Source organism: Bacillus cereus group sp. BfR-BA-01360 (genome assembly GCF_022663595.1).
Classification (GTDB): Bacteria; Bacillota; Bacilli; order Bacillales; family Bacillaceae_G; genus Bacillus_A; species Bacillus_A cytotoxicus.
Genome location: NZ_JAKUFV010000018.1, coordinates 1 through 55772, shown reverse-complemented (window position 1 = coordinate 55772; position 55772 = coordinate 1). Strand labels below are relative to the sequence as shown.

Genomic DNA, 55772 nt, shown 5'->3' with positions numbered 1-55772 from the left:
GGGATGAAGCCCCCACTTATTAAAGTTTCACTTTATATGGAATCCCTAACTAAAACTAGGAAATCCCTTTTATTTTTCACGCTTTTCTTTAATTGCAACTGTACATCTAGAAATGCAAATTAAATCATCATTTTCATCAATAATGCGCACGTCCCAAACCATCGTTGTTTGTCCTTTGTGGATTGGTATTCCGATTGCTGTGACAATTCCATCGCGTTTAGAACGAATATGGTTTGCATTGATTTCCAGTCCGAAGCAAATACACTTTTCTTGATCAATTAAGTTATAAGCCCCTACGCTCGCCACTGTTTCTGCTAAAGCAACTGATGCACCTCCATGCAAAAAGCCAAATGGCTGATGTGTGCGTCCATCTACTGGCATCGTAGCCACTACTTTCTCTTCTGTCATTTCTAATAATTCAATCCCCAATGCATCCATTAATGTTTTTGGCATTTCTATTCCTCCTCTATGAAATTCAAAAAATGTATAATTTTCCCTATTTATTTTCAAACTATCCATAACACTTATATAGGGAGGGTTTATTTTATGAAAAAGATATACTTTATACTAACAATTGCATTCTCCTTGCTCACTATTGTACCAAATTGTACAAATGCAGCAAAAGGCTCTAACATGCCAATTGAAATTAAAACGATTACCCAAAAGGGGAAGAAGCCTTATATAGACTATCAAATAAGCAGACCTTCTTTTCATCACTTTCCAGATTTAACATTTCAAAATCAATTAAATGCATATTATAAAAACGCTACTAACCGCTTTAAAAAAAGAGTAACAAAAGAAGCGAAAAAATATTATGAAGAAACAAAGCATACGGAATCTTCTTTTCAGCCTTATGTTGCAAATGTTGACTATAAAATCACATTAAACAAACTACCTTTACTAAGTTTATATGTAAATTATTATCAATATACAGGCGGTGCACATGGATTATATACATGGAAAGCAAATACATTTGATGTAAATAAAAAGAAACTATTACACTTAGATGATTTATTCAAAAAAAATAGCGCCTATCAAGATATCATTCGTACAGAGATTGTAAGGCAAATCAAACAAAATGAAAGCATCTATTTTCCAGATGCAGCTGAAAAAGTGATTAACACAAAAAAATTCTATTACTTTTTAGATCCAGACTATCTTACCGTTTATTTTCCGTTATATGAAATCGCACCATATTCAAGTGGAATTCCGCAATTTCGTATTTCATACACCTTGCTTCAAAACTCCTTGAAGCCTTATTATCAGATTATTTTACTTGACAAGAAATAAATGCATCGATACGATAATGTTAACTTTAAATCGATAGGAGTTAACATTATGAACAAATTACGTCCTTTAGATTTAGTACTATCTGCGATGTTCGTTGCACTTATGGCGATCGGTGCAAATATTGTATCATGGGCACCATTTTTACAGGTAGCTGGTGTCCCATTGACGATGCAACCATTTTTTTCAATTTTGGCAGGACTTCTCCTTGGTAGTAGACTTGGTGCCTTATCTATGACAATTTATATGCTTGTCGGAGTTGCTGGTGCACCGATTTTTGCAAACTTTAAAGCGGGCTTGGGAGCGCTTTTAGATCCTACAGGTGGATTTATTATTGCATTTATTATGGTTGCTTACATATCTGGAAAGCTTGTGGAACAAAGAAACAATCCAAAATTCGGTACATTTGCAATCTCAGCTTTTGTTGGCATTATTTTAACTTATATAATTGGTACAACTTATATGTATGTAATCGTAAACTTGTGGATGGGCGGAAACATGAGCTATAAAGCGGCTTGGATGATTATGATGTGGTTTGCTTTAAAAGATTTTATTCTTACGGTAATCGGCGCCGTTATTGCACCTCGTATATACTACGCAGTTCGTCGTTCTGCTTATCAACATTCTCATTCCACACAATCCTCATAAAAAAGAGCTACTTCATGTAGCCCTTTTTATGAGGATTGATTTGTTTGTTCTTCAACAATCTTCTTCATAAGTTGTAAAAGATCTTCACGCAGTTCATCATACTGAAGCGCCATTTCAATTGTCGTTTGAACAAATCCTAATTTTTCTCCAACATCGTAACGCTTCCCTTCAAAGTCATAAGCAAATACGCGCTGAATTTCATTTAATTTTTGAATAGCATCCGTTAGTTGAATTTCACCACCAGCACCAATATGTTGTTCTTCTAGAAACATAAAAATTTCTGGTGTTAAAATGTAACGTCCCATAATTGCTAAGTTTGAAGGTGCTGTACCTTTCGCTGGTTTCTCCACAAAATTGCGAACTTGGTAACGACGTCCCTCTTGTTCTAATGGATCAATAATTCCATAACGATGCGTTTCTTCTTCTGGAACCGTTTGTACACCAATAACAGAAGAGAGTGTTTTATCATATTCATCCATTAATTGACGTAAACATGGTGTTTCAGCTTGTACAATATCATCGCCTAATAGCACCGCAAACGGCTCATCACCAATAAATTTCCTTGCACACCAAACAGCATGCCCTAGTCCTTTTGGTTCTTTTTGACGGATATAATGAATGTCTACCATTTTAGAAGAAGCCTGTACTTTCTCAAGCAATTCATATTTTTTCTTTTCCAATAAGTTTTGCTCTAATTCAAATGCATGATCAAAATGATCTTCAATAGAGCGCTTTCCTTTACCTGTAACAATAATAATATCCTCAATTCCAGAGGCTACCGCTTCTTCGATAATATATTGAATCGTTGGTTTATCCACAATTGGAAGCATCTCTTTTGGCATTGCTTTTGTCGCTGGCAAAAAGCGCGTTCCTAACCCTGCTGCTGGGATAATCGCTTTTCTTACTTTTTTCATAACAAATCCCCTCTTTTCTAATCCTTGTACTATATTTCCTTACTTATACACGAAAATGATTACTCTGACATTCATAATTGCAACGTTACAGACAGTATATCATATCCATTCTGCTTACATATCTCATTTTTATATACAAGAAAAGAGGAGGTCACTCTCCCCTTTGCTCTCCTTTAATAAACATCATGGATCGGTTTCATTATAAACGATTCATAACATCTTCTTTAATAGTAAGTAACTTTTGTTCACTATTTTGTAAAGAATCAGCTTTCACACCAAAATAAAACTTAATCTTTGGCTCTGTGCCGGACGGACGTAAACAGAACCAAGAACCATCTGTTAGTTGATATTTTAGCACATTAGATTTTGGTAATTGAATTTCTTCTTGACTTCCATCTATTAGAGATGTAATCGTACTTGCCTTATAATCTTCTACTGCTTTTACTGTTAAACCAGCCACTTCTTTTGGTGGATTTTCACGGAATGCTGTCATCATTTCTTGAATTTTCTCCGCTCCATCTTTTCCTTTTAACGTTAAAGACACAAGATCTTCGCGGAAGAAACCATACTTTTCAAATATTTCTAGTAATCCATCATACAATGTTTTCCCTTGTGATTTATAGTATGCTGCTACTTCACATGCAAATAATACAGACTGAACTGCATCTTTATCACGACAGAATGGACGAATTAAATATCCATAACTTTCTTCATATCCAAATTGGAACTCATATTGTCCGCTTTCTTCATATTGTTTAATTTTCTCACCAATAAATTTAAATCCAGTTAATGTATCAACTGTATCTAAGCCATATGCTTTTGCAATTGTACGGCCAATTTCAGACGTTACGATTGTTTTTAGTACAACACCGTTCTTTGGAAGGGTACCATTTTGTTCCTTTTGTGATAATAAATACTCAAGCATTAATGCGCCTGTTTGGTTCCCTGTTAATACTTGGAATTCTCCGTTATGATTACGAACCGCTACACCTAGGCGATCCGCGTCTGGATCCGTTGCAATTAATACGTCCGCTCCTACTTTTTCACCATCACGAATTGCCAGTTCAAATGCAGCATGTTCCTCTGGATTTGGTGATTTAACCGTAGAAAAGTTTGGATCTGGTAACTCCTGCTCTTTTACGACTGTTACATCTGTAAATCCAACTGCTTCTAAGCCTTGGCGTACTGGAATATTAGATGTTCCATGCAGTGGTGTAAAGACGATTTTTAAATCTTTCCCAACTTTCTCAACCATTTCTTTATTTATGATAACTGTTTTTAACTGCTCTACATATGCCTCATCTACTTCTGTTCCGATGATATGTAATAATCCATCCGCTTTTAATTGCTCTACATTCGCAACTTCTACCGTTAATTCATCTTCCACTTGATTTACATAACGAATTAACTCATCTGCTTCTTTTGGTGGCAATTGTCCACCATCTTCACCGTATACTTTATATCCATTATATTCGGGTGGATTATGACTTGCTGTAAGAACGATTCCACTTATTGTATGTAAATGACGTACTGCGAAAGAAAGTACTGGTGTTGGACGTAAACTTTCGAATACATATGTTGTAATGCCATGCGCCCCTAATGTTGCAGCTACTTCCATTGCAAATTCGGGCGATTTATGACGAGAATCATACGCAACAACTACGCCGCGTTTCTTCGCTTCTTCACCTAAATTCTCAATAAAGTGTGCAAGTCCTTTTGTCGCTTTTCGAACAGTATATACATTTAAACGATTCGTACCAGCCCCCAGTTCTCCGCGCATACCACCGGTACCGAATTCTAAATTTTTATAGAAGCTATCTTCTATTTTCTTCTCATCTTGTTTCATATCTTCTAGCTGCTGTTTTAATTCTGCATCTAAGTTTGCATAAGAAAGCCAGCGGCTATATTCTTTTTTCCACTCCATCCTCTTATCTCCTCTCGCTTGTCATAACTTTATTATATGAAAAAAACAGCAATTATCTCAATACATTTTAAAATCTAACAGGATTTTACTTTTATAATTTGTATACACTAATGGTATATACTTCAAACAAAAAGGTGAGGCATATGAAAGAATGGGGATTATCTGAAGAATTAAAAATAGAAACAAAACAAATGATTGAAATTGTAGAATTAGAATTAACAAGCATGAAGCAAACCATTGATGAAGATGGTGAGTGCATTTTATGCAGAATGGAAGAAATTCATCATTTACTAAGTAACGTTCAAACAATTGCAGCTTCTTACTATTTAAAAGCTTATTTATCACCATTTACCTCAAGTTATGCTCCTATCACAACAGCCATCCAACATTTAGGTGAGCGAAAACATGGAGCATTAATTGTGGTCGAAAGGAATGATTCTCTTACTCCCCTTATTCAAACAGGCACGAAACTAAATGCTTTTTTAACTGTTCCACTACTCGAATCCATTTTTTATCCTGGGAACCTGCTTCATGACGGAGCCGTTCTTATTAAAGACGACCATATTATATCAGCAGCGAATATTCTCCCTCTAACAAAAAATTTAGAAATTGACCCTAAGCTTGGAACACGTCACCGAGCAGCAATTGGTCTTTCAGAAAAAAGCGATGCTCTCATATTAGTCGCGTCGGAAGAAACAGGCCGGACATCTTTTGCATTAAACGGCTCTTTGTATACAATTTCTTTATAGTAAGTAAAACTTTAATCAGTGGAGAATGTTTCTTTACCCACCACTAATGATGCCCCTCACCAATCTTGCTTACCCTAAAATAGCAAGATAAAAAAGGGTAGCCATTTCGCCTACCCTTCTAAGCTTCTTATTCTTCTCCAAACCGTTCAACAAGTGTTGCAAGTGTACGAACCATTACACCTGTTGCTCCTGCCGGTCCTAAATCATGTGTACTCGTTGTATCAGAAGTTCCAGCAATATCTAAATGTACCCAGGGTGTGTCTTCCGCAAATTCACCAAGAAATGTGCCGGCCATTACCGCATGTCCATCACGCCCTGGTGAGTTGTTTAAATCTGCAAATTTACTGTTACGAACACGCTCTTTATCACGTTCAAAAATCGGTAATTGCCAAATTCGTTCATCTGTTTCCATTGACGCTTCTAATACTTGTTCAAATAATGTTTCATTATTTGTCATTGCACCTGTTGTATGGTTTCCTAGCGCAACGATAACCCCTCCTGTTAAGGTTGCCACATCAACAAGATAGTTTGCACCAAGCTTCTTCGCATACGTAATTCCATCAGCTAATGCAAGGCGACCTTCTGCATCTGTATTTAATACTTCAATCGTTTTCCCGCTCATAGATGTGATAACATCATCTGGTTTAAATGCAGTTCCACTCACTACATTGTCTGTTGATGGAATAATTGCAATTACATTTTGTTCAGGGCGAAGTTCTCCGATAATTTCCATTGCACCAAGAACTGCTGCCGCACCACCCATATCACCCTTCATACCAACCATGCCATCGCGTGGTTTTAAAGAGTAACCACCTGTATCATATGTAATTCCTTTTCCAATCAACCCAATGACATCTTTCCACTCTTCTTTTCCTTTATAAATGAGGGCAATCATTTTGGGCGGTTCTGTAGAGCCTTGATTAACTGCAAGTAAAGCACCCATACCTAGTTCTTCCATTTCCTCTTTCTCTAATACTTTATAATCCATATCATATTTTTCAGCTAATTCCACTGCATATTCTGCCAGTTTTGTTGCTGTTAACATGTTCGGAGGCATATTTACAAGCGTACGAGCTGAATTTGTAGCACGTCCATGAACATATCCAACTGTTAACGCTGCTTCAATTTCTTTTGCATCCTCTGCTGTAATAACAACAAGTTTTTCTAATTCTACATGTTCTTTTTTATCTGTTTTATATGTTTGTAATCTGTATGTGCCAAGGCAATATACTTCAGCTGCAATATGCGCCACATCAATTGCATCTAACTTCTCTGTGACAAATGAGTCAAGCAAGATCGCAGCGTCTTGTATCTTTTCCGCTTGTAATGTTTTAAATGTTTTACTCAGTGAAGCACGTAATGTTTCGGTTGTATATGCTTCTTTTTTTCCAAGGCCAACAAAGTAGTAACGTTTTACATTTGTTTTCCCTAAGCTATGTACTTTTGAAATAGATTTCTTCTTTGTACTCAGTTCTTTTTCATCTAATAAACCTTGCAATTGTCCCTCAAATGCCTTGTCTAATTCTTGGACAAAACGGCTCGTTTCTTCTTCAAATAAAGCAACAATGACTGCTCCATGGTTCGCTAATTCAGTTTGTACTTGAAACATATTCAGCCCCCCTTGGTTTCTCTATTTTTTATTATAACTGTATTTTTTCGAAAATGCGATAATTCTAACTTTTCTTCCGCTTCATATATACAATAAAGGTAATTCGTATATTCTTTCAGGTATAATACCTCTGCAATTCTGAATATACACTATCACCTTGTCTACATCTAAATCCCAATGAACTGGTCGTATGGCTGTAAATATTGCTCTGCTACTTCCATCATCAAACGTGCTCCTTTTACATTTCCGTAGCTAGAAGGATACTGAGCAACTACTAATTGTAATAATCCTTTAAGAAACAGATTACTGCGCTCTTCCAACCACATTTCTTCTAACCAATCATGACATGTATCATAATCTGCTGCGTTATATTTCACAAAAACTTGTAATACGCTAAAGGATACTTCTTCACTTTTCCACCCTGTTTTCTTATATTGCGAAACAGGACAAAGAAAAAAGTCTAGTGTTCATTTCACTAGACTATCTCTGTTTCAAATATTGGCCACGAAATACTTGCATCGTTTCATCTTGATTCAACATCGTTAACTCATCTTCCGTTAATTTACCATTTCCCATTTTTACAACATATACATTTACCTTTTTCTTTCCCCATTGGCTGTATACATCCTGAACAGTTTCATAATATAAATCCAGCCTATTTCCCTTTATAGCGCCACCTTTATCCGCTACAACGCCGTATCCATACCCTGGAATAAATAAAATTGTTCCAATAGGAAATACTCGTAAATCTGCTGCGATTGTAGAATATAAATCCCTTTTCACTTTGACCCCTGAATATGTAATTCCATACTCTGGGTGTTCAGGGCTTTTTCCTGTTGATTCAGCACCTGACGTATATCCAGTTGCCGTTACTTCCATCATACGATATTTAGACCAGTCATTTGCCTGTTCTAAAGCATTTATTACTTCTTTACTTGGAACAACTTGCTCTTTTCTTTCTGCCGCATGCACTTCTTTTACATTGCTTTCTTGATATGTTTTGACAATGTCCATAAAAGAAATTCCTGTGAATGCCTTCCATGTTACACATAACGCTGTCACAAATAAACAAGTCATCATAATGCGAATAGCATATCGTTTTAACATTTTTATATTCCACACTCCTTCATCATTAGTCATTCCCGATACGATAAAGAAATATGCAAAAAAAAATCTCCAAACAAATTGGAGATTAAAACATTTGATAGCCACTTTTTCGAAGCTTCTTAATTACAATGCCAGCCAAAATTGCTCCTATGAATCCTGTTGATAAAATAAATAGGTCCGCTTGTCCAAGATGAGATACCCTTGTTCCAACTGAAGAAAATGTTTCTGATGGCTTTGAAAAATAGTCCCAAACGCTTGCTTTATTAACGATGAACATGCAAATGATTGGATAAATCATAACCATTATCCACGTAGCACGTAAAATCATGTTAAGTAAAAATCCAATTCCAAAAAACAAAATAAAAAACAACATCATTGAAATAAGGAGTACTGGTATACTCAATTGTTCTCGCCCCCCTTTTCCCCCGCCGTAAATACATGATATGCTGTATATCCGAATTGCTTTCCTGGATTGAGTGTCATATCCATCTCAAGAATTGGTCCTATATTTCCCTCTAATAAATATCGAATTAATATGGAAGTATTTTGGTCATATGCGATATCTTTTGGGTGTAAAAATGCCACTTCCGACAATTCTTCTTCTTGAACCGTAATCTCTTCCCCTTCCGGTTCCAATAGAAAAATAATCATATTATCACTAATTTCATCATGAATCACACCGGAACGAATACCAATTACGCCTTTCACGTGTGCCGTAATACCTGTCTCTTCTAAAACTTCTCGTTTCACAGCTTCATCAATTGTTTCTCCTTCATTAACAAAGCCCGCTGGTAATGACCATTTCCCTTTTAATCCACTATATTTTTTCTTAACAAACAGCCATCTTCCATCATTTGTCACTACTAGTCCACTTACAGCTAACCAAACTTTCCCACGCTTCTCCATGATGTAAAACCCCTTCCGCTTAAACGAGCAGAATATTCATTCTTTTCTATTTATTATACTACATTTTTCAGTGAGAATAATATAAGTCTTCCTTTTCTTATTTAAATTTTCCATATATTCGATTTAATGTTAATATAGAGAAGTCCTTTCCTGAGGAAAGATCTTAAATCCCCTCAAAAATTCTTCCTTGTATACTACAACATACCTATTCATTTGAAAAAGGAGTAAAAAAACAAATGAGAAATCGATCAAAAAAATCCAGTATTGTATTTGTTACACTCGTTTCTGCTTTCTTCTTCTGCTCTGTCCTAGTTGTTTCTTCCCTTTCGCCACTTGCTGATTTTGGACCGAATGCAAATCAGTTTAACTCTTTAGGCATGTGGAAATCCATCGGCACGATTTTACTATTTTATAGCGTACCTCTACTTCTTTATATAGCAGGAATACGTGCAATACGATTCATCATGGCTATTCTTTGTGGCATGGGAATATTCATCAATCTTGTAATACTTGCAGTCGTATATATGATCATACATACAAGTGACTATCATGCCTACTCTTTCTTAGGAGTCATCATCGTTTGCATGGCGCTAATCATCACAAATATCATTTGGTTTTTTGTTGCTTTTCGCTCAAAAAGAAATTCTACTTATACGCTAAATGCAAATTGAAATGGCAGTAAAAAAGCAGAAACGGTCAGCCGTTTCTGCTTTTTTACTATATATTAAAAGAACTTCAATTTCCCTTTTTTCAGAACTAATAAAGGTCCACCAAGTAGGAATAAGTAACGGTTATCAATTACTTTCTTCATGAAAGAAGCTTTCCAGCCCGTTAATTTTTTCCCCATCACAACACCCATTGCATCGTCATGTCCTAATGAACATACAGATCCTTTATTATCAAATACGAACTTTTTCATTTCGCCTTTTCCACGAATTAATACAGATAAATTGTGGGCAATATTGTAACCTTGTTGAATTGCAATTTGTGCTGTCGGTGGATATGGACGGTTAATTTCTTCATTGATGATTAATGCTGCGTCACCAACCATGAATACATTTTCTTGACCTGGAGCACGCATAAATTCATCGACCTTTACGCGACCGCGCATCGCTTCAAATCCAGACTCTTCTACAATACCATTACCACGAACACCTGCAGCCCAAACAACAGTTTCAGATTTAATTAATTCTACATCATCACCGTTTGCAACAAGAATACCTTCTTCAGTTGCTTCTTTAATTGCTGTACCGATGCGAAATTCTACGCCTTTTTTCTCTAACTGTTTTACAGCGTATTCAACTAATTCTGGGTCAAAACCTGGAAGCGCTGTTGGAGCAGCTTCTACACAGATGATACGTACTTTCTCACGTGGAACATCATATTCTTTGCACAGTTCAGGAATTCGATTAGCCAGTTCTCCTACATACTCGATGCCTGTGAATCCTGCGCCACCTACAACGATTGTTACTAATTCATCGCGTTTTTCAGTCGCATATTGAGCGAATTTATATTCCATATGCTCACGAATTTGACGAGTGGTATTAATGTTAGTAATAGAGAATGCATGCTCTTTTAACCCTTTAATACCAAATGTTTCAGACTCGAAGCCTAGACCGATGACTAAGTAATCATACTTTAACTCGCTATTTTTTAAAATTACACGTTTTTCAGCCGCTTTAATTTCTACAACTGTATCTTGCACAAAGTTTACTTTATTTGTATCAATAACGTCTTGAATATCTAGACGGACTTTATCATGATGTAAAGTACCAGCTGCACTTTCATGTAACCAAGTTGTTTGGTAGTGATAGCTGTTGTTATTTACTAGCGTAATTTCAGCTTCACTTGCAGATAATGTTTTTTGTAGGCGAACAGTCGTAATCATCCCACCATAACCTGCGCCTAAAACTACGATTTTTGGAGTTTTCACTGAATCACAACCCTTTTCTTTTATATACTCGCAATAAGCGATAACACCTAATTTGTCAAGAATGTGGAATTTATCACATTCTCATTCATAACAAAACGTATTCAAAAATTCGTACGAAATTTGTCATAAAAAATTAACATAATACTTCCCTATATTATTCGGTTTTATTTCAGAATTCAAGCACCTAGAGAATTATCAATATTTTAAAATAACATAGCGTTTTCAAGGGTTTCTCCCCCTCTTTTTCATGTATTTTCCTATTTGTATATTTTATACATTTCTAATTAATCTATGCAGAAGCTTACAAACAATTCAGTCGCTTTCTTACGTATTAGGAACAAAAATATGCTATCATTTATGTTAACTTACAGTCCTTTGCAGGATTTCCGTATACATATGAACAATATATGGAATCAATATCCAAATTCCATCTATAGGGGGAATAAATAATGACAGAAAATCAAAATGTGTACGATATAACAATTATTGGTGGTGGTCCAACCGGACTATTTACAGCATTTTATGGCGGGATGCGACAGGCAAGTGTAAAAATTATTGAAAGCCTACCGCAACTTGGAGGACAATTGTCCGCACTATACCCTGAAAAATATATTTATGACGTTGCAGGATTCCCAAAAGTACGTGCGCAAGAGTTAGTAGACAATTTAAAAGAACAAATGAAAAAATTTGATCCTACCATTTGCTTAGAAGAAGCAGTGGAAACTCTTGAAAAGCAAGCTGATGGCGTGTTTAAACTCGTAACAAATAAACAAACACACTACTCTAAATCTGTCATTATTACAGCTGGTAATGGTGCTTTCCAACCACGCCGCTTAGAATTAGATGGTGCACAGAAATTTGAAAAGAAAAACTTGCACTATTTCGTTGATGACATGAATAAATTTGCCAGAAAACGCGTTGTTGTATTTGGCGGTGGTGACTCTGCAGTAGACTGGACATTAATGTTAGAACCAATCGCTGAGCAAGTAACCATTATTCATCGTCGTGATAAATTCCGTGCTCATGAACATAGTGTAGAAAATCTAATAAATTCTCGGGCAGATATAAAAACACCTTATGTTCCAGTAGAACTAATCGGTGAAGAGCAGATTGAACAAGTTGTTTTGCAACATGTCAAAACAGAAGAAAAAGTCGTCATTGATGTTGATGATGTCATCGTAAATTATGGTTTCGTCTCTTCCCTTGGTCCCATTAAAAACTGGGGCTTAAACATTCAAAAAAACAGCATCGTTGTAAATTCGAAAATGGAAACAAATATTCCAGGTATTTATGCAGCAGGAGATGTTTGTACATATGAAGGAAAAGTAAAACTAATTGCATGTGGTTTTGGCGAAGCACCAACAGCAGTAAATAATGCAAAAGCTTACTTTGACCCAAGTGCAAAATTACAACCAATGCATAGCTCTAGTATGTTTTAACGTATAAATAAAAAAGAGGTGCAATTTCTCGTGTAGAAATCGCACCTCTTTTTTATTACGTGCAGATAATATCTGAAAAATTCTGTTTTTTTTAATAACATATTTTATTTTTAACCTCCAGCGTACATGCATAAGGTATAATTTATATAATCACTCAAATTGGGGTGGGAGAGAGATCATATGGAAGTACAAACGGAAATATATCGAGCAGCTACGAAAAGAACGTTAGAACGTCATTTTTCAGATATGATTGCCATTCCTCTTGTTTTAGTTGGAGGAATAGTACTTTCTATCCAATTGTGGTAGAAAACCAAATTAAAAGGGATGTTAGGAATGGTCATCACTTTTGGGCTTATCATCTTCACATTGATATAATTGTTACCTGCCATATTTTTCCCTCGTATAAGGTTGCAAGGAAAATACATATTACTTTTCAGCATTTTTCACATACTAAAACTATTACAACCACATACATTTACGAGGTGAGATAGATGAATGGAAATAAAATATTAGCTGCGCTTTCGTATTGGAGCGTTTTCTTTGCTCCCATTATATTCCCTATCATTATTTGGATAATTGGTGAAAACGAAACGAAGATTCATGCAAAAAAAGCGCTTTGGACTCATATTATTCCAGGGATTACAGCTTTTTTAGGAATGATTATAATCGGGATGTTAGGAATTACTTCTAATCAACCTGACATAACACTTGGTATCGGTTCAATTATCATTATAGGAATTTGCGGAATCATTAGCATATATTTCTTTATTTGGAATATTGTAAAGGGAATTCAAGTGCTGAAATCTTGAAAAGAGAACCATCAGACACCTCATAATGAGAGTAGATCTGATGGTTCTTCCCCTTCTTATCTTTAAAAATATACTGGGCAAATCTGTTATTATTGTCTACAATGAAAAAGTGTAGTATGGAAATATTCAAAACTACATAAAGGATTATTTTTTAATCAAGGGATGTTTTCTTCGTTTATTTTACTTTTTAGGTTTATTACCTAAACATAGCGGTTAAAACAAATGTTAATAGAAATTTTATACTGCTTCAAATTTGTGACATAGAAAGGATGCAATATGGAGGAATTACAACGAAACAAGTCTGTTTTAGAAGAAAATGGGAATCCATTATTAAAAAATACAAATTTCCTTTTCCTCTGGGCAGCTACTCTTTTTTCAAGTTTTGCATTAGCCTTTTTTACCTTTTCTCAAACATGGTACATCGCGAAAACATTAAATCTCGAAGCTTCCCTCGGTGTTGTCTTTGTTGCACTTAGCGTCCCAAGACTAATCTTTATGATTGTAGGAGGAGCTGTGGCAGACAAATTTCCGAAAAAAAATATTATGTTTTACTCCAATATCGTTCGTGCTATTATTGTAGCAACCATCTTAACTTGGTTTGTCATCGGTGACGTAACCTTATATACATTTGCTTTCTTCGCTTTATTCTTTGGACTAGCAGATGCTTTTTTCTGGTCCGCAGACGGATCCATTTTACCTGAACTTGTTGAAAAACAGCGCTTAACACAAGCAAACTCACTAACCCAAATGACAAACCAAGCATCTGTTATTTTAGGACCTGTACTCGGTGGCATCCTGATTAAATTTAGTAATTATGAAACGATTTTTACCATTACAATTCTTTTACTTATTATAGCCGCTATACTTGTCCAAAAAATACAATCTACCGTGCAAGAACAATCAGATTCAAATAAAGGGATGTTTACATCTATTAAAGAAGGAATTTTATATGTAAGAAAATCGCCATTTCTGTCCACATTCTTAATTTGTAGCGCCTTTTTAAATTTATTTTTAATCGGCCCTATGCAAGTTGGATTTCCATTGTTTATCAAAAATGTATTGCACGGCGATTCTCTTCAATTTAGTTATTTAGAAGCATCCGTTGGAGGCGGAATGGCAATTGGAGCTATTATCGTTGGCCTGAAAAATATTAGTCGAAGACGGGGCCTATTTTGTATTATCATGATGCTTTTATCTGGGGTATTCTTCTTATCGATTAACTTTAGTACAACACTGTGGCAAGCATTGTTAGCTGGCGCATTTTACGGAATTACGATTGCTATGGCAATTGTTCCTTTAATGGCAATGATTCAATCTACTGTTAAAGAAGAAATGATGGGGCGCGTAATGAGCTTACTCATGCTTTCATCAATGGGATTCATTCCAATTTCTTATGCTCTTACATCCCTTGCACTCGCTGCCGGTATTCCAATCGTTACCATTATGAAAAGCGGCGCGATTGCGGTCATTCTCTTTGTATTATTCGTTGCCATTCGCGTTCCCGTTGTACGAAAATTTGATTGATGAACAAAAGGGTCATGTATAATGCATGACTCTGTTGTTCGTTGTGTCGTACACTAAGCATTTATCCTTTTAAGAACTGAGGTAGAAAAACATGATTGTAATTAGCGCTTGTTTAGCTGGTATCGCTTGCCGTTACGACGGCAATGATAATCTTGTTTCTAAAATAGATGAGTTATTACAAAAAGAAGACACCGTTCTTGTCTGTCCAGAAGTACTAGGCGGATTACCAACTCCGCGCCCACCAGCAGAAATCATTGGTGGCAATGGAGATGACGTGCTAGATGGAAAGGCAAGAGTGCAAGATAAAAACGGAAACGATGTGACAGATGCCTTTATACAAGGCGCTTATAAAGCTTTAGAAACAATAAAAGATTTAAACCCCGCGTACATTATTTTAAAAGAGCGCAGCCCTTCTTGCGGTAGTTCTACAATTTATACAGGAGAATTTAATGGAAAGAAACAAGCTGGATATGGCGTTACAACAGCACTCTTTCGAAGACATGGATTTACAGTTATTTCAGAAGAAGAATTTGCACATGAAAAAAGGAGTTGACCGAAAAAGCCAACTCCTTCTTTATTATTTTACACCTAATTTTTCTTTCACTTTTGCAGGAAGCTCATCCTTCTGTACTTCCTCCCAAGCTGTTACCCCTTTTTTATCGGAGTAATAAATGCGAAGAAATGCTTCTTTGCGAAGATTTTTCTGCGCAGTAAATTCCATTGTTTTTTCCTTTCCTTCTTCATCAAATCCTGCTAATTTATATTGATAATCTGTATATCTTGTACCATCATCCGCTTTTCCTTCATATACTTTTCCATCCACTGTAATTTGAACATAGTACGTATCTTTCCCCATACGATTCAAATCACAACCAACTAAAACACTAGCAAATACGATTAAAATACTAAAAAGTGCAATATATCGTTTCACGTGATTCACCTCATTTTTTATTATATCGATATCATAAACTTATATAATAAAAAAAGAAATTCATAAACGTGACATAAATATTACACTTTTGTAAGATATCAAAAAGAACCTTCTCTTTTTTTGGATGAGAAGGTTCTAATTTATTAGCATTCCTCCGGCGTACCAGCATTCGTCGCTGTACGGAAAGAAGACCCGCAGCCGCATGATGCGATTGCGTTTGGATTGTCGATTGTAAATCCGCCGCCAAGCATCGATTGCTTATAATCAATTTTTACTCCTTTTACAATCAGAGCACTTTCTTTATCAATAACAAATTCAACACCATGAAATTCAAGAACTGTGTCGTCTTCATTTGGTTCTCTTTCAAATCCTAAACCGTAAGAAAGACCGCTACATCCTCCGCCATGAACGGCAAAGCGAACATATCTTTCCCCATCTTCAGCATCTTTTAACATATCCTTAATTTGAAATGCTGCTTGTTGTGTTACAGTAATCATAAAATCCACCTTCCTTTCTTATTCTATTATACATCTTTATGCTTCTATCTTGTACTCATACACTCCGTGACAAATCACTTCTGCTGGTCCTTTCATCATTACAGTTCCTTCTTCTGTCCACGTAATCATTAAGTCACCGCCAGCTAAATGAACCGTAATTTCTTTACCGCGTTCCATTTTTCCATTTAAGATTGCTGCTACAACAGATGCACACGCTCCCGTTCCACATGCTTGCGTTACACCTGATCCACGTTCCCATACGCGGAAATTCATCTCTGTTTCATTCAAAATTTCAATGAACTCAACATTTACCCGTTCTGGAAACATTTCATGATTCTCAAGTACAGGTCCCAGTGTTGTAAGAGGTGCCTTTTCTACATCATCAACAAAAATTACAGCATGTGGATTTCCCATAGAAACTGCTGTAAATGCATAACGTTGATTATGAAATAGAAAGTCCTCACGAATAAACGGCGTTTCTCCTTCTCCAAGCATCGGTAACTCCGCACGTGTTAAACGAGGTGCCCCCATATCAATTTTAACGAGTGTAACAATATCATTCTCGACTGTTACCTCAGCTGTTACAATACCAGCTAATGTTTCAATCGTAAAAATCGTTTCTTCTACTAATTTATGCTCATATGCATATTTCGCTACACAGCGAAGCCCATTTCCACAACTCTTTCCCTCTGAGCCATCATTATTAAACATACGCATTTTTACTGGTGCTACTTCAGATGGACAAATTAAAATCATTCCATCAGCCCCAATGCCGGTATTTCTGTTCGAAACTTTTTCTGCTACAAGAGCTAGTTCTTCCTCTGGAATATGTTCTTCAAACATATTTACATATATATAGCTATTTCCAAGACCATGCATTTTTGTAAAAGAAAATTGGCTCATTCTGATTCACTCCAAAAATAATTTATTATTTTAAGTATAAAATGCATGCTTTTGGAACACAATATGAATGTCCCCCGTTTCTCATATTTGACAACGTTTTGGCGACTTCCTTATCGAAGTCGTTCTTACACGAATTGTGTAAGAAAAAGCCCTTCTTAAAAGGGCCTTTTTTATTTCATGCAAACATCCCTGCAATTGCAGCGCTCAATAAATTTGCTAATGTACCAGCTATGATAGACTTCACACCAAATTTAGCAATGTCGCCTCGCCGATTCGGTGCCATCCCACCAAGACCACCAAGTAAAATGGCTACGGAAGAAAGGTTGGCAAATCCGCACAATGCGAATGTAATCATCGCTGTTGTTTTCTCTGAAAGCTTTCCCATTTGCGGAGCAAAGTCCGTAAACGCCACAAACTCATTTAAAATTAATTTTTCCCCAATAAACCCTCCTGCGGTAATTGCTTCTGTCCACGGTACCCCAATAGCAAACGCAAGTGGCGAAAAAATATATCCCAATATAAGTTGTAATGATAAATTAGAATAACCGAACAGACCGCCGATTCCACCTACAATTCCATTTAAAAGAGCAATGACAGCAATAAAAGCAATCAGCATTGCGCCTACATTTAAAGCGAGTGATAATCCATCAGCTGCCCCGCGTGCTGCTGCATCAATTACGTTAGTTGGCTTTTTACGCTCATCTTTTTCATCCTCTTTCGAAATCGTGCACACTTCTTTCTTTTCTGTTTCGGGGAACAATAATTTTGCCATAATAAGCCCAGCTGGCGCTGCCATTACGCTTGCTGCTAATAAAAATTTAAGCGGCACACCTAGTGCAGCATATCCAAATAGAGTTGAGCCTGATACTGACGCTAATCCCCCAACCATTACAGCAAATAGTTCGGACTTCGTTAAATGCGGCATATACGGACGAATGACAAGCGGCGCTTCCGTCTGTCCTAAAAAAATATTTGCCGCTGCAGATAATGATTCTGATTGACTTGTTCCTAATAGCTTTGCTAAAGCTCCTCCAATACTCCGAACCATCCATTGCATAATTCCCAAGTGATATAAAATCGCAATAACTGAAGATAGAAAAATTAAAATTGGGAGTACACGAAACGCAAAAACAAATCCCGCCATTTTCGTTGGATCTCCTAAATTACCAAATAAAAATAATATTCCAGCATTCGCAAAATCCATGATTCTTTGAACAAACTGTGTTACTTTCTCTAATACACTTCGACCAAAGTCCCACTCTAGCACGATAAAACCAAACAATACTTGAATCGCAAGTCCACCAAATACAGTACGCAATGAGATTGCACGTTTGTTATTTGAAAGCAAATATCCAATAAAAAGAATAACGATAATGCCAATTACTCCCCAAATAATATTCATTTTGTCACCTCACAGCTTCAAATTCTTTGTTAGCATTTCCTCCAAATAAATTTTTACTCCTCATGAAATAAGTGACAAAACAAAAGGTGTTACATCGCTGTAACACCTTAAAACATTGGATTTTCTTCCAAATAATCATATATATTTTTCACAAGTTCTTCTACTGTAGTACCCTGTACAACTTCACCATTTACAAGCGCAAATGGTCCCTCAAAGCAAATACCACAATAGCCAAGGCAACCGTATTCCATAACATCTAAGTTTGGATCTTTTTCTAGCTCTTCAAACGCTGCTTGTGAACCACTCGCAAGGTTACCTACGCAAAATTCGATTAATGGTTTAACCAACAAACTCCCCCCTATAACTGTTCAAATCATTCTATCAGAAGAAAATGCTGCCATTTCTTGTTGTATTCATTACACTAACTAAACCATTGATTGGGTATACTGTTTTATTTCAAATCAATTGGTAAATCGCAACAGCTTATCCCACTTTTCTTCTTATTGTACAACAGAGTGCTCATTCATGCATTGTTATTTGTTCACAAATTCGATATAATTTGAGTGAGTAAAGTCAAAATATTTTTTCAATATACAATTTTATGATTAGGGGATATTTCAACAGAAAAGGGGTAATCCATCATGAAACACCTCGTGTTATTGGGTGGTGGCTACGGTGGAATGAGAATTCTACAGCGGCTTCTTCCAAACAATCAGCTTCCAGATGATGTCCAAGTGACATTAATCGACAAGGTACCATACCATTGTTTTAAGACAGAATACTATGCATTAGTGGCGGGGACAATTTCAGAAACTCATATTCGCATTCCGTTTCCAGAGCATCCACGCCTCAACATTCAATATGGAACTGTAACGAATGTTGACCTTGAAAACAAAAGCGTTCATCTCGATGGCGGTGAAGAAATTCAATATGATGATTTAATTATCGGGCTTGGCTGTGAAGACAAATATCACAATGTTCCAGGGGCAAAGGAATATACACACAGTCTACAATCCATTGAACAAACACGTAAAACGTACGAACAATTAAACAGCTTAGAACCAAATGCAACAGTAGCGGTTGTTGGTGCTGGATTAAGCGGTGTTGAAGTAGCAAGTGAACTCCGCGAAAGTCGTCCTGATTTAACAATTTACTTATTCGATCGAAAAGAACGCATTTTATTCCCGTTTCCAGAGAAATTAAGTAGATACGTAGAAAAATGGTTCATAAAACATAAAGTTACCATTATACGGAACTCTAATATTACGAAAGTAGAGCCCAACATTGTGTACAACCATGACGAACCGCTTCCTTGTGACGCAATTGTATGGACAGCTGGCATTCAAGCTAATGAAGTTGTTCGAAACCTTCCCGTCGAACATGATAGTAGCGGACGGGTTATATTAACAAAATATCACAATATTCCGAATAACGAGCATGTATATGTTGTAGGTGATTGTGCATCGCTTCCACATGCCCCTTCTGCACAATTAGCTGAAGGGCAAGGCGAACAGATTGTCCAAATATTGCTGAAACGTTGGAATAATGAGCCACTTCCTGACGAGCTACCTGTTATTAAATTAAAAGGAGTTCTCGGCTCTCTTGGTAAAAAACACGGTTTCGGCTTATTGGCAAATCAACCGCTAATGGGACGCGTGCCAAGACTACTAAAATCCGGTATTCTCTGGATGTATAAATATCATAACGGGTAAAGAGAAAAACAAGAGTTTTTAGCTCTTGTTTTTCTTCTTTCTTCACAATTATATTTTTTTAACAAATTGAGACTTTAATTTCATTGCTCCGAAACCATCAATTTTACAGTCAATATCATGATCACCATCAACAAGACGGATATTCTTTACTTTTGTACCAATTTTAATAACAGATGACGTTCCTTTCACCTTTAAATCTTTAATAACAGATACAGAATCACCATCTTGCAAAACATTTCCATTCGCATCTTTTACAACTTTCACATCTTCTGCTTCCGATTCTAAATTCCACTCATGTGTACATTCTGGGCATACAAAAAGAGCTCCATCTTCATATGTATACTCCGAATTACATTTTGGACAATTTGGTACATTAGACATAATTTTCTTTCCTCCAATTTATCATTCTCAATTCTTGTACAAAAATTCTTTTCCATTTCTTATGGATAACTGCGTGAGAATCGCTACTAAAAATTTGAAATGAATTGTATATAAGAATTTCCTATATTTTTATATACTGCCATAGTCTCCTCGTAATAACAACCCTTCCTTACCTTCTCATTTTTATCCTATTTTAAACAAACCTTGTGAAAATCTCTAAGTATCAATATCCAAATAATGGATAACATAATAGTGAATTATTACAATTGTATATAATGGAGGTCTATGTGATGTATTATGTAAAATTAATTAAAGGGCAATCCTTCTATGCTTTTAATCATCGTTTTTTATTAGATCAAGAGGAAAAAGTAACACAAAGAATTTTTAAATATCTATGTAAAAATGAATGTTTTGAAGTGCGTACAGAGGAAGAAGCTTCTTCTCCTTCCTGAAACAAGGATGACACGATTTTCAGTTATATAATTCGTACAAAAAAACGCTTGAGTTTTGCCAAGCGTTTTTTTGTTTTCATTACTAAAAAAAGATTATCATTCATCTATCGTTTCGATTCTATAATACGACAACGCTTATTCATTAAAAATCATTATTCATTGCGATTACTTTCATAACCTTCTTCCATTTTATATTCTAAAATATCTCCAGGTTGGCATTCTAATGCTTTGCAAATTGCCTCTAAAGTTGAAAACCGAATTGCTTTTGCTTTTCCATTTTTTAATATGGAAAGGTTAGCCATTGTAATCCCAACCTTCTCTGAAAGTTCTGTTACACTCATTTTTCTTTTAGCTAGCATCACATCAATATTGATTATAATTGCCATATTATTCACCTCAAACCGTTAAATCATTTTCTGTCTTTATATCTACAGCATTTTTTAATAGCTTTTGAAGAACAGCAGCAAAAACTGCGATAACCGTTGAAGTAAAAATAATGACCAATCCAATTAATATAATGCCAGGGGCATCATCTCTCTCCGCAATGAGATAGAAGAGTGGCAGACCTATCACATACAAGCTACTAATTGTAATAGCACAGTTCTTTATATTCTTTAAAGCTCTTACAGATAATTCCGAGAACGCTTCATTCCGATCAATATATTGCAAAAGTTTGAAAGCTTGATACAAAGCAAAGTAAAAAGGAATCGCCGCTGCATACAAATCAATTAGAACGAGATATTTCATATAAACAATATCTGGATACAATTCTGCTGCAAAATTCCCTATCTTAGGTACTAAAAATATACATAAAGCAAAAATTGGAATACCGATAAGAATAACAGCTATTTTTAAAAAGAATGTTTCTCGTTTCATAGACAGCACCTCTCTTATTGATTGCAAATTTGATTTTAACACATTTTTATCGTTTTACAATAAATTTTTATTTATTAACATTATTTTTTTATTATTATATAAAAAGAGCATTTCTTTATCATAAGAAATGCTCTTTGACTTTGAATCATTGAACCGGTACGAATTTAATAAAATCAATATCATCTCTCATATTGACAATAGCTGATTTCACTCTATTACTTAGAGTATGCAGAGAAACGAAACTACCTACTATTTGTATACATCTTTTTTCTCTTCCAATTTCTTTTTACATAGTTCAATCGTACTAACCAAATACTGCCGCGTCATCTTTGCTCTTCTCCATATGGAAATCATCCGCCTTTCTCCCGCATTCCTTCTTATACGTCCAACCTCCCAGAATAAGGGCTTCCATTTTTCAGAAGAAGACCTCATCATATATTGCAACCCTTCATCTTTTGAAACAATTCTTTTTTGCTCGAGAGTAACAACTATACGCCCCATTGTCACAATAGCTGATTCTACCCATTCCCCACTAAGAAATAAATAAGGACGCGATATTTTTTCACTCCAATATTTCTCTACATTATATTTCATCGTTCTTTGAACATCGCTCCATGATGGGTGAAAAGGAAGTTCCTTTGCCTCCAGTCCCGTAACAGTAATTCCTTGATTCTTTAACGTCCACCACGTCACTGCATTTATATCCCAGTGTCCTATGTTTATTTTTCCATTTGCGCAGTACATATACTCTTCTATCTCCTCATTTCTTTTTCCTAAATCAGCGACAGAAATATACATACCATCCATTCGTTTTCCAAGCTTATGCTTACTGAGGGTTTTATGCAATTTCTTTATTTGAAATTGCATATCTTCCTCCATCCTTTTGCTTGTTACTGTAATAAAATCAATATCACTTGTCGCATAGCAAAATGCACCTAACGCAACGGAACCGTACACATATACTCCTACCAGTTCTTCATCTAACAATATTTCTTGTAGCCTACTTACATATTGTGCCATTAACTCTTTTACTTCTTCTGGTACTTCTTGCTTCACGATATCTATTTCTCACACCGCCTTCAATATTTTTCCTTTTATAGTTATTAAAAAAACCTTTGCATTCACAAAGGCTTTTCAATTGATAAATATTTCTCAATCTCTTCATATACATCTTTCAAACGAGGATTTCCTTCTCCAACGATTTCTCCGTTGACAACAACAACTGGATAAAATAAATCTTCTTCAATAACGCGCTCTGCAAAAGCTTTCTTCTCTGCATCTTCTTGCTCTTCTTGAATATCGATGTATTCAAATTTAAATTGATCTTCTTTTCCTTCATACTTACGACCAATTGCTGCTTGCAACCACTCAAACGTTTCCGTTGAAGATGGCATTCCAACGCAGCTTGCACAAATCACTTTTGCACCATACACTTGAACATGAATCATTCTTTTTTCCCCCTAACTTCCTGTTCTAACAGTATATTCAGATGCCTTAACTACATAAGCGCATCACTTTACAAGTTCATACTATACCCCTATACTGAAAAAACACATTGTAAACATGATTACACATTTCGACAATAAAACAAGAACAGAAAAAATAGATTTTCCCCTGTATCTTGATTATAATAAAATGGATGAAAGGAGTCGATAAAAATGGAAAACCCAAACATGCAAGAACAAGTACTAGAAGTATTAGATAAATTACGTCCGTTCTTACTTCGCGATGGCGGTGACGTTGAATTAGTAGATATTGAAGATGGTATCGTAAAACTACGCCTTATGGGTGCATGCGGAAGCTGCCCAAGTTCTACAATTACATTAAAAGCTGGTATCGAACGCGCACTACTAGAAGAAGTACCAGGCGTAATCGAAGTAGAGCAAGTATTTTAATTGCAAAGCGAAGGCGGCTTGCTCAGAATCTCCTCAAAAAAGAGACCAAATCCGGTCTCTTTTTTGTATTTTTTCGGAAAAACAAATGGTAATTGAAATTATATCGACGATTCGACCTAAAATATCGACGCAACTTGCAATTTATCGGCGATTTAACCTAAAATATCGGCGGTTCGACACAACTTATCGACCGCTCGACAAATAATGACACCCTTTTCTCACCGTAATATGTAGAATCAAACAGAGGTCTCTGTTTGATTCTACGATAACCAATCTAATTTGCGAATCCCTAACTTATTAACAGGTAATCGAAAAAATTCATAAAAATGCTTCATAAATTGCTCTGAACGGTTCATATCGTGTAAAATGTCTTCTAAGCGATCTCTGTATACACTTTTATACTCTTCATTATCTGTTTGATAGTAACTTTCTACTGTTTCAAAGTATTGGAGCGGGAACAGTAAACGTGCAAATAATAAACGCCAACCAAAAGAAGATAACGAATAATTTCGTTCATACTCGGAAATAAATTGAACAATTAGTCGTTCCGAATCTTTCTTTTTCTCTGTTATTATAGAGCGCATCCATTCTGCTATATCTCTAGTTGGATGATCATATACCCAATCAATAGGAATTTTTAATCGATTCGTTTGTTGCCATAATAAAGGTGTAAATCTTTCTTGGCAAATCGTTGCGGAATCAGAAAGCTGTGGTGTGTCATCTATCTCTGTATCAACAACATATTGAATAGCATTTTCAGCAATTCCTAAATAATAAGGGAATGATTCAATAAACAATTGATCAAATACATCTGAAGGATGATTCATCACCTGTGATTGCCAAAAACGCTCTAATTGATCAAGTCTCTTTTCCCATAGCGATTTCCATTCACCAATGCGGCTTAATTTATCAATTTCCTCTGGGAAAAAGGCACCGCGTTTATGAAATAATGAAAGTTCACTTCCTAATGGAGTAGCATGTCGTTCAAGCAAGCGTATCCCTTTTAATAAACAATAATTTTTCTCTTCTATTTCACTTACATAGTAACCGTGTATCGTTGGAACGAAAGTTGCAACAGTAATATCCCCTTGCTGGTTCATATAATCACTGAGCTTTTTCATTTCAACAAGTACTTCCTCTTCCATATTTCCAATCGGAAGAAGTACATAAATTTTATTACGAATCCAAAAACTTTTATAGGGGCCAAGGGGAATTAATTCTTTGACATGCATTTGATAATGCTCATAAATATGCTGAATCATCATAGTCGCCACCTATGTTTTTTCTATATATATATGAGCTTGTGCTCGCCTTTCATGCCTATGCACATGATAAAGCTAAGAAACGTATACAAATAATAAAAAGAAAAAAAGGTGATAAACATGAAAGAATCAAATCAACTACAAGAAAAAGCATTACAACTTTTACAAGAGCGCGGTGTAACAATCGATGACATTGCTGAACTCGTTCATTTTCTTCAAAAAAAGTACCATCCTAATTTAGAGATGGAAGAATGTCGTTACAATGTAGAACGTGTATTATCAAAACGTGAAGTTCAAAATGCCCTTATTACAGGAATTGAATTAGATATCCTTGCTGAAAAAGGTCTATTAAGTGAACCGTTGCAAGATATTGTAAAGCGCGATGAAGGATTATACGGAATTGATGAAGTGATCGCACTTTCTATCGTGAACGTCTATGGCTCTATTGGCTTCACAAATTTTGGATATATCGATAAATTAAAACCAGGTATTTTAGAATACTTAAATGATAAATCAACTGGAAAAGTTAATACATTTCTTGATGATATCGTTGGAGGTATTGCTGCGGCTGCTTCTAGTCGTTTGGCACACCGAGCTGAGCATGCTGAGTAAAGGGAAAGAACCTCTCTTCTAGTTCAAAACAGAAGGAGGTTCTTTTTTAAATTTACATATATTACAAGTTGTTATATACTCCTTGTAAAAAGGGGTGGGTTGAAATGACTCGTAAACAAGTCTTTTCTTTATTTTCCCTACCGCTTGCATTCATTAGTAACACTTATTTTTATGGACACTGCATCTCACTCCATCATTAGAAGCGACTCTAATTATATGTAGCTTTTTATCCATTATTTTAACATTCATTGGTGAAAAAGGATTTGTTCGTACAATAGCTAGAGTATGGTCTATCGCCATACTATCTTACATTATTTTCTTCGGTTATATTATCCGGCTGATTTGGAATGGACCATAAGCAGGAGCTTCTTTTCTCTACTCATCAATACTGCTTGCTGTTTAAATTCAGTATTTTTATATAATAGCCCTTTAACACTTAACTGTATTCCAGCCTGAAAAAATCTTTTTCCTCGTAAAACCGAAAATAATCCATGACATTGCATACATTTCCTATCACCAGCCTCATTCTTATATCATTACATTTTACTTTTATTTTTAGATACATGTATCATATATGTAATTGTGCATAAAAAACAGGCAACCATTTAGTTACCTGTCTCTCATTACATTTTCTCAATCCACTCCGTCAAGTTATGCACAACATGCGTTGGTTGCACTTCATAATCTTTTAATTTTTCCACAGTTGTGACTCCAGTGTGGACAAGAAGCGTATCCATATCAGCATTTATCCCTGCTAATATGTCGGTATCGTAGTTATCCCCAACCATGATTGCCTCTTCTTTCGTCACATCAAGTACTTTCAAGGCTTGTTCCATAATAATGGATTCTGGTTTCCCAATAAAGATTGGATCTACACCTGTGGATACTGCTACAACAGATGTTAGTGAACCGTTCCCGGGTAGTAACCCTCGCTCAGTCGGAATAGCAATGTCTCCGTTTGTAGAAATAAACGTTGCGCCATTACGCACAGCAAGACAAGCTTTTGCTAATTTTTCATATGTGATGTCGCGGTCTAAACCAACAACGACGAAATCAGGATTTTCATCCACAAGTTCAAATCCTTTTTCCACAAGAGCATCGTGTAAACCTTCTTCACCAATCATGTATACAGTTGCATCTTGTTTCCGTTCATAAATGAAGTTCGCTGTTGCCATACTCGTTGTAAATACTTGTTCTGGTTCAGCTGGAATATCGAAACGAACCAGTTTTTCAGCAACTTGTGCCGGTTTTCGCGTTGAATTATTCGTTACAAATAAATATGGAATGCCATGCTCTTGTAATGCTTTTACAAAATCACTTGCTTCTTCAATTTGTTCTTCACCGCGATACATCGTACCATCTAAGTCAATTAAATAGCCTTTGTACATCTATTCTGTCTCTCCTTTTATAATAGCGTCCATACCTTTCCTATATTACCCTCTTTTCTAAAAGAAAAAAACGCTTTACCCTAAAGCGTCTCATAACATTTATTTTTTCTCTTGAATTCGATAGGAGCAATTGCAGTCCCCATCACACATATTGGTTAATATCCTTACATCCGCTTCAGAAAACAATTGTTTGTACATATCTTTTTCATCTTCACATAACTGCGGAAATTTTTCTGCAATGGCCATTAATGGACAATTTTGTTTTTTCAAGATAAACGATTGTTCATCTTCTTGTTCCACTTGTACCATATAACCATTTTTCTCTTGAATTGCAGCTACCTCTTGCAATTTATATGCCAAATTCCCTTTTCCATTCACTCGTTTTTGAAGATGCTCTTTCATTCTGTTTGTTCGTGCTTTCAATATTTGCCGAAGTAGCTCTTCATTACCACTGCTCGCTAAATCTTTCAGCATATCGATTGCAAATTGCTTATATTCTTTCGGAAATGTATCTTCTCCTTTTTGACTAAGACCGTATAAATATGTCGGTCGTCCAACATGTTGTCTTACCATTTTGGAATCAATCAGTTGCTCTTTCTCGAGTTTACTTAAATGGCGACGTACTGCCATTTCCGTAATGTCCAATGACTTTGCTAACTCCGCAACAGTGTGCTCCCCATTGATTTTTAAAAGCTGTACAATTTCTTCTTTTGTTGTACGCGTTTCCCCCATTTCTTTTTCTCACCCTTCTCCCTTTTTCTCACTATTATCTACTCATTTATTCTGCAACAAATGCAGATACAGGTCCTAATTCCTTTTCTAAATAACGACGAATATTCGCAGGATATGTTTGTACGAATGGAATCTGTCTTTGAATTGTTTCATATATTTTTTCATGATTCATTTCAATATAATCTTGCATAAGCATTTTTCGAAGAAGAATCACTTCTTTCAGTCCTTCTCCTTCCGCTCCGCTGATTACTTTTTCATCCATTAAAATATCAATAATATCTTCATAACTTCCTGGATCCCGCATAATAAATCCATCAATCATTGCATTACCAACATCTAATATACAGTCAATGATAAGATGGGACATGCGTTCTAACGCATAATATTCAAAATTTGTTTCATATATTTTTTTCTCTTGAAATGTATCTACAACTTGTTCTAAACACGTTAACATTTTCTCAATCTTTTTTCTATCTACAAAGTACATAAAAGGTCACCTACCTGGAAATTAAAGCATTTACATTTCAATTGTAACCTTTTCTTTTGAAAAAATCGACAATTTTTCGAATTCACCTTTTCCCTGTAATTTGTTATAGTTATAACTGTATGATTTTTGAAATTGGAGGAATGTCACCTTGGAACGTGAACTCGCATTAGAAATTGTCCGTGTAACAGAAGCCGCGGCATTAGCATCCGCACAATGGATGGGGCGCGGAAAAAAAAATGAAGCAGATGATGCAGCAACTACTGCTATGCGCAATATGTTTGATTCAGTAAATATGGCAGGTACTGTTGTAATTGGTGAAGGAGAGCTTGATGAAGCACCAATGTTATATATTGGTGAACAATTAGGGACAGGAAACGGTCCAGAAGTAGATATTGCCGTTGACCCATTAGAAGGTACAAATATCGTTGCAAAAGGCCTTGCAAATGCAATGGCAGTTATCGCAATTGCAGATAAAGGAAATCTTCTTCATGCTCCAGATATGTACATGGAAAAGATTGCGGTTGGTCCAAACGCAGCTGGTAAAATTAGCTTAGATGATCCAATTGAAAAAACAATTGAAATTGTAGCAGAAGCAAATAATAAAAAGATTCGTGACCTAACGGTTATCGTCCAAGAACGTGAACGTCATCAAGATATTATTGATCGTGTGCGTGCAAAAGGAGCACGTGTAAAATTATTTGGTGATGGTGACGTTGGTGCCTCTATCGCTACCGCTTTGCCAGGAACAGGAATCGACTTATTTGTCGGTATTGGAGGTGCTCCAGAAGGTGTTATCTCTGCAGCAGCATTAAAGTGTCTTGGCGGAGAAATGCAAGCGCGCTTAGTTCCAATGAATGAGGAAGAAGAGGCGCGTTGCCGTAAAATGGGACTAGAAGACCCTCGTCAACTTCTTATGTTAGAAGACTTAGTATCTGGCGAAGATGCAATCTTCTCAGCAACAGGGGTATCTGCTGGCGAGTTATTAGATGGTGTGAAATTCCTCGGCGGTGATTTAGCAGAAACATATTCTATCGTTATGCGTTATAAAACAAGAACGGTACGCTTTATTAAAACACATCACCATTTAGACCATAAGCCCCATTTAAACTTAGATATTTAAAAAGGAGCGTGCATGCAAGGTATGGAAGAACGTTTCTTTCTGTACGACGATACAGTCGCTACAAAAACTCGTTTCGTTAGCTTTATGGGAGAAAATGAACGCCATGATTTAGCGCTTTTATACTCCGATCGTCATTATGGCAAAACAATTGTCCTTGATATGCAGCGTAATAAATTCGCTATCATTGGAACTGACGATTTAAACGAACCAGGCTACTTAGAGCATGCTTTTTCTGTCTCTGAAGAAATTGCCGAAGAACTGCGCTCATTCTTATTTGAATTGATTTAATTTGAATAAAGAACCCCTCTTACTATATGTGTAAGAGGGGTTCTTTTATTTCTTTACTTTTCGTAATACAAAGTATGCACAACCAAAGTTACAATATTCGTATAGATACTCCGATACTGTGCTAATTTTCGTATCATATGTCGCACGTTGGTTACTATCATCAAAAAAGCCGCGCAATCTCAGTTGATCGTACCCCCAGTCACCAACGATATAATCATATTTATTTAAAATTTCTGCATAGCGCTCTTTAAATGCTTCTTCACGAAAACCGTCACGATAGTCTTGAATTACTTCGTATTGAACATTATTAATGCTCACCGTAGCATGAATCTCTTGCTTTTGCTCCATCATTAACTCCCTTTCTAAGCATTCTTCTTTTTATCGTATCACAAAGGCTTACAACCAACAATTTCAAATACAAAAAATTGAAAAGTAGTAAATGCTATAAAGAAGGAGGTGATACATCATGAAAAGACAAATGTTTCTTTCGTTTCTCACCCTTTCTTTATTTGCAGGATGCCAAGTAGCAAATAAAGCTGAAATGGAACGTGAGGAGGGAAGCCGTATTCTTGTTTCCGATAAAAATGACATGTATCATTCAGAAAATACAAATACAAAACTTACAAGAGTTGGCTATTCTTCTAAACAAAAGCATGAAGTATCCAACAATCAGGTAGGTAGTATAAATCGGGAGAAAGTCGCTGAAATGATTACAAGTATGGCTGTGAAACTTCCCGACGTAACAAATGCTGCTACACTTGTAACTGACGATGAAGTATTCGTTGTATATCGTGCAAACACAACTAATCATAAGCTTGTGACAGATCAAGTATACCGAACAGCTTTGTCCGTCGTTCCTCGCTATTATAAAGCATATGTCTCAACAGACCAAAAGTTGATTTCTCAAATTCAAGGACTTCAATCTGGTCAATTAAACGATACTGAATATGAACAAAGTATTACTATGTTAAAGCGTGAAATGAGCAAAAATCCACATTTAAACAATACACAAAATGAGACATTAAATGATATGATTAAAAAATAAAAATAGAGGATGCCTATCTTTAGGCATCCTCTATTTTTATTTTTTCGGATGACGATTTGCATATATTGCCATAGCATCGCACATAAACTGAGCCAACCCTTTTCCAAATTGATCAATGTTTTTCGTAAAACGTTCATCATCTACATACATTTTCCCTAAACCTTTAAACGCCTCTAATGAATAATGGCCAAAGCTTTGTAAATAATCATACCACTCTTGAATTGCTTCTTGTGCTTCTTTTGAATCGGGTGCATGATGCCGAAGAGTAGCAAGCTTTCGGTATATATGATTCAACTCTTCCTGCTTTTCTTTAGACATACTAGCAGCCGCTTTATTCGCCTTATCAACCGCTTCATCTCCCCATCGTTCTCGTGCTTCTTGTTCATATGGGTTATGACTGAAATCAAATCCTTCAAATTTCTCTTTATTCGTCATTTGAATCTCTCCTTTTTCATGCTTTATTGTTTTCTCAATCGTCGCAATCATCTTATCTAACCGCTTACGTTTTTCAAGCAGCATTTTCCGATGCAACTGAAGCGCTTCCTCTCGGTCAAATGACGGACTCATGATAATTTCCTTAATCTTCTTTAAAGGGAAGCCAAGCTCTTTAAAAAATAAAATTTGCTGGAGTGTTTCTAAGTTTTTGTTGGAATATAGGCGATATCCTGATTCTGTTACCTCATCTGGAATTAATAGTCCAATTTCATCATAATGATGAAGTGTGCGCACACTAATACCTACTAAATCAGCTACTTCTTTTACTCTCATTGTCATTGATCTTGCCTCCCTTAGCTTCTACAATAAAGTATCACGCAACGTGAGAGTCAACCAAAAATTCATCTTTTTTATGTTAAAAATGGAGACTACTCCACATTCCAGAAAAATTCAGGCATAATATAAGTGTATATATATTAGAAAGCGGTGAAATTTATGGTTTCAAATACTGTCATTACCAGCATCATTATTCAACTTGTTCTTTCGATTTTCGTGCCTATTATTGTTTTTATCTATTTGCGAAAAAAATATCGTATAAACTGGAAAGTAGTTGGGGTAGGTATTCTCGTCTTTATCGGATTCGCTCAAATTCTTGAAACACCTCTTCATGTATTCATGCTAGGAAATCCGACAACCTCTAAAATATTAGAAAATCCATTTCTATATGCACTCTATGGTGGATTTGCCGCTGGTATCTTTGAGGAAGTAGGACGCTTTATCGCCTTCTTTTTCCTATTAAAGAAATACCAAGAATATAAAGACGGCTTTGCCTACGGAATCGGTCATGGAGGGATTGAATCCATCTTAATTGGAGGACTTGCTGGGCTTCAAGCTCTTATTTTTGCTACTTCTATTAATAATGGTAGCTTTGCACAACTCATTGAAAAAACACCTCAACTGAGTCAAGTACAGGATGCCTTACTTTCTGCTCCTTCGTATCTATATTTACTCGGCGGGGTAGAAAGAATGATGGCACTCGTTCTACAAATTTCCTTTACAATGCTTGTGTTGTATGGTGTAAAACAGAAAAAATATATTTTCGTCATATATGCTGTACTGTTTCATGCACTCGTTGATTTCTTTGCAGCTCTTTATCAAAAACAAGTGCTGAATATATTTGTTACAGAAAGTATCTTCTTTATTTTTACTATTTTTGCATTCATTCTAATTCGAAACATGAGAGAAAAACTAACAACGGAACCTTCCAAAAGCTAAGCGAAAATGCTTAGCTTTTTTTGAATAGAGGAATTTTTCTTCTTTTTGTCGAAGTTATGTAGGGTCAACTTGAAAAGTGAGGGATGAAATTTGAAGAAGTTAATTGTAATCCGGCACTGCTCTGCAACAGGAAAAAGTCGTGATGCAATGCTCACAATTGAAGGCGAAAAGCAAGCATCTGCCCTTGCTGAATTTCTTATGACAAGTCGCTTACAAATCGATTCCATTATTTCGAGCCCTTTTAAGAGAGCAATTCAGTCCATTACACCATTTGCATCACTAGTGAACCTACAAATGAGCAAGATGAACGCTTAGCCGAACGTATACTGAGTAATAGGCCCATGAAAGATTGGCTACAGAAATTAGAATATACTTTTACAAATATAGATATCGCCTTCTCAGGCGGAGAGTCAACAAAACAAGCGATGGAACGTGTAGCTTCATTAATCAAGCATGTTTTAGAAAAAGAGCATCAAGTAACGTTACTTGTTACACATGGAAATCTGCTAACGCTGATTCTAAAGTACTTTAATCAGATTGGCTTTCAAGAATGGAAAAACGTAAGTAACCCTGATGTTTATGAAATTACAATTTCTGAACAACCGATAATCCACAGACTGTGGAAACAATAGTATATAACATCATACTCACAAAGAACATCCCTTTCAAATTCATTCAGTTGACATCACGAGAAGATGCCTAAACATGCTCATTATTGTTTTACAACATGCATGAAAAATGAGATAAATCTGTAACAAACTTAGGAAGGGGTATCACAAAGTATGTATGAAGAAGTAATATCTTTACTACATAAAACAAACGCTTCTTACGAAAAATTTGAACATGAGCCAGTTCTTGATTATGAAACAGATCGAGTTGTTCGCGAACGCCTTGGTTTACAAGGTGTTCCAAGTAAAAGCTTATTTTTAAAATCAAAATCTAATTCTTATTATGTATTCTTCACAATAGAAGGAACTCGTCTGGATCAAAGCAAAATAAAAGCAATAACTGGACAACATCTCTCTCTTTGTTCACCAGATGAACTAAGAGAACAAACTGGATGTATTCCTGGATGCGTGGCTCCTTTTGGCTATTCGGCGGATGTAACAATTATTGTGGATAGCTCTGTCTATAACTATGATAAAATTTTAATATCACCAGGTGTTCCAGACTTTACAATCGAATTATCCACAGAAGAATTAAAGAAAATTTTATCCACATGTCAAAATCCCGTTTTGGAATACAAAAAAGAGAGCTAGTCATTTGCTCTCTTTTTTGTATTATTTTGCTTCTACTGTATTCTCTTTTGCAGAACGAACTTGCTCATCTGCATGGTAAGAAGAGCGCACAAGTGGACCCGCTTCACAGTGACTGAATCCTTTGCTAAGCGCAATTTCTTTCAGCTCTGCAAATTCAGCAGGTGTGTAATATCGAATAACTGGTAAGTGTTTCTTAGATGGTTGTAGATATTGTCCAAGCGTTAAAATATCCACATTGTTCGCACGTAAATCGTCCATTGCTTCAAGTAAATCTTCTCTTGTTTCTCCTAATCCCACCATAATGCTAGATTTAGTTGGAATATCAGGTTGCATTTCTTTTGCACGACGTAAAAATTCTAAGGAACGATCATATTTTGCTCTTGCGCGAACTCGGTCAGATAATCGACGTACCGTTTCAATGTTATGGTTTAAAATATCTGGTTTTGCATCCATTAATATTCTTAAATTCTCTTCTACCCCACCCATATCAGATGGTAACACTTCAATAGATGTAAATGGATTTTTGCGGCGAACTGCGCGCACTGTTTCAGCAAAAACCGCAGCTCCTCCGTCCTTTAAATCATCGCGTGCAACCGCTGTTATAACAACGTGTTTTAATCCCATTTGTACAACAGAATCCGCTACGCGTTCTGGCTCTTGTAAATCAAGCTCTGTTGGTAAGCCTGTTTTAACCGCACAGAAGCGGCAAGCACGTGTACAAATTGCACCTAAAATCATAAATGTTGCTGTTTTTCTTACTGCCCAACATTCATGAATGTTCGGACATTTTGCTTCTTCACAAACTGTATGAAGCTGCTTAGAACGCATCATTTTCTTTAAGCCTGTATAGTTTTCATTTGTATTTAACTTAATTTTCAACCATTCGGGCTTGCGCTTATATTCTGTTTGTTTTGTCATGTTATCAACTCCGCACAATATGAAATAGTTTACCGTGTTCGCTTCTTTCAATGTAACATATCTATTTTAACGTATGAAAGCGATTTGCTCAAATGAAGATTGTAAGATTTTTTACCAATGATTTACTATAATGAAATATTCCGTATATCTAACACTAAGGAGAGTGATGTTGTGAAAGGAGTTTATTTCATGCTTCGAAAAATTTCTCTCTTACTTTCGATTTTCTTTCTTCTTCAGCAAGGCATTGCTTATGGTGAAGAGAAACAAAGCATATATGATAAACGGATGGAACTCTACAAAGAGACTGAGAAATCTTTGGATGTTCCTTGGTACTATCTAGCTGCCATCGATCAATATGAACGTAATATACGAAGTGTTAGGCGTGATATTCCGAAAAAACCTGATGCGATTATTTCCATTTATTTCAAACCAGAAATATGGTCGGGGCCTGCTAATCCTGCTCCTCATGATACTCTACCTTATACTATTTCTTTATTTGCTGGAATCGGTTTAGATGGCAATCAAGATGGACGAGCAGATGCAAATAATGACCGTGATTTGTTGCACACAATGGCAACAATTATAAAAAAACAAGGAACTTCCGAAGACCGTATAAAAATTATGCTTTGGGAATATTATAGACGTGCCAAGACCGTGGAGTTAATTACCGAATATGCCCGAATTTATAAACATTATGGACGCATAAATTTAGAAGGAAATGCCTTCCCACTTCCAATTCACAGCGATCATAGCTACCGCAGTACTTTTGGTGCGGGACGAAGCTTTGGCGGAAGACGGATTCATGAAGGAACTGATATTTTTGCAAGACATGGTGTCCCAGTGCGGTCTACTTGTTACGGCATCATTGAAACAAAAGGATGGAATCGCCTTGGTGGATGGCGCATTGGAATACGAGACCTGTATAATAACTATCATTATTACGCCCATTTAGGTGGATTTTCAAAAGAAATACAGCTTGGTCAAATTGTAGAACCTGGCACAGTTCTTGGCTTCGTTGGAAATACAGGATATGGGCCACCCGGTACAACTGGTAAATTTCCTCCTCATTTACACTTTGGGCTATATAAAGATAATGGTTACACGGAATGGGCTTTTGATCCATACATGCACTTAAGCTTATGGGAACGAAAAGAACGCGCTAGCTTAAAGAAATAACCGTGGCGGATTGCCACGGTTATTTCTATCCCACAGATGATTGAATCAAAATGATATTCATCCATTAATCGTCCGTTTTCTTTTTATCAGGTATTACAATCCCGCCATTTCCATAATACGCTGGTACTTCTCCTTGAACAATTCGCGTTGCAATAGGAATATCTTGCTTCACTGTAATATCTTTCGTTCGAAATGGGATAATAACTTGTAACGTTACCTCTACCTCCATCATAATTTTAATAGCTGTATTATTAATTCCTTGCGGTTCAATTTTTTGCTTAATATCTGTGCTAACATGCCCAATCGTTGTAAAGTCAATTGGAATATCTGGTCCTATATTTCCAAGAAGTGCATTATCTGTTATGCGTCCGAGCGGAACGGACATCGACACCCCGCTTTCTTCTGGAAGGCCGAGCGCTTTCATATTCCCATTTTCCACCTGATGTAAATACTTTTCTATGTATGCCGTTGTGGATGTTAAAATCTCGTTTACTTGTTTCGTATTTAAATCAATTGTGGATACTTTTCCATTCTTATCATTTTGCACCTTCATTAATGAATCCACATCAAAGCCTTCCTTTATACGATCTTTTACCGCCTTTGTCATTACTACTGTTGCCATTTTATGCGTTTGTGTTTCTCCATATTTTATAAGTGTTGGCTGTATACTTTTATTCACAATCCACAATCCTTGTAATGTCAACAATAAAAAAATAATAAATGAGATGAGTAGGACATGGCGAAAGGGAAGCGGGCCACGTCTAAACCGCGAAGTCTTCGGACGAAATGTGCGCATAAGAAACCCTCCTTCTTATATCATTTCTATGCAAGAAAGAGGGACGATATATACTTATATCATTTTTAATAGTGCATCTTTTCCAATTGTTCCTGCTGTAATGCCTAATTTCTCTGCCTCAGTTGTTACCGATTCCAGTGGGGCTTCAAGCAGTTGTTCAATTGTTCTAACACCAACTGCACGACCAGCAACAACCCCGCGATCTTTTAATTTCTCATTTAATAAACCGACATCTAATGCTCCGCACATAATATATCCTTTCTCGCTCATAATAGCTAGCAAATTTGTCTTTGGAAGCTTTACACTCACTCCTATAAACGTATAGTGATCAATAATAATAGGCTCTATACTCACCATTATTCACCCACTCCTCTCTTTCTTATCTGTATGAGGAGAGAGAAATGAGTGTTACAGGTTAACTAGCCTATAGTTTGATTAAACGATGTAGAAGTTGTCAACATATTAGTTAACACATCTCTAAGCAATTCTGGCATGTAGTACTGTTTATGAGAAAGTGTGGATAGTTCTGGGTATAAGTAACCAAATGTGTACATATCAATTGTCCCTACTGTATAGATACGATCTAATTCGATTGATTCACCGTTAATTAGTATATCCTCAATCAAAATTTTATTCCCAGGAACCGTATCAAATATCACCTCTAGTCCATCATAAACCATCTTCCCCATCACTTTACCGCGAAAACCAAATCCTTTTACTTCAAGCTGTTCCATATTCGGACGACGCGCTTTTAAAATAACTTCCTTTAATGTTTTCCCTGGCACTTGTAATGCACATGGATTAATCGGATGTGGACAAATTCGGTGAATATCTCCGCGTGTTACAATTCCTGCTTCTAGTCCTTCCAATAGTACTCCTGCATTTACCATTCCAATTTCTGCCCCGCACCATTTTCGTAACGCATTTGCTAACATATGAGAAAATGCTGTTTCTTTAAACCAGTCTATTGGCAGCGCTTCTTTTAATTGGACAACAGGCTCTTCCATAATATGTGTACATTCTGCCTGCAACAGCTCGATTGTGGATAACGGTTTACTATACGCGCTTAAACGCTCTGTTTTAATCGCTCTACCGTCTTTTTTCAATAATCGTTTTGTTTGCTTATCTACAATAAGTTCCACATGCCCAACATAATGTCCCCACTTCTCACAGCAACAAAGCAATGTTCCATTTACGAGCATGCCACGCTCAAATAAGTGATGTGTATGCGCTCCTAAAATAACATCTATATCATAATTCTTTGCCATATATTCATCAGCATGTTTCCCAAGATGTGAAAGGACAACCGTAATATGTGCTTGATCTTTCACTTCATCTAAGATGGCCTCTAAATGTATCATCGGCTCTTCAATATGCCATCCTAACCTGTTATAAAACTCTGGATAGGCTACCGTTAAACCGATAAAAGCAATAGTAATGCCATCTGTCGTCGTATGAAGTTTATACGGCTCTGCCCAATTAGGACGTACACCCTCTTTTTCAAATAAATTCGCTACAAGCACTTCAAATTCAGCATCATCGTATAAATCGTCTAAATGCTCCTTCGCTAGTGTAATTCCTTCATTATTTCCAATCGTGACATAATCATATAGCGCTTCATTTAATAACTGCGTATTCCCGCGCCCATTTGTCGCTTCTGTAATACTATGAAAACGATCCACATGATCGCCAATATCTAACGTAAAAACAGACTCTCCTGCTTCTTGTCTTCGCTTTTTCTCTTCTAATACAAACCGAGAAATTTGCGGCCAATTTTCAAAATGGCTATGTATATCGTTTGTATGATAAAGGTGGATACTTGTTTCTTTCTTTCTATTCAGAGAAAAAACCTCCTCTCAAATCCTTATTGCCTTTTACGCTATGCACGTACAATAATCCTGTAAATACTTTTCGCCCTTTCTTGCTATTTTACATTGTACTCTCATTAAAGGAAAAAGCAAAAAATTCCCCTTTTCATATAAAATTTATTTTCAAACCGAAATGATTATAAATGACTCCGCACCGAAAAATCAGAAAAAGCGTTGCGTTTTTAATAAAAAAAATTTACGGGACAGCCCTGGTTATTTTTTCGTTATTTTCCATATAGGCCCCTCAATCTGCAAATCGTTTTCGTACTCCTATTACAACGAAAAGAGCGTATGAAGAGTTAGAAAAAGCAGGCTTTATTTATTCAATTGTGGGGAAAGGAGCTTTTGTTACTGAACAAAATTTAGACGTAGTACGTGAGAAAAAATGAAAAGTGATTGAAGAACAATTATTAGCTGTTGTTGCGAATAGTAAAGAAATTGGTGTACCTTTAGCCGAGCTTCATGAATGATTAACTATTTTATATGAGGAGTAAAAAAGATGGAAAATATAGTAGAACTACGGGATGTTCATAAAACTTTTCAATCAAACAATTAAATTTACAAATCAAAAAGGGGGGTGTAACAGGTTTCATCGGTTCAAATGGTGCAGGAAAATCAACAGTCATTAAAATGATGATGAACTTATTAAAGCCAGATGCAGGTGAAGTGAAAGTATATGTTTTTAATAGTTTTATGTTCATTTTTAGCATTATCTTCCTTTGGTCCAAATGCTGTACAACTTCTTGCAATCAAGTTTAGCACCATTACCGATACAATTTTCAGCTTTCCTGCACCTGCTTTGTATAGCATATAGCTATAGCGATCAGCGCATTTGCTTATATTGTTTCATAGAGCGTATCGTTATTTATTTATCAACGTAAAGTGTTTTAATTCAAAATTTCCCGCATTATATAACGAAGTAAAAATTGAATATATGAGTAAATTTATAAAAAGGTTCTCTACATAGGGAGAACCTTTTTTCTTATCGCTTATTCGGTTTAATAAAACGCATAAAAATTTCCATATACAGGACTGCTAGACTGATTTGTAACCTTCATGACATAGATTCCACGCGAAATATTATAAAAATATAGCTTTCCTTGTTCTTTCGTATACGTACCCGTTAATGTTTTTGCATGAGATGTTCCGAGCGGACTAAGTGGAACTAATTCATATGTCACTTTAGCCTCACTTCCATCCACAGTATATTGCATTGCTCCAATAGTTACATCATTTACTGGATGGTCGAACAAAAATAAATCGTTCATCCCAGGCATCCATTGATACGATTTTCCCTGTTCAAGAGAAAAACTAAAATTCTCTGATGTTTCTTTTGCGAACGTCGTATTCCCTCCCATGAACATAAAAACAAATAGAAAACTCATAATAACTCCTAAAACTTTTTTCATAGCTACTCATTTCCCCTTTCTTCTTGTTTTATTGATAGTTACCTACAATACATTCTATCTTTCGCTCTAAATCGCCTTCTTCTTTTTACATTTGTTAACAATTTATACAAATAATAACTTTTTATAAAATGTAGTAAAAATTCAGATATTAACACTTTGAATAGAAATATCCTTATAAGAGACGAAAAAACTCGAAATCCCAACCCGAGTTTCCATGCTGAAATCGCCAATATTTTCTTACTGCACATAAAAAAGCACCCTGCCAAGCAGGGCGCTTCTATTTTTAAATTAACCGATAGAACCTTCCATTTCAAATTTGATAAGACGGTTCATTTCTACTGCGTATTCCATTGGAAGTTCGCGAGTGAATGGCTCGATGAAGCCCATTACAATCATTTCTGTTGCTTCTTGCTCAGAAATACCGCGGCTCATTAGATAGAATAATTGTTCTTCTGATACTTTTGATACTTTCGCTTCGTGCTCAAGTGAAACGTAATCGTTTTTGATTTCGTTATAAGGAATTGTATCAGATGTAGATTGGTTATCCATAATTAATGTATCACACTCGATGTTAGAGCGAGAGTTTTTCGCTTTTGGTCCGAAATGTACGATACCACGGTATGTTACTTTACCACCATGTTTTGCAATCGATTTAGATACGATTGTTGAAGATGTATTTGGTGCTAAGTGAATCATTTTCGCACCAGCATCTTGATGTTGGCCTTTACCAGCAATCGCGATAGATAATGTTAAACCGCGTGCACCTTCACCTTTTAAAATAACAGCTGGGTATTTCATCGTTAATTTAGAACCGATGTTACCGTCAATCCATTCCATCGTTGCGTTTTCTTCACAAACCGCACGTTTTGTAACGAGATTGTATACGTTATTTGCCCAGTTTTGGATTGTTGTATAACGGCAATATGCATCTTTCTTAATGATGATTTCTACTACCGCACTGTGAAGTGAGTTAGTAGTGTAAACAGGAGCTGTACATCCTTCAACGTAGTGTACGTGCGCACCTTCATCTACGATAATAAGCGTACGCTCGAATTGTCCCATATTTTCAGAGTTAATACGGAAATACGCTTGAAGTGGTGTATCTACTTTTACACCTTTTGGAACGTAGATAAATGATCCACCAGACCAAACTGCAGAGTTTAATGCTGCAAACTTGTTGTCAGTTGGCGGGATTACTTTTCCGAAATGCTCACGGAAAATATCTTCGTTTTCTTTTAATGCGCTATCTGTATCTTTGAAGACAATTCCTAGCGCTTCTAGGTCTTCTTTCATGTTGTGATATACAACTTCAGATTCATACTGCGCTGATACACCCGCTAAATATTTTTGCTCAGCTTCTGGAATACCTAATTTATCAAATGTTGCTTTAATTTCATCAGGTACTTCATCCCAAGACTTCTCAGATTTCTCAGATGGTTTTACGTAGTACGTAATTTCATCGAAATCTAAATCGTTTAAATCGCCGCCCCATTGTGGCATTGGCATTTCATAGAACTTATCCAGTGCTTTCAAGCGGAAGTCTAACATCCACTTTGGTTCTTCTTTCATATGTGAAATCTCTTCTACGATTTCTTTTGTTAAACCGCGACCTGCACGGAAAATCGAAACGTCTTTATCCTTGAAACCATATTTGTAATCGCCGATATCTGGCATTTGTTTCGCCATGTTGGTATGTCCCTCCTTAGATAACTCCGTCTTTAGGAACTTCTCACATTACTTTTCTTCGTTTAAGCCTTTTTCTAACGCTTTCCAAGCTAATGTTGCACATTTAATACGCGCTGGAAACTTGCATACACCTTGTAATGCTTCAATATCTCCTAAATCTACGCTGTCATCATACTCTTTTCCTAGCATCATGTCAGAGAAAATTTTCGAAAGCTTAAGTGCATCTTCAATTTTCTTTCCTTTTACCGCTTGCGTCATCATCGAAGCTGAAGACATTGAAATGGAACATCCTTCTCCCTCAAACTTCGCTTCTTTTACGATTCCCTCTTCTACTTTCATCGTAAGCTGAATACAATCGCCGCAAGTTGGGTTGTTTAAGTTAACTGTAACACTATCTTCTAACACGCCATGGTTACGTGGATTCTTATAATGATCCATAATAACTTGACGATATAACGTATCTAAATTATTAAAAGACATTTGTGAAATACTCCTTTGTTTTCGTTAGCGCTTCAACAAATGTATCAATTTCTTCTTTTGTATTATATAAATAGAAGCTTGCACGTGCTGTAGAAGAAGCTTTTAGCCACTTCATAAGCGGTTGTGCACAGTGATGTCCTGCGCGAACCGCAATGCCTTCTACATCTAGTACTGTCGCAACATCGTGTGGATGTACTTCATCAATATTAAATGTAACAAGACCAGCGCGATGCTTTGGACCATAAATTGTAACGCCATCTACTTCCGATAGTCTTTCTAAAGCGTACTGCGCTAATTCATGTTCATGCTTTTCAATATTATCAAGACCGATTTCTTCTAGGAAATCAATTGCTGCTCCAAGTCCGATTGCATTACCGATAATCGGTGTACCGGCTTCAAACTTCCACGGAAGCTCTTTCCATGTAGAATCTTGTAAATCTACAAAATCAATCATTTCACCGCCAAATTCAATTGGCTCCATATTTTCTAGCAATTCCTTCTTACCGTATAATACACCGATACCTGTAGGCCCGCACATTTTATGAGCGGATAACGCATAGAAATCGCAGTTTAAATCTTGTACATCTACTTTCATATGAGGTGTACTTTGTGCACCGTCAACGACCATAATGGCACCGTTTTGATGAGCGATTTCTGCAATTTCTTTTACAGGGTTAATCGTTCCAAGTACGTTTGATACATACATGATAGAAACAATTTTCGTATTTGGTGTAATGGTTTGACGGGCATCTTCAATAGAGATTGTTCCATCTGGCTGAAGCGGAAGATATTTTAACGTTGCCCCTGTTTTCTTTGCAACTTGTTGCCACGGAATAATGTTACTATGGTGCTCCATGTAAGAGATAACAATTTCATCGCCTTCTTTTACATTTTCACGGCCATAACTTGCTGCTACTGTATTTAATGCAGTTGTCGTTCCGCGTGTGAAAATAATTTCTTCCATTGATTTCGCATTAATAAACTTGCGAACTTTCTCACGTGCACCTTCATACGCATCGGTAGCTTTTGTACCGAGCGTATGAACACCGCGATGCACGTTAGAATTATATTCTTTATAATAACGTTCTAACGTTTCAATCACTTGAATTGGTTTTTGAGAAGTTGCTGCACTATCGAAATAAACAAGTTGTTTGCCGTTCACTTTTTGATCAAGAATTGGAAACTGTTTGCGTATTTCATGAATATTCATTAGCGAACTTTCCTTTCAATTACCTCAACAAGCTGTGTTTTTACTCCTTCAATTGGAAGCTCATTTACTACAGGTGCTAAGAATCCATGGATGACTAAGCGTTCCGCTTCTTTCTTCGGAATACCACGACTCATTAAGTAGTATAGTTGTACTGGATCTACGCGGCCAACAGAAGCTGCGTGACCTGCCATTACATCATCTTCATCAATTAGAAGAATTGGATTTGCATCACCGCGTGCTTTTTCACTTAACATAAGAACGCGAGAAGATTGTTGTGCATTTGATTTAGATGCACCGTGTTCAATCTTACCAATTCCGTTAAAGATAGAAGTTGCGCTATCTTTTTGTACACCGTGTTTTAAAATATAACCTTCAGAGTGTTTACCAAAATGAACAACTTTTGTTGTAAAGTTTTGTGTTTGATTGCCGCGACCGATTGTTACTGTTTTTGTATCAGCAAATGATCCGTCACCCATTAAGTTCGTTACGTTCTCTGAAATTGTATCACCGTCGTTCATAAGACCTAATGCCCATTCAATACGAGCATCACGTCCTACAACACCGCGACGATTTACATACGTTGTTACACCTTTCGCTAATAGATCCACTGCACCAAATTTCACCTGTGCACCTTGTTCTACGATTACTTCTGCTACGATATTTGCAATACCAGTAACATTTTCATCTGCTACATAGTTTTCCACGTAAGTTGCAGAACTGTTTTCATCAGCTACGAATAATACATGGTTATATAAGTTTGCTTCTTCGCCATCTACTAAGAATACCGCTTGAAGTGGTGTTTCAAGTACAACGTTTTTTGGAACATATACAAATGCCCCGCCATTGATTAATGCTGCGTGAAGTGCTGTTAAACGATGCTCATCCACTTTCACGCCATCTTTCATTAAGTACTTTTGTACTAATTCAGCATGCTCAGTTGCAGCCGTTACAATATCTGTGAAAATAACACCTTTTTCTTTTGCTTCGTCCGCTAAAGAAACAAATGCTTTTGTGCCAGTGCGTCCGACTAGTACGTTATTATTTTCATCAATTAAGTTTTTCACTGCTTCTGGAAGTTCCGCTAAAGAACTTACAGACTCTTGCTTAAGAGTAGTGCCTTTTCCGATAAAGTCCCATTTATCGATTTTTGTTTTATCAGGCGTTGGCATTGGAAGTTCAGTTGCTTGTGCAAGAGCTTGTAAGCGGAACTCAGTCAACCAAGCAGCTTCGTTTACTTCGCTTGCGCGCTGACGGATTGTTTCTTGATCGAAAGGTAATGTACCGATTGTCATATTTATGCTCCTCTCTTACGCTTCTTGCTCTGCTGTTTCGTCTTCAATACCTAATTCTTTTTTGATCCAGTCATAACCTTCAGCTTCTAGACGTTGAGCAAGCTCAGGACCACCAGATTTTACAATACGACCGTTCATCATAACGTGAACGAAATCTGGAGTAATGTAGTTTAATAAACGTTGGTAATGCGTAATCATTAAGCAACCAAACTCTTCACCGCGCATTGCGTTAATACCTTTAGATACAACTTTTAATGCATCGATATCAAGACCAGAGTCGATTTCATCTAAGATTGCAATTTTTGGCTCAATCATCATTAATTGAAGAATTTCGTTACGTTTTTTCTCACCGCCAGAGAAACCTTCATTTAAGTAACGTTGTGCCATTTCTGGATCCATTTCTAGAAATTCCATGTTTTTATCTAGTTTGCGGATAAATTTCATAAGAGAAATTTCATCGCCTTCCTCGCGGCGTGCATTAATTGCTGAACGTAAGAAGTCAGCGTTTGTTACTCCGCTAATTTCGCTTGGATATTGCATTGCTAGGAATAGACCTGCTTGTGCACGCTCATCTACTTCCATTTCTAGTACATCTTCACCGTCGATGATGATGCTTCCTTCTGTTACTTCATATTTTGGGTGACCCATAATTGCAGAAGATAAAGTTGATTTACCCGTTCCGTTAGGTCCCATAATTGCGTGGATTTCTCCACCTTTTACTTCCAGGTTTACACCTTTTAAAATTTCTTTGCCATCGATTGATACATGTAAGTCTTTAACCGTTAATGTAGAACCAGCCATCTCAATACCTCCAATAATCCTCTATATACATTTTAAAAATTCCTAAAACATTCACATTCTCATTTTATTCTCATTCTAATTTTATATCAAATAAAATGATATCGCAAACGCTGAAAAAAAGTAATAATTTTTTCACAAATGTGTATAGATTTTCCCTCACATTCTATTATGATACACCTTTCTTCTTATATATATAAAGAAAAAAGACTGAGAATTTCTCAGCCTTTTTTCCTGCCATTATTCTTTTACAGGAACAACCGCCCCTTTATATTCTTTCTTGATGAAATCTTCAATTTCTTTCGAATGCAATACTTCTACAAGCGCTTTAATCTCTTTTTTATCTTTATCCCCTTTACGAACTGCCACTACGTTTGTATATGGAGAATCATTACTTTCAATCGCAATTGCATCTTTTCCTGGATCTAATTTTGCATCAATTGCATAGTTTGAGTTAATTAAAACCGCATCGCCTTCCTTGTTGTTATACACTTGTGGCAATAGACCTGGTTCGATATCTGTTTTAAACTTCAAGTTCTTTGGATTTTCCGCAATATCTTTTGTTGTTGCTTTCACAGGATCTACACCATCTTTAATTTTTAAAATGCCCTCTTTTTGTAAGATTGCTAATCCGCGGCCATGATCAGCCACAGAGTTACTCATAATTACTGTCGCTCCATCTGGAAGCTCTTTTAAGCTTTTATATTTTTGAGAGTATACTCCAATCGGTTCTAAATGAATTTTGCCTGCTATTTCAAACTTATACCCTTTATCCTTTATTTCTTTCTCTAAATACGGAATATGCTGGAAATAGTTTGCATCTAATTCTTTATCTGCTAATGATTTATTCGGTAATACATAGTCCTGAAATTTTTCAATTTTTAACACAACGCCCTTTTTCTCAAGCAATGGTTTTGCCTTCTCTAAAATCTCAGCGTGCGGTACATTAGAAGCACCGACAACAAGCTTATCTTCACTTTTCCCACCGCAAGCTGTTAATCCAAAAATTGATGTCGTAATAAGTGCTGAAAGTAATAATTTTTTCATGTTGTTAACATCCTTCCTAATTTTTAATCGATTTATCGTTTATCAATCCGAGTTGTCGCAAAATCTCCAATAAATTGAATGAAAAACACAACCAGCAATACACAAATTGTCGCAACAATTGTCACATCGTTGTTTCCCCGCTGGAACCCTTCTAAATATGCTAGTGTACCGAGTCCGCCAGCGCCAACAACGCCTGCCATTGCTGTATAACCAACAAGTGCAATTGTCGTTACGGTAATACCAGATACAAGTGCTGGCAAAGATTCTGGAATTAATACTTTCCAAATAATTGTGCTTGTTTTCGCTCCCATTGCCTTTGAAGCTTCAATCACACCTTTATCAATTTCACGAAGCGCGATTTCAACCATTCTCGCATAAAATGGGGCCGCTCCAATAATCAAAGCAGGCAATGCTGCACTTGCTCCAAGAATTGTTCCAAGAAGAATCTTTGTAAACGGAATAAGTAGAATGATTAAAATGATGAACGGGATTGATCTAAAAATATTTACGAATGCCCCGATTCCTGTATGAATCACTTTGTTTTCCCACAAATTATCCTTCGCTGTCATAAAGAGCAGTAATCCTAACATAAGTCCTAAAATAAATGTGGCAATTGCTGCGATTGCCGTCATGTATAATGTTTCTCCTGTTGCTTCTAGCATTTGATTCCAATCGACATTTGTGAGCAATTTATCCATGTGCAACCACCTCCAGCTCTACTTTCTCTTGATGGATTCCTGCTATTGCCTGCTGAATGGCTGCTTCTTCACCATTTAAATGAACAATTAAGCTTCCGTATGCTCCATTATTTGTCTGCGCGATATTTCCTTGAAGCACGCTAACTTCTACATCCTCTCTCCTCATTAACCCTTGTAACACTGGGCGCTCTACAGAATCTCCAATAAATTGCAAACGAATGACTTTACCATCTGGGTATTTCTCTAATAAGTTTTCAATCGTTTCATTCGTATCTTCAGAATCTGTTAATTGCTGAACAAATCGCTTTGTAATCTCTTGCTGCGGATTACGAAATACCTCTAGTACAGAACCTGTCTCTACAATTTTCCCTTTTTCCATCACTGCAACACGATTACAAATCTTTTGAATCACATGCATTTCATGAGTAATAAGCACAATGGTTAAGTTAAGGCGTTTATTAATATCTAGTAGTAAATCTAAAATTTGATCTGTTGTTTCCGGATCAAGCGCCGATGTTGCTTCATCACATAAAAGTACTTTCGGATTGTTAGCCAACGCTCTTGCAATCCCGACGCGTTGTTTTTGTCCACCGCTCAGTTGAGATGGATAAGCATCTCCTCTCCCTTCTAATCCGACAAGACGAATAAGCTCATCTACACGTTTCTTTCGCTCCTTTTTATCCACACCAGCAATCTCGAGAGGAAAAGCAATATTCTCACGAACAGTTCTTGACCAAAGTAAATTGAAATGTTGAAAGATCATCCCAATTTCTTGTCTTGCCTTTCGAAGTTCATTACCGGTAATGGCTGAAATCAAACGATTAGCAACTGTAATTTGACCAGAAGTTGGTTTCTCCAACTGATTAAACAAGCGAATTAACGAACTCTTACCTGCACCGCTATATCCGATAACCCCAAAAATTTCGCCTTCCTCTATTTTTAAATTGGCCCGATCTACAGCAATCACATCACCGTTTTTTGACTGATATATCTTTTTCACATTTTCTAATAGAATCATGATGTTCACCCCTTTAATTAAAAAGCGTAAGTAGCTCGTTCAGAATGTAAGGGGGATGGAGCTTCTGACGTAGAGGCGCCTTTTTGCCTCGTAGAAAGAAGCGAAGCCACCGAACATTCTAGCTACTGAAGCTGGATTTCATAAAAAGCGTAAGTAGCTCGTTCAGAATGACTCTCACATTTTTTATTTTTGGTGTAAGAATACTGAACTGTCGCCATCTGCTCAATTTCTTATCGATTTTTCCTGTTGTTTAAATGTCCTCCTCATTCAAACAACAAAAAAACCTTTCTGCTTTACAATGAGCAGAAAGGTTTTTATGCGTATATCAACATAATCCTTTCTCTCATCTCTCAAAGCATTTGCTTTGCAGGAATTGGCACCATTTCAACAAAATCGTTGACGGTTGCCGGGCTTCATAGGGCACAGTCCCTCCACCTCTCTTGATAAGAGAAATCAGATCTAATTTTCTTCTGATTCAAAATTTATGAAATTATCTATATTTTATGACTTGAATTTTATCAATATACATTCACTCTGTCAACAAAAAATTTCTTAAAAAGAAAATTTTAAGAATATTAAGCGCCCACTGGCATTGGTTTACAAATATGAAACATGGACTCCAATAATAGCATCGTGCGATATGTCCCCGCATAATGTACACGACCTTCATGAATTAGCTTTTGCAAACGAACATTCCCTGTAACTAATTGTTGTAAATCTTCTTCTTTAAAACAGTGGATTTGTTCGGTTCCCCTATCTCCTTTTACAAGCTGTATATAATCCCTTGAAATTTGGAGGGAATGGCACTCATCTCCAAAATGAATACTAATGACTTTTCCTGCTTGACGCAAAAGAGGTTCTAAATGATATTGTTTATTAGCATGTGTTACAAATGATTGAAGCATTGAATATAATTTCATTCTCATCACATCCTTCATATCACTTTCTACTAATACCTTTCCATTCCCTAAGCATCAATCCTCTTCCTTTTGCTCGACAAATACTGTATTACCTCTGCCATTTCAACATATTTCCCAAGAAATGTGTCGAGGCGGCAAATTTTTTGCCGCCTACTGTAGTTCCTTATATAAATATTCAACTGAATGAAATGCATATATTTTCTTCTTCAACGTTCCATTTTCAAATATGAGTAAACAAGGAACACTTTCTATCTCATATTCACGTGCTAAATGCGGAGCATAATTTAAATCTAACATGCCAACTTCTAAGTCAACAATCGTTGCTTCTACAACAGTTAACATTTTTTTCGCCAATTGGCATGTACCACACATTGGAGTATATACATATAACACTGTTTTTTCTTGATTCACTATTAGATTTGTGGCTTCAGCACCTGTCCAGTCAATCACTTCTATCATCATTCCTTACCGTAAATATTCTGTATAAACATCAATGTCAGCTCCCCATAATACATTTGCTAAATGTGAAGACGGTGCAGTTGCTACTTCACGATATGAACGATCAATATAAATATGTTCAGCCTGCGGAAATTCCTTACGAAATTGCTTGCGAAGCTTTTCTCCTGCATCATCAGCATCCACTAGCACATATACTTCTTTATCAAAAAACTGATCAATGAGCTCATCCATTTTCGACAAACCAATTGTACCATTTGTACAAACAATTTCCACCGGTTCTCGAATAATAGATTCAATCTTTCTTCTATCTGATTTACCTTCTACAATAATGACCTTTTCTACATAAACCATGTGTCATCACCCGATCACCATATACTATAAAACAACCTTACTTTCGTATATAGTATATTCGATATTCCCATCTTGTTTCCTGTTTATTTTTACAAAGAAAAGCACAAGCGGCTCGTTCAGAATGTAAGGGGGATATGGTTTCTCATTCCTTTTGATAACAATGTACTATAAAAATTAAAAAAGACAGCACATAGGCTGCCTCTTTTATCTAGAATCAAATTAGTCTTGGTTTGTCATTTCTGCGTATTTTTCTGCAGTTAATAGTTTTTCAACTTCACTTGCATCAGAAAGTTCAACTTTCACCATCCATGCACCTTCGTATGGAGACTCGTTAACAAGTTCTGGTTGATCACTTAATTCTTCGTTTACTGCTACAACTTTACCACTTACAGGTGCATATAATTCAGAAACTGTTTTAACAGATTCTACGCTTCCGAATGGCTCATTAGCTTCAAGTGTTGCACCTACTTCAGGAAGTTCAACGAATACGATATCGCCTAGCTCACTTTGTGCGAAATGAGTAATACCGATAACAACTTGATTCCCTTCAGTTTTTACCCATTCGTGTTCTTCAGAGTAACGTAAATGATTTGGAATGCTCATGACTGTACCTCCAGTGAATGTATTAATTATGTAAAAATACCTTATTGGTACTTTTTCCACATACTTTCAAACTGCTCTTCATTAAAGCCAAGTGTTACATTTGTTCCATCTGTTACAATCGGACGTTTAATTAACATACCATCGGACGCTAAAAGTTCAAACATTTCGTCTTCACTTGCAACCTTTAACTTATCTTTTAAACCAAGCTCACGATAACGCATACCGCTTGTATTAAAAAATTTCTTTAACGGCAATTCACTTTTCATATGCAAATTGCGTAATTCTTCTTGTGACGGTGGATTTTCAACAATATGAATCATCTCATATGCTACATCGTTTGCCTCAAACCATTTCTTTGCTTTTTGACATGTGCCACATTTTGGGTATGAATAAAATGTTACTGTCATAAATTCACCTACTTTTTTACTAACCTTTACCTTTATCATATAGAAAACGTTTTATTATTTCAAACCATTATTTCTTCAAACTTTAATTTATTTCGTGATAATTTTTAATAATCCTGCAAATTTCTTTATTTGTTCCACTATCAAAAGAAAACAATATAACAAAAAATACATATTTTTATCATATTTAGGGCGAACATATATATTAAACAAACGTTTATTTAAACAATAAGAAGCCTTATTTAAAGGCTCCTCTCATTGTCTATTTAAATAATCCGCAATCGCCTGAAACACAATAATATACATATTATGAACACTTTCCTCTGCAGCGCCACCGTTTGTTAAACCGATCCCCCACTGCTGTCCTTCACCGCTTCCGATATTTACAAACCCTTGCGTATACATTGCATTTTCATCCTTCGGTGCATGGTTATAATCTAGCTTCTTCTTTATAAAAAGCGAATAAGATTTATCTTGTAAGCCAATAAAAAATACTGGTTTCTTTATTGATAAAAACAATTCTTTATACCGTTCGTTTGATGCTTCTTGAAACTTCTCCTTCATCACAAGAAAGCCATCTACTTCCGCTAATTTTTGTTCCATTTCGTTTAATGCTATATTTTCAAACTTCACATTTCTGAATGTATCTTTTGGTTTCTCACCAATAACACCAATGACAAGCGCTCTGCCATTATACTCTAATGCTCCTCCCGCTTCTCCCTTTGTACATCCAGTTCCTACTAAACATAAAAGTATAAAAAAGAACAAGAAAGACAAACGTTTCATCCCGCACCCCTCCATTTTTTAGGTCAAATGACAAAAATGTAAGTAAAATCAATGGCTCATTTGAAGTTTCTATATTATAATCAACAAGGTTTACTTACATTACAAAATAATAGGAGATCATCATGAGAAAATATAAACTTTCATCGTTTCTTCCATTAACTTATATACTTCTACTTGTACTCGTAAGTCCCCTTTACGATGTACTGAATAAATCGAGTGCCCATGCTGTCGATGTTACAACTATCGTTGATGATTGGATTCCATTTGTAAAAGTATTTATTATCCCCTATTTAATTTGGTTTCCATATTTATATGGCGCACTGATCTACTATTGCTTTGCCGACAGAAAACAATATTATGTAACATTAAGTGGCATTATTCTTGGAAAGTTAACTTGTTTTTCCATTTATTACTTTTGGCAAACAACTGTACCGCGTCCGGCAGTCGTTGGCACTGATCTATTTTCTAACTTAGTTCGCTACATTTATAGCATTGATCAGCCTGTCAACTGTTTTCCTAGCATTCATGTTCTCACAACATTTGTGATTATGTTAGCTGCCTTTAAGCGAAGAGAGCAACATAAATGGGAATATTACTTGCTTACTTTCTTTGGCATGCTCATCATTTTATCAACACTATTTACAAAACAACATGCCTTTATCGACGCTGTATCTGGCATAACACTAGCAAGCATACTCTATTTCAGTATCCAACTCTTATTAGTAAACAGATATAGCGGAATAACGATTTCAGTCAAGCAATCTTATAAAGTAAATCAATAGAGATTTTCTCCTACCTCACTCCCACCTATTTGGCATCTTGAGGTAAGAGTTTTACTGCCTATAACATATAAATGAAAAGCAGACTGTGGCTTCTTCAGTCTGCTTTTCTCTATATAAAGGAGATTTTTAATCTTCATTTAAGATTGTGGCACAGTCATATCTCCAGAATGAATACGACCTGCTTTTCGTAATGCGATATAAATGATATATGAAACAGCTACTGGAATTACGATATAAGTGATTACCATCGCTGGTACAACACCTAATCCTTGGTTAGAAATTAAATTAATAGGTGCGATGAAAGAACTTAATCCAAGACCAGCAATTTCTTTTCCTGCTTCCAGTTGGAAAATGAGTGCAGAAACAGGACCGACAATTGCGCTCGCAACGACAGTTGGGAGAAGAATGATTGGATTTTTAGTGATATTGGGAAGTTGTACTTTCGGAGTACAAAGTGCTTGTGCTAAAATGCCACCTAAATTATTTTCCTTTGCTGAGATCACGGAAAATCCAATAAATTGAGCAACACACCCTGCCAGCGCTGCACCGCCTGCTACTCCATCTAAGCTAAGCGCAATTGCTAAAGCTGCCGATGAAGCTGGAGAAATAAGTAATAATCCCCAAGCAACTGCTAGTACGACAGAAGCAAGAAATGGGCTACCAGCTGAACTTTCTTTAATAAATGCACCAACTGCATTTAAGACTGGGCTAATATTTTGAGATAACCAAATCCCAACAATACCAGAACCTAATATTGCAGCAGAAGGAACAAGCATCATATCTAAAGCCGTTTTTCCACTTAATCGTTTTCCGATATAAACCGCTAAAGTTGCTGTTAATAGCGCACCAATCGGTTCACCAGTTTTAATCATTAGACCAGCTGCAGTGATGGAAATCGCCCCAGCTCCAATGGCTCCAGCAATCATCGCCGAGAAAATAACAAGCCCATTCGCCCCTAACATGAAGGCAATTCCGGCTCCAATCGCTGGTGCCATAAGTGATTTTGCAACAACTCCAATTGTAATTAACATCGGTATATCAAAGATTCGTCCAATATTTTCAATCAGCAAACCAATTCCGAGAGATACAAAAATACCTTGTGCAATTCCGGCAGAACCTTTAAAAACACGAGACATAATATATTCCTTCATCTGTTTCACCTTCTCCTAGTTTAGTAACCAATTGTTTTCATATAATCACGTAAAATATCATTTGACTTTGCAAATCGACTTTCTTCAGTTTCTGTTAAGTTTAGTTCAACAACTTCTTTCACACCATCTCTTGTAATAATTGCTGGTACCCCTGTACAAATATCATACTCACCATATTCACCATCTAAAATAGCTGAAACGGCGATTACACGATAATCATCATTAAAGATAGATTTTGCAATATATGCGAGTGAGTTGCCAATACCATAATAAGTAGTTCCTTTTCGTTTATAAATTTCCCAACCAGCTTTTAGAGTTTTTTCCACAATTGCATCTAAGTCAATTTCACCAAAACGATCTTTCCCTTCCTCTAAAATTTGTAAAATAGGTTTCCCTCCCACTGTTACATGAGACCAAGCAACCATTTGAGAATCACCATGTTCCCCTAATGAATAACCGTGAATACTACGAGGGTCCACTTCTAACATTTCAGATAAAATCGTTCTTAATCGAGAGGAATCTAACGATGTTCCAGTACCAATCACACGATTTCTTGGTAAACCAGATAATTTCCAAACTTGATACGTAATAATATCAACTGGGTTTGAAGCAATTAAGAAAATGCCATCAAATCCACTTTTCATTACACAAGCTACAACACTTTCCATAATTTTTGCACTTGCCCCTAAAGTATCTAATCGACTTTGCCCAGGCTTTGGCGCTGGACCTGCTGTAATAATAACAATGTCCATGTCTTTGCAGTTTTCATACGTACCTGCATATACTTTTGTTCTTGTATTTGTAAAGTTAATACAGTGTGATAAATCCATCGCTTCACCAACTGCACGTTCATGGTCTATATCAATTAATGCTAATTCTTCACAGATGCCTTGATTCACAATTGAATACGCACAGCTTGACCCAACTAATCCAGTTCCAATAATTGCGATTTTTCTTGTGTTTCTATTCATAATAATCTCTCCTAATTGAATCGGTAATCTAATTTCACTTATTATTATAAAGATTTCAAATATAGAAAACATGGATACATTGTGAAATTTTGAGCATTCTTTATGTATATTTCGTGAAACATCTACCTTTGTTTTGTCATATTTGTTACATATAAAAAAATATTTTCTACGTATTTATTGACTTATCCAAATGCAAAAAAAAACCGGGTAAATGTTACCCGATTTTTTTCGCTCTATTGTGCACTTAATTCATTTTTCAATTGCTGAACAATCATTGGATTTGCAGGGGCTGCTGGTTTATAGTAATTTTTTTGCTTTGCATATTCAAATACCTTGCGTTGTCTTAATTCATCTTGATTTCGAATATGAATTAACGTTTGGCGTAACTGTTCATTATTGGACTCCGCTATGTAATGAGCATAACTCGCTAAGCTTGCATTTAATCCTGCTAAATAATCATTTACCATATCTTTTTCATTCATCTTTCATTTCCTCCTATCCTAAAAAAGACATTAATTGTTGCTTTGTATTTCTTGCCGCTTGCGCATCTTGTTGCAGTATTTGCTTTAATTGAGGATCTGTGCATTGTTGCGCGTACTGATCTAACTTGTTTGCAATTGTTGTGTGTCCTCCAATAATATGGCGTAAATTTTCTAACTCAAGCTCTGTTAAATTTGGCATAACTAAGACCTTCCTTTCATTGCTCATTCTTCATTTAGTATTTATTTATTTTTAGATTGTATACATATAAAGTTACGACATGAGATAATGATTCACGAAAAAAAGATGAATCGTTACATTCATCTTTTTTCAAAATTGACATATTGATTTTTAAACGCATTTCCTAAATCCCGAGCACGATTGATAAAACTATACTCCTTCTCTAAAACCCTATTTGAACTACTCCCACTTGCTCATTGGACTACACCCTACACATTCTTTGAAGTGGAAGTATTCTGTCGGAAACTGATAAAGAAATTCTTCTTTTATTAGAGTAATAATAGCTACATTTACAATCTTATTTTTCTTTCAAGATGCAAATCCAAATATATCCGTATTGAACTACCCCCACTTAACACTCTTACGAGCTGTTTGAAGTGGGAGATTCCTAAGAACACCAACCTAACGGTTAGTTATTGATTAGGCTA

Annotated in this window: 68 protein-coding genes, 3 pseudogenes and 1 riboswitch; of the genes and pseudogenes, 23 read left to right on the top strand and 48 right to left on the bottom strand. The window is 36.2% G+C overall.

The window, feature by feature from the left end; genetic code table 11:
• Positions 1 to 69: 69 nt before the first annotated feature.
• Complete coding sequence (locus MR056_RS15910; protein ID WP_012095980.1) at positions 70 to 453, bottom strand: hotdog fold thioesterase; 384 nt, start codon at positions 451 to 453, stop codon at positions 70 to 72.
• A gap of 93 nt (positions 454 to 546) precedes the next feature.
• Here MR056_RS15910 and MR056_RS15905 point away from each other — a divergent pair, with 93 nt between their 5' ends.
• Together MR056_RS15905 and MR056_RS15900 are read left to right on the top strand one after the other, a co-directional pair.
• On the top strand, positions 547 to 1290 hold the full coding sequence (locus tag MR056_RS15905) for a DUF3298 and DUF4163 domain-containing protein (protein WP_012095981.1): 744 nt from the start codon (positions 547 to 549) through the stop codon (positions 1288 to 1290).
• A gap of 48 nt (positions 1291 to 1338) precedes the next feature.
• Complete coding sequence (locus tag MR056_RS15900; protein ID WP_012095982.1) at positions 1339 to 1935, top strand: biotin transporter BioY; 597 nt, start codon at positions 1339 to 1341, stop codon at positions 1933 to 1935.
• A 26-nt stretch (positions 1936 to 1961) separates the two neighbouring features.
• Here MR056_RS15900 and galU read toward each other — a convergent pair whose 3' ends face one another.
• Both galU and MR056_RS15890 read right to left on the bottom strand, forming a co-directional pair.
• Positions 1962 to 2849 (bottom strand): UTP--glucose-1-phosphate uridylyltransferase GalU, encoded by an 888-nt coding sequence (gene galU / locus MR056_RS15895; RefSeq protein WP_012095983.1) that lies wholly within the window; start codon positions 2847 to 2849, stop codon positions 1962 to 1964.
• A gap of 199 nt (positions 2850 to 3048) precedes the next feature.
• Positions 3049 to 4773 carry a phospho-sugar mutase gene (locus MR056_RS15890; protein WP_048723175.1) on the bottom strand — a complete coding sequence of 575 codons (1725 nt, stop codon included), beginning with the start codon at positions 4771 to 4773 and terminating at the stop codon, positions 3049 to 3051.
• A 143-nt stretch (positions 4774 to 4916) separates the two neighbouring features.
• On the opposite strand from MR056_RS15890, the gene cdaS reads away from it, so the two are divergent.
• The gene (gene cdaS, locus MR056_RS15885; RefSeq protein WP_048723177.1) at positions 4917 to 5522 is read left to right on the top strand and encodes a sporulation-specific diadenylate cyclase CdaS; all 606 of its coding nucleotides are present in this window, start codon (positions 4917 to 4919) and stop codon (positions 5520 to 5522) included.
• 127 nt (positions 5523 to 5649) lie between these two features.
• Here cdaS and MR056_RS15880 read toward each other — a convergent pair whose 3' ends face one another.
• The 5 genes from MR056_RS15880 to MR056_RS15860 form a co-directional block, all read right to left on the bottom strand.
• Positions 5650 to 7131, bottom strand: coding sequence for a leucyl aminopeptidase (locus tag MR056_RS15880; RefSeq protein ID WP_012095986.1), 1482 nt, complete (start codon positions 7129 to 7131; stop codon positions 5650 to 5652).
• 167 nt (positions 7132 to 7298) lie between these two features.
• Positions 7299 to 7508, bottom strand: a complete 210-nt coding sequence (locus MR056_RS15875; RefSeq protein ID WP_012095987.1) for a DUF309 domain-containing protein — start codon at positions 7506 to 7508, stop codon at positions 7299 to 7301.
• Positions 7509 to 7611: 103 nt separating this feature from the next.
• On the bottom strand, positions 7612 to 8238 hold the full coding sequence (locus MR056_RS15870; RefSeq protein ID WP_041810598.1) for a 3D domain-containing protein: 627 nt from the start codon (positions 8236 to 8238) through the stop codon (positions 7612 to 7614).
• An 85-nt stretch (positions 8239 to 8323) separates the two neighbouring features.
• Complete coding sequence (locus MR056_RS15865) at positions 8324 to 8641, bottom strand: YuiB family protein (RefSeq protein ID WP_012095989.1); 318 nt, start codon at positions 8639 to 8641, stop codon at positions 8324 to 8326.
• Positions 8638 to 9144, bottom strand: coding sequence for an NUDIX hydrolase (locus MR056_RS15860; protein ID WP_012095990.1), 507 nt, complete (start codon positions 9142 to 9144; stop codon positions 8638 to 8640). The genes MR056_RS15865 and MR056_RS15860 overlap by 4 nt, the downstream gene beginning before the upstream one ends.
• 236 nt (positions 9145 to 9380) lie before the next feature.
• On the opposite strand from MR056_RS15860, the gene MR056_RS15855 reads away from it, so the two are divergent.
• Positions 9381 to 9815 carry a DUF5391 family protein gene (locus MR056_RS15855; RefSeq protein ID WP_012095991.1) on the top strand — a complete coding sequence of 145 codons (435 nt, stop codon included), beginning with the start codon at positions 9381 to 9383 and terminating at the stop codon, positions 9813 to 9815.
• 53 nt (positions 9816 to 9868) lie between these two features.
• Here MR056_RS15855 and MR056_RS15850 read toward each other — a convergent pair whose 3' ends face one another.
• Positions 9869 to 11077 carry an NAD(P)/FAD-dependent oxidoreductase gene (locus tag MR056_RS15850; protein ID WP_012095992.1) on the bottom strand — a complete coding sequence of 403 codons (1209 nt, stop codon included), beginning with the start codon at positions 11075 to 11077 and terminating at the stop codon, positions 9869 to 9871.
• 449 nt (positions 11078 to 11526) lie between these two features.
• On the opposite strand from MR056_RS15850, the gene MR056_RS15845 reads away from it, so the two are divergent.
• From MR056_RS15845 to MR056_RS15830, 5 genes are all read left to right on the top strand, one after another.
• Positions 11527 to 12516, top strand: coding sequence for an NAD(P)/FAD-dependent oxidoreductase (locus tag MR056_RS15845; protein WP_012095993.1), 990 nt, complete (start codon positions 11527 to 11529; stop codon positions 12514 to 12516).
• Positions 12517 to 12696: 180 nt separating this feature from the next.
• Positions 12697 to 12822 carry a hypothetical protein gene (locus MR056_RS22300; protein WP_255816144.1) on the top strand — a complete coding sequence of 42 codons (126 nt, stop codon included), beginning with the start codon at positions 12697 to 12699 and terminating at the stop codon, positions 12820 to 12822.
• A gap of 185 nt (positions 12823 to 13007) precedes the next feature.
• Positions 13008 to 13325 carry a magnetosome magnetite crystal formation protein family gene (locus tag MR056_RS15840; protein WP_012095994.1) on the top strand — a complete coding sequence of 106 codons (318 nt, stop codon included), beginning with the start codon at positions 13008 to 13010 and terminating at the stop codon, positions 13323 to 13325.
• A 276-nt stretch (positions 13326 to 13601) separates the two neighbouring features.
• Positions 13602 to 14849 (top strand): MFS transporter, encoded by a 1248-nt coding sequence (locus MR056_RS15835; protein ID WP_012095995.1) that lies wholly within the window; start codon positions 13602 to 13604, stop codon positions 14847 to 14849.
• Between the two features lie 91 nt (positions 14850 to 14940).
• Entirely contained in the window at positions 14941 to 15402 is a 462-nt protein-coding gene (locus MR056_RS15830) for a 2-thiouracil desulfurase family protein (RefSeq protein WP_012095996.1), read from the top strand.
• 24 nt (positions 15403 to 15426) lie between these two features.
• On the opposite strand, the gene MR056_RS15825 is transcribed toward MR056_RS15830, so the two are convergent.
• The 5 genes from MR056_RS15825 to MR056_RS15805 form a co-directional block, all read right to left on the bottom strand.
• Complete coding sequence (locus tag MR056_RS15825) at positions 15427 to 15780, bottom strand: YxeA family protein (protein WP_012095997.1); 354 nt, start codon at positions 15778 to 15780, stop codon at positions 15427 to 15429.
• A gap of 143 nt (positions 15781 to 15923) precedes the next feature.
• A complete protein-coding gene (locus tag MR056_RS15820) occupies positions 15924 to 16277 on the bottom strand; it encodes a HesB/IscA family protein (protein ID WP_087099304.1) in 354 nt (117 codons plus the stop codon).
• A 36-nt stretch (positions 16278 to 16313) separates the two neighbouring features.
• On the bottom strand, positions 16314 to 17180 hold the full coding sequence (gene dapF, locus MR056_RS15815; RefSeq protein WP_012095999.1) for a diaminopimelate epimerase: 867 nt from the start codon (positions 17178 to 17180) through the stop codon (positions 16314 to 16316).
• Positions 17181 to 17355: 175 nt separating this feature from the next.
• Positions 17356 to 18582 carry a NupC/NupG family nucleoside CNT transporter gene (locus MR056_RS15810; RefSeq protein WP_012096000.1) on the bottom strand — a complete coding sequence of 409 codons (1227 nt, stop codon included), beginning with the start codon at positions 18580 to 18582 and terminating at the stop codon, positions 17356 to 17358.
• Positions 18583 to 18689: 107 nt separating this feature from the next.
• Complete coding sequence (locus MR056_RS15805; RefSeq protein ID WP_012096001.1) at positions 18690 to 18932, bottom strand: YuzB family protein; 243 nt, start codon at positions 18930 to 18932, stop codon at positions 18690 to 18692.
• 291 nt (positions 18933 to 19223) lie between these two features.
• Here MR056_RS15805 and MR056_RS15800 point away from each other — a divergent pair, with 291 nt between their 5' ends.
• Complete coding sequence (locus tag MR056_RS15800) at positions 19224 to 20294, top strand: NAD(P)/FAD-dependent oxidoreductase (protein ID WP_012096002.1); 1071 nt, start codon at positions 19224 to 19226, stop codon at positions 20292 to 20294.
• Positions 20295 to 20342: 48 nt separating this feature from the next.
• On the opposite strand, the gene MR056_RS15795 is transcribed toward MR056_RS15800, so the two are convergent.
• A complete protein-coding gene (locus MR056_RS15795) occupies positions 20343 to 20675 on the bottom strand; it encodes a zinc ribbon domain-containing protein YjdM (RefSeq protein WP_012096003.1) in 333 nt (110 codons plus the stop codon).
• Positions 20676 to 20965: 290 nt separating this feature from the next.
• Between MR056_RS15795 and MR056_RS15790 the strand changes: the two genes are divergently transcribed.
• Positions 20966 to 21127 (top strand): YqbF domain-containing protein, encoded by a 162-nt coding sequence (locus tag MR056_RS15790; protein WP_081428410.1) that lies wholly within the window; start codon positions 20966 to 20968, stop codon positions 21125 to 21127.
• A gap of 152 nt (positions 21128 to 21279) precedes the next feature.
• On the opposite strand, the gene MR056_RS15785 is transcribed toward MR056_RS15790, so the two are convergent.
• The 4 genes from MR056_RS15785 to MR056_RS15770 all read right to left on the bottom strand — a co-directional run bounded on the left by MR056_RS15785 (position 21280) and on the right by MR056_RS15770 (position 23451).
• Positions 21280 to 21513 (bottom strand): helix-turn-helix domain-containing protein, encoded by a 234-nt coding sequence (locus MR056_RS15785; RefSeq protein ID WP_012096004.1) that lies wholly within the window; start codon positions 21511 to 21513, stop codon positions 21280 to 21282.
• Positions 21514 to 21523: 10 nt separating this feature from the next.
• Positions 21524 to 22003, bottom strand: coding sequence for a DUF2975 domain-containing protein (locus MR056_RS15780; RefSeq protein WP_012096005.1), 480 nt, complete (start codon positions 22001 to 22003; stop codon positions 21524 to 21526).
• Positions 22004 to 22252: 249 nt separating this feature from the next.
• Positions 22253 to 23023 carry a nucleotidyltransferase family protein gene (locus MR056_RS15775; RefSeq protein ID WP_048723211.1) on the bottom strand — a complete coding sequence of 257 codons (771 nt, stop codon included), beginning with the start codon at positions 23021 to 23023 and terminating at the stop codon, positions 22253 to 22255.
• 101 nt (positions 23024 to 23124) lie between these two features.
• Positions 23125 to 23451, bottom strand: coding sequence for a YuzD family protein (locus MR056_RS15770; protein ID WP_087095518.1), 327 nt, complete (start codon positions 23449 to 23451; stop codon positions 23125 to 23127).
• Between the two features lie 210 nt (positions 23452 to 23661).
• Here MR056_RS15770 and MR056_RS15765 point away from each other — a divergent pair, with 210 nt between their 5' ends.
• Positions 23662 to 23898 (top strand): NifU family protein, encoded by a 237-nt coding sequence (locus MR056_RS15765; RefSeq protein ID WP_012096008.1) that lies wholly within the window; start codon positions 23662 to 23664, stop codon positions 23896 to 23898.
• 260 nt (positions 23899 to 24158) lie between these two features.
• Here the strand turns inward: MR056_RS15765 and yutH are convergent, their stop codons facing one another.
• A complete protein-coding gene (yutH, locus tag MR056_RS15760) occupies positions 24159 to 25160 on the bottom strand; it encodes a spore coat putative kinase YutH (RefSeq protein WP_041810105.1) in 1002 nt (333 codons plus the stop codon).
• A gap of 120 nt (positions 25161 to 25280) precedes the next feature.
• Here yutH and MR056_RS15755 point away from each other — a divergent pair, with 120 nt between their 5' ends.
• The gene (locus tag MR056_RS15755; RefSeq protein WP_012096010.1) at positions 25281 to 25772 is read left to right on the top strand and encodes a phosphatidylglycerophosphatase A family protein; all 492 of its coding nucleotides are present in this window, start codon (positions 25281 to 25283) and stop codon (positions 25770 to 25772) included.
• 623 nt (positions 25773 to 26395) lie between these two features.
• Here the strand turns inward: MR056_RS15755 and MR056_RS15750 are convergent.
• The 3 genes from MR056_RS15750 to MR056_RS15740 all read right to left on the bottom strand — a co-directional run bounded on the left by MR056_RS15750 (position 26396) and on the right by MR056_RS15740 (position 28379).
• Entirely contained in the window at positions 26396 to 27160 is a 765-nt protein-coding gene (locus MR056_RS15750) for a TIGR01457 family HAD-type hydrolase (protein ID WP_087095519.1), read from the bottom strand.
• Between the two features lie 99 nt (positions 27161 to 27259).
• Positions 27260 to 27892, bottom strand: coding sequence for a helix-turn-helix transcriptional regulator (locus MR056_RS15745; RefSeq protein ID WP_087099308.1), 633 nt, complete (start codon positions 27890 to 27892; stop codon positions 27260 to 27262).
• Between the two features lie 46 nt (positions 27893 to 27938).
• Positions 27939 to 28379 carry a DUF86 domain-containing protein gene (locus MR056_RS15740; RefSeq protein WP_012096014.1) on the bottom strand — a complete coding sequence of 147 codons (441 nt, stop codon included), beginning with the start codon at positions 28377 to 28379 and terminating at the stop codon, positions 27939 to 27941.
• Between the two features lie 148 nt (positions 28380 to 28527).
• Between MR056_RS15740 and glpX the strand changes: the two genes are divergently transcribed.
• A complete protein-coding gene (glpX, locus tag MR056_RS15735) occupies positions 28528 to 29499 on the top strand; it encodes a class II fructose-bisphosphatase (RefSeq protein WP_012096015.1) in 972 nt (323 codons plus the stop codon).
• 21 nt (positions 29500 to 29520) lie between these two features.
• Positions 29521 to 29787: a DUF3055 domain-containing protein gene (locus MR056_RS15730; RefSeq protein ID WP_041810600.1), complete on the top strand. Its 267-nt coding sequence runs from the start codon at positions 29521 to 29523 to the stop codon at positions 29785 to 29787.
• 45 nt (positions 29788 to 29832) lie between these two features.
• Here the strand turns inward: MR056_RS15730 and MR056_RS15725 are convergent, their stop codons facing one another.
• Positions 29833 to 30135: a YutD family protein gene (locus MR056_RS15725; RefSeq protein WP_012096017.1), complete on the bottom strand. Its 303-nt coding sequence runs from the start codon at positions 30133 to 30135 to the stop codon at positions 29833 to 29835.
• 118 nt (positions 30136 to 30253) lie between these two features.
• Between MR056_RS15725 and MR056_RS15720 the strand changes: the two genes are divergently transcribed.
• Positions 30254 to 30832, top strand: coding sequence for a YhcN/YlaJ family sporulation lipoprotein (locus MR056_RS15720; protein WP_012096018.1), 579 nt, complete (start codon positions 30254 to 30256; stop codon positions 30830 to 30832).
• A gap of 36 nt (positions 30833 to 30868) precedes the next feature.
• Here MR056_RS15720 and MR056_RS15715 read toward each other — a convergent pair whose 3' ends face one another.
• Positions 30869 to 31606, bottom strand: a complete 738-nt coding sequence (locus MR056_RS15715) for a MerR family transcriptional regulator (RefSeq protein ID WP_012096019.1) — start codon at positions 31604 to 31606, stop codon at positions 30869 to 30871.
• A 156-nt stretch (positions 31607 to 31762) separates the two neighbouring features.
• Between MR056_RS15715 and MR056_RS15710 the strand changes: the two genes are divergently transcribed.
• The 3 genes and pseudogenes from MR056_RS15710 (at position 31763) to MR056_RS15700 (ending at position 33801) form a co-directional block, all read left to right on the top strand.
• Positions 31763 to 32542, top strand: coding sequence for a YhfC family intramembrane metalloprotease (locus MR056_RS15710; protein WP_048723179.1), 780 nt, complete (start codon positions 31763 to 31765; stop codon positions 32540 to 32542).
• Between the two features lie 90 nt (positions 32543 to 32632).
• Positions 32633 to 33174: pseudogene (locus MR056_RS15705) on the top strand (histidine phosphatase family protein).
• A gap of 150 nt (positions 33175 to 33324) precedes the next feature.
• Entirely contained in the window at positions 33325 to 33801 is a 477-nt protein-coding gene (locus MR056_RS15700) for a YbaK/EbsC family protein (RefSeq protein WP_012096021.1), read from the top strand.
• Positions 33802 to 33822: 21 nt separating this feature from the next.
• Here MR056_RS15700 and lipA read toward each other — a convergent pair whose 3' ends face one another.
• Positions 33823 to 34719, bottom strand: a complete 897-nt coding sequence (gene lipA, locus MR056_RS15695) for a lipoyl synthase (protein WP_012096022.1) — start codon at positions 34717 to 34719, stop codon at positions 33823 to 33825.
• Between the two features lie 189 nt (positions 34720 to 34908).
• Here lipA and MR056_RS15690 point away from each other — a divergent pair, with 189 nt between their 5' ends.
• Entirely contained in the window at positions 34909 to 35895 is a 987-nt protein-coding gene (locus MR056_RS15690) for a M23 family metallopeptidase (protein WP_087095541.1), read from the top strand.
• A gap of 64 nt (positions 35896 to 35959) precedes the next feature.
• On the opposite strand, the gene yunB is transcribed toward MR056_RS15690, so the two are convergent.
• From yunB to MR056_RS15675, 3 genes are all read right to left on the bottom strand, one after another.
• Positions 35960 to 36691: a sporulation protein YunB gene (yunB, locus tag MR056_RS15685; RefSeq protein ID WP_087095522.1), complete on the bottom strand. Its 732-nt coding sequence runs from the start codon at positions 36689 to 36691 to the stop codon at positions 35960 to 35962.
• Between the two features lie 54 nt (positions 36692 to 36745).
• A complete protein-coding gene (locus MR056_RS15680; protein WP_087099311.1) occupies positions 36746 to 37048 on the bottom strand; it encodes a YunC family protein in 303 nt (100 codons plus the stop codon).
• 62 nt (positions 37049 to 37110) lie between these two features.
• A complete protein-coding gene (locus MR056_RS15675; RefSeq protein WP_087095523.1) occupies positions 37111 to 38508 on the bottom strand; it encodes a bifunctional metallophosphatase/5'-nucleotidase in 1398 nt (465 codons plus the stop codon).
• Between the two features lie 323 nt (positions 38509 to 38831).
• On the opposite strand from MR056_RS15675, the pseudogene MR056_RS15670 reads away from it, so the two are divergent.
• Together MR056_RS15670 and MR056_RS15665 are read left to right on the top strand one after the other, a co-directional pair.
• Positions 38832 to 39029, top strand: a pseudogene (locus MR056_RS15670) (GntR family transcriptional regulator); the annotation flags it as partial.
• A gap of 29 nt (positions 39030 to 39058) precedes the next feature.
• A pseudogene (locus MR056_RS15665) lies at positions 39059 to 39237 on the top strand (ATP-binding cassette domain-containing protein); the annotation flags it as partial.
• A gap of 320 nt (positions 39238 to 39557) precedes the next feature.
• Here the strand turns inward: MR056_RS15665 and MR056_RS15660 are convergent.
• The 15 genes from MR056_RS15660 to MR056_RS15590 form a co-directional block, all read right to left on the bottom strand.
• Positions 39558 to 39968, bottom strand: a complete 411-nt coding sequence (locus MR056_RS15660) for a hypothetical protein (protein WP_012096026.1) — start codon at positions 39966 to 39968, stop codon at positions 39558 to 39560.
• 288 nt (positions 39969 to 40256) lie between these two features.
• Complete coding sequence (gene sufB / locus MR056_RS15655; protein WP_012096027.1) at positions 40257 to 41654, bottom strand: Fe-S cluster assembly protein SufB; 1398 nt, start codon at positions 41652 to 41654, stop codon at positions 40257 to 40259.
• Positions 41655 to 41702: 48 nt separating this feature from the next.
• Positions 41703 to 42134 (bottom strand): Fe-S cluster assembly sulfur transfer protein SufU, encoded by a 432-nt coding sequence (gene sufU / locus MR056_RS15650; protein WP_012096028.1) that lies wholly within the window; start codon positions 42132 to 42134, stop codon positions 41703 to 41705.
• Entirely contained in the window at positions 42124 to 43344 is a 1221-nt protein-coding gene (gene sufS, locus MR056_RS15645; protein ID WP_012096029.1) for a cysteine desulfurase SufS, read from the bottom strand. Before sufS ends, sufU begins: the two co-directional genes overlap by 11 nt.
• Complete coding sequence (sufD, locus tag MR056_RS15640; RefSeq protein ID WP_012096030.1) at positions 43344 to 44636, bottom strand: Fe-S cluster assembly protein SufD; 1293 nt, start codon at positions 44634 to 44636, stop codon at positions 43344 to 43346. Before sufD ends, sufS begins: the two co-directional genes overlap by 1 nt.
• A 15-nt stretch (positions 44637 to 44651) precedes the next feature.
• A complete protein-coding gene (gene sufC / locus MR056_RS15635; protein ID WP_012096031.1) occupies positions 44652 to 45437 on the bottom strand; it encodes a Fe-S cluster assembly ATPase SufC in 786 nt (261 codons plus the stop codon).
• A 237-nt stretch (positions 45438 to 45674) separates the two neighbouring features.
• A complete protein-coding gene (metQ, locus tag MR056_RS15630; protein ID WP_012096032.1) occupies positions 45675 to 46481 on the bottom strand; it encodes a methionine ABC transporter substrate-binding lipoprotein MetQ in 807 nt (268 codons plus the stop codon).
• A 32-nt stretch (positions 46482 to 46513) separates the two neighbouring features.
• Positions 46514 to 47179, bottom strand: coding sequence for a methionine ABC transporter permease (locus MR056_RS15625; RefSeq protein ID WP_012096033.1), 666 nt, complete (start codon positions 47177 to 47179; stop codon positions 46514 to 46516).
• On the bottom strand, positions 47172 to 48197 hold the full coding sequence (locus MR056_RS15620) for a methionine ABC transporter ATP-binding protein (protein WP_048723183.1): 1026 nt from the start codon (positions 48195 to 48197) through the stop codon (positions 47172 to 47174). Before MR056_RS15620 ends, MR056_RS15625 begins: the two co-directional genes overlap by 8 nt.
• A gap of 340 nt (positions 48198 to 48537) precedes the next feature.
• Positions 48538 to 48647: riboswitch (SAM riboswitch) on the bottom strand.
• A gap of 125 nt (positions 48648 to 48772) precedes the next feature.
• Complete coding sequence (locus tag MR056_RS15615; RefSeq protein WP_041810111.1) at positions 48773 to 49117, bottom strand: hypothetical protein; 345 nt, start codon at positions 49115 to 49117, stop codon at positions 48773 to 48775.
• A gap of 150 nt (positions 49118 to 49267) precedes the next feature.
• A complete protein-coding gene (locus MR056_RS15610) occupies positions 49268 to 49576 on the bottom strand; it encodes a thioredoxin family protein (RefSeq protein ID WP_087099319.1) in 309 nt (102 codons plus the stop codon).
• Between the two features lie 6 nt (positions 49577 to 49582).
• Complete coding sequence (locus MR056_RS15605; RefSeq protein WP_012096037.1) at positions 49583 to 49927, bottom strand: toprim domain-containing protein; 345 nt, start codon at positions 49925 to 49927, stop codon at positions 49583 to 49585.
• A 219-nt stretch (positions 49928 to 50146) separates the two neighbouring features.
• A complete protein-coding gene (gcvH, locus tag MR056_RS15600) occupies positions 50147 to 50530 on the bottom strand; it encodes a glycine cleavage system protein GcvH (protein ID WP_012096038.1) in 384 nt (127 codons plus the stop codon).
• A gap of 41 nt (positions 50531 to 50571) precedes the next feature.
• On the bottom strand, positions 50572 to 50937 hold the full coding sequence (locus tag MR056_RS15595) for an arsenate reductase family protein (protein ID WP_012096039.1): 366 nt from the start codon (positions 50935 to 50937) through the stop codon (positions 50572 to 50574).
• Between the two features lie 252 nt (positions 50938 to 51189).
• Complete coding sequence (locus MR056_RS15590; RefSeq protein WP_048723186.1) at positions 51190 to 51720, bottom strand: hypothetical protein; 531 nt, start codon at positions 51718 to 51720, stop codon at positions 51190 to 51192.
• A gap of 122 nt (positions 51721 to 51842) precedes the next feature.
• Here MR056_RS15590 and MR056_RS15585 point away from each other — a divergent pair, with 122 nt between their 5' ends.
• Positions 51843 to 52502: a phosphatase PAP2 family protein gene (locus MR056_RS15585; protein ID WP_012096041.1), complete on the top strand. Its 660-nt coding sequence runs from the start codon at positions 51843 to 51845 to the stop codon at positions 52500 to 52502.
• Positions 52503 to 52639: 137 nt separating this feature from the next.
• Here MR056_RS15585 and MR056_RS15580 read toward each other — a convergent pair whose 3' ends face one another.
• The 4 genes from MR056_RS15580 to MR056_RS15565 form a co-directional block, all read right to left on the bottom strand.
• Entirely contained in the window at positions 52640 to 53653 is a 1014-nt protein-coding gene (locus tag MR056_RS15580; RefSeq protein ID WP_012096042.1) for a PTS sugar transporter subunit IIC, read from the bottom strand.
• 20 nt (positions 53654 to 53673) lie between these two features.
• Entirely contained in the window at positions 53674 to 54624 is a 951-nt protein-coding gene (locus MR056_RS15575; RefSeq protein ID WP_048723188.1) for an L-lactate dehydrogenase, read from the bottom strand.
• 233 nt (positions 54625 to 54857) lie between these two features.
• Positions 54858 to 55106: a spore coat protein gene (locus tag MR056_RS15570; protein ID WP_012096044.1), complete on the bottom strand. Its 249-nt coding sequence runs from the start codon at positions 55104 to 55106 to the stop codon at positions 54858 to 54860.
• 13 nt (positions 55107 to 55119) lie between these two features.
• Positions 55120 to 55305, bottom strand: coding sequence for a hypothetical protein (locus MR056_RS15565; RefSeq protein ID WP_012096045.1), 186 nt, complete (start codon positions 55303 to 55305; stop codon positions 55120 to 55122).
• Positions 55306 to 55772 lie beyond the last annotated feature (467 nt).

What these genes read in the sequence shown, in the direction of transcription:
- MR056_RS22300 (WP_255816144.1), top strand. Translation starts at nt 12,697, where the DNA reads ATGGAAGTACAAACGGAAATATATCGAGCAGCTACGAAAAGAACGTTA.
- sufS (WP_012096029.1), bottom strand. Translation starts at nt 43,344, where the DNA reads ATGAATATTCATGAAATACGCAAACAGTTTCCAATTCTTGATCAAAAA.
- MR056_RS15745 (WP_087099308.1), bottom strand. Translation starts at nt 27,892, where the DNA reads ATGGGGGAAACGCGTACAACAAAAGAAGAAATTGTACAGCTTTTAAAA.
- MR056_RS15755 (WP_012096010.1), top strand. Translation starts at nt 25,281, where the DNA reads ATGAAAGAATCAAATCAACTACAAGAAAAAGCATTACAACTTTTACAA.
- MR056_RS15715 (WP_012096019.1), bottom strand. Translation starts at nt 31,606, where the DNA reads ATGACAATGAGAGTAAAAGAAGTAGCTGATTTAGTAGGTATTAGTGTG.
- MR056_RS15765 (WP_012096008.1), top strand. Translation starts at nt 23,662, where the DNA reads ATGGAAAACCCAAACATGCAAGAACAAGTACTAGAAGTATTAGATAAA.
- MR056_RS15720 (WP_012096018.1), top strand. Translation starts at nt 30,254, where the DNA reads ATGAAAAGACAAATGTTTCTTTCGTTTCTCACCCTTTCTTTATTTGCA.
- MR056_RS15900 (WP_012095982.1), top strand. Translation starts at nt 1,339, where the DNA reads ATGAACAAATTACGTCCTTTAGATTTAGTACTATCTGCGATGTTCGTT.
- MR056_RS15710 (WP_048723179.1), top strand. Translation starts at nt 31,763, where the DNA reads ATGGTTTCAAATACTGTCATTACCAGCATCATTATTCAACTTGTTCTT.
- MR056_RS15605 (WP_012096037.1), bottom strand. Translation starts at nt 49,927, where the DNA reads ATGGTTTATGTAGAAAAGGTCATTATTGTAGAAGGTAAATCAGATAGA.
- MR056_RS15855 (WP_012095991.1), top strand. Translation starts at nt 9,381, where the DNA reads ATGAGAAATCGATCAAAAAAATCCAGTATTGTATTTGTTACACTCGTT.
- MR056_RS15610 (WP_087099319.1), bottom strand. Translation starts at nt 49,576, where the DNA reads ATGATAGAAGTGATTGACTGGACAGGTGCTGAAGCCACAAATCTAATA.
- galU (WP_012095983.1), bottom strand. Translation starts at nt 2,849, where the DNA reads ATGAAAAAAGTAAGAAAAGCGATTATCCCAGCAGCAGGGTTAGGAACG.
- MR056_RS15700 (WP_012096021.1), top strand. Translation starts at nt 33,325, where the DNA reads ATGTATGAAGAAGTAATATCTTTACTACATAAAACAAACGCTTCTTAC.
- MR056_RS15780 (WP_012096005.1), bottom strand. Translation starts at nt 22,003, where the DNA reads ATGAAACGAGAAACATTCTTTTTAAAAATAGCTGTTATTCTTATCGGT.
- MR056_RS15770 (WP_087095518.1), bottom strand. Translation starts at nt 23,451, where the DNA reads ATGATTCATGTTCAAGTGTATGGTGCAAAAGTGATTTGTGCAAGCTGC.
- yutH (WP_041810105.1), bottom strand. Translation starts at nt 25,160, where the DNA reads ATGATTCAGCATATTTATGAGCATTATCAAATGCATGTCAAAGAATTA.
- MR056_RS15750 (WP_087095519.1), bottom strand. Translation starts at nt 27,160, where the DNA reads ATGTACAAAGGCTATTTAATTGACTTAGATGGTACGATGTATCGCGGT.
- MR056_RS15830 (WP_012095996.1), top strand. Translation starts at nt 14,941, where the DNA reads ATGATTGTAATTAGCGCTTGTTTAGCTGGTATCGCTTGCCGTTACGAC.
- MR056_RS15845 (WP_012095993.1), top strand. Translation starts at nt 11,527, where the DNA reads ATGACAGAAAATCAAAATGTGTACGATATAACAATTATTGGTGGTGGT.
- MR056_RS15595 (WP_012096039.1), bottom strand. Translation starts at nt 50,937, where the DNA reads ATGACAGTAACATTTTATTCATACCCAAAATGTGGCACATGTCAAAAA.
- MR056_RS15910 (WP_012095980.1), bottom strand. Translation starts at nt 453, where the DNA reads ATGCCAAAAACATTAATGGATGCATTGGGGATTGAATTATTAGAAATG.
- MR056_RS15775 (WP_048723211.1), bottom strand. Translation starts at nt 23,023, where the DNA reads ATGGCACAATATGTAAGTAGGCTACAAGAAATATTGTTAGATGAAGAA.
- sufB (WP_012096027.1), bottom strand. Translation starts at nt 41,654, where the DNA reads ATGGCGAAACAAATGCCAGATATCGGCGATTACAAATATGGTTTCAAG.
- lipA (WP_012096022.1), bottom strand. Translation starts at nt 34,719, where the DNA reads ATGACAAAACAAACAGAATATAAGCGCAAGCCCGAATGGTTGAAAATT.
- MR056_RS15870 (WP_041810598.1), bottom strand. Translation starts at nt 8,238, where the DNA reads ATGTTAAAACGATATGCTATTCGCATTATGATGACTTGTTTATTTGTG.
- yunB (WP_087095522.1), bottom strand. Translation starts at nt 36,691, where the DNA reads ATGCGCACATTTCGTCCGAAGACTTCGCGGTTTAGACGTGGCCCGCTT.
- MR056_RS15810 (WP_012096000.1), bottom strand. Translation starts at nt 18,582, where the DNA reads ATGAATATTATTTGGGGAGTAATTGGCATTATCGTTATTCTTTTTATT.
- MR056_RS15860 (WP_012095990.1), bottom strand. Translation starts at nt 9,144, where the DNA reads ATGGAGAAGCGTGGGAAAGTTTGGTTAGCTGTAAGTGGACTAGTAGTG.
- MR056_RS15730 (WP_041810600.1), top strand. Translation starts at nt 29,521, where the DNA reads ATGGAAGAACGTTTCTTTCTGTACGACGATACAGTCGCTACAAAAACT.
- MR056_RS15585 (WP_012096041.1), top strand. Translation starts at nt 51,843, where the DNA reads ATGAGAAAATATAAACTTTCATCGTTTCTTCCATTAACTTATATACTT.
- sufC (WP_012096031.1), bottom strand. Translation starts at nt 45,437, where the DNA reads ATGGCTGGTTCTACATTAACGGTTAAAGACTTACATGTATCAATCGAT.
- sufU (WP_012096028.1), bottom strand. Translation starts at nt 42,134, where the DNA reads ATGTCTTTTAATAATTTAGATACGTTATATCGTCAAGTTATTATGGAT.
- dapF (WP_012095999.1), bottom strand. Translation starts at nt 17,180, where the DNA reads ATGAGCCAATTTTCTTTTACAAAAATGCATGGTCTTGGAAATAGCTAT.
- MR056_RS15565 (WP_012096045.1), bottom strand. Translation starts at nt 55,305, where the DNA reads ATGCCAAATTTAACAGAGCTTGAGTTAGAAAATTTACGCCATATTATT.
- MR056_RS15880 (WP_012095986.1), bottom strand. Translation starts at nt 7,131, where the DNA reads ATGTTTCAAGTACAAACTGAATTAGCGAACCATGGAGCAGTCATTGTT.
- MR056_RS15625 (WP_012096033.1), bottom strand. Translation starts at nt 47,179, where the DNA reads ATGGATAAATTGCTCACAAATGTCGATTGGAATCAAATGCTAGAAGCA.
- sufD (WP_012096030.1), bottom strand. Translation starts at nt 44,636, where the DNA reads ATGACAATCGGTACATTACCTTTCGATCAAGAAACAATCCGTCAGCGC.
- MR056_RS15905 (WP_012095981.1), top strand. Translation starts at nt 547, where the DNA reads ATGAAAAAGATATACTTTATACTAACAATTGCATTCTCCTTGCTCACT.
- MR056_RS15785 (WP_012096004.1), bottom strand. Translation starts at nt 21,513, where the DNA reads ATGGCAATTATAATCAATATTGATGTGATGCTAGCTAAAAGAAAAATG.
- MR056_RS15660 (WP_012096026.1), bottom strand. Translation starts at nt 39,968, where the DNA reads ATGAAAAAAGTTTTAGGAGTTATTATGAGTTTTCTATTTGTTTTTATG.
- MR056_RS15680 (WP_087099311.1), bottom strand. Translation starts at nt 37,048, where the DNA reads ATGGTGAGTATAGAGCCTATTATTATTGATCACTATACGTTTATAGGA.
- MR056_RS15820 (WP_087099304.1), bottom strand. Translation starts at nt 16,277, where the DNA reads ATGATTACTGTAACACAACAAGCAGCATTTCAAATTAAGGATATGTTA.
- MR056_RS15580 (WP_012096042.1), bottom strand. Translation starts at nt 53,653, where the DNA reads ATGAAGGAATATATTATGTCTCGTGTTTTTAAAGGTTCTGCCGGAATT.
- MR056_RS15740 (WP_012096014.1), bottom strand. Translation starts at nt 28,379, where the DNA reads ATGTACTTTGTAGATAGAAAAAAGATTGAGAAAATGTTAACGTGTTTA.
- MR056_RS15795 (WP_012096003.1), bottom strand. Translation starts at nt 20,675, where the DNA reads ATGTCTAATGTACCAAATTGTCCAAAATGTAATTCGGAGTATACATAT.
- MR056_RS15570 (WP_012096044.1), bottom strand. Translation starts at nt 55,106, where the DNA reads ATGAATGAAAAAGATATGGTAAATGATTATTTAGCAGGATTAAATGCA.
- metQ (WP_012096032.1), bottom strand. Translation starts at nt 46,481, where the DNA reads ATGAAAAAATTATTACTTTCAGCACTTATTACGACATCAATTTTTGGA.
- MR056_RS15575 (WP_048723188.1), bottom strand. Translation starts at nt 54,624, where the DNA reads ATGAATAGAAACACAAGAAAAATCGCAATTATTGGAACTGGATTAGTT.
- MR056_RS15690 (WP_087095541.1), top strand. Translation starts at nt 34,909, where the DNA reads ATGCTTCGAAAAATTTCTCTCTTACTTTCGATTTTCTTTCTTCTTCAG.
- MR056_RS15725 (WP_012096017.1), bottom strand. Translation starts at nt 30,135, where the DNA reads ATGGAGCAAAAGCAAGAGATTCATGCTACGGTGAGCATTAATAATGTT.
- MR056_RS15790 (WP_081428410.1), top strand. Translation starts at nt 20,966, where the DNA reads ATGTATTATGTAAAATTAATTAAAGGGCAATCCTTCTATGCTTTTAAT.
- cdaS (WP_048723177.1), top strand. Translation starts at nt 4,917, where the DNA reads ATGAAAGAATGGGGATTATCTGAAGAATTAAAAATAGAAACAAAACAA.
- MR056_RS15890 (WP_048723175.1), bottom strand. Translation starts at nt 4,773, where the DNA reads ATGGAGTGGAAAAAAGAATATAGCCGCTGGCTTTCTTATGCAAACTTA.
- MR056_RS15800 (WP_012096002.1), top strand. Translation starts at nt 19,224, where the DNA reads ATGAAACACCTCGTGTTATTGGGTGGTGGCTACGGTGGAATGAGAATT.
- MR056_RS15615 (WP_041810111.1), bottom strand. Translation starts at nt 49,117, where the DNA reads ATGAAATTATATTCAATGCTTCAATCATTTGTAACACATGCTAATAAA.
- MR056_RS15620 (WP_048723183.1), bottom strand. Translation starts at nt 48,197, where the DNA reads ATGATTCTATTAGAAAATGTGAAAAAGATATATCAGTCAAAAAACGGT.
- MR056_RS15590 (WP_048723186.1), bottom strand. Translation starts at nt 51,720, where the DNA reads ATGAAACGTTTGTCTTTCTTGTTCTTTTTTATACTTTTATGTTTAGTA.
- gcvH (WP_012096038.1), bottom strand. Translation starts at nt 50,530, where the DNA reads ATGAGCATTCCAAATCATTTACGTTACTCTGAAGAACACGAATGGGTA.
- MR056_RS15840 (WP_012095994.1), top strand. Translation starts at nt 13,008, where the DNA reads ATGAATGGAAATAAAATATTAGCTGCGCTTTCGTATTGGAGCGTTTTC.
- MR056_RS15835 (WP_012095995.1), top strand. Translation starts at nt 13,602, where the DNA reads ATGGAGGAATTACAACGAAACAAGTCTGTTTTAGAAGAAAATGGGAAT.